Origin of the sequence: Streptomyces luteogriseus (assembly GCF_014205055.1) — a bacterium.
Lineage (GTDB): Bacteria > Actinomycetota > Actinomycetes > Streptomycetales > Streptomycetaceae > Streptomyces > Streptomyces luteogriseus.
In genome coordinates this window covers 7,792,067-7,848,095 of record NZ_JACHMS010000001.1, presented here as the reverse complement: position 1 = coordinate 7,848,095, position 56,029 = coordinate 7,792,067, and the positions used below count along the sequence as shown (strand labels likewise).

Genomic DNA, 56,029 nt, shown 5'->3' with positions numbered 1-56,029 from the left:
TCCATGTAGTGGCCGCCGGTCTCGGCCGCGAGGCGGGCGGACTCCTCGTACATCGTGCGCGGGTCGTCCACGAAGTGGCAGCGGCCGGAGTGGAACTCGATGAGGCGGATCTTCTCGGCGCTCGTCGTGCGCGGCATGACGGCGATGAAGGGCACGCCGATCAGCTTCGCGAAGTACGCCTCGGAGACGGCAGTCGAGCCACTGGAGGCCTCGATGACGGGCCGGTCCGGCCGGATCCAGCCATTGCAGAGGCCGTAGAGGAAGAGGGAGCGGGCGAGGCGGTGCTTGAGGCTGCCGGTGGGGTGGGTCGACTCGTCCTTCAGATAGAGGTCGATGCCCCACCGGTCCGGCAGGGGGAACTGCAGGAGGTGGGTGTCGGCCGAGCGGTTGGCGTCCGCCTGGACTCTGCGGACGGCTTCTTTGAGCCAGGCCCGGTAGGCGGCGTCGCTGTGGTCGACGTCGAGGGTCACGCCGGTCCGGGTCTGCTGGGGAGTGCTCACGGGGGCTCCTAACGCTGCGCGCCGACGACGCGTCGCGCGGGCCGACACCTCCGATCATAGACACCCGGCGCACGCTTCTCACCTGCATAAACGCATCTTTGAGCCCCCCAAAGCGCCCCCAGGGGCAGGACCCGGGGCAAGGGGGCGCGCGGTCCCGGGGGCGCGTTCGCGAGTGTGCTGCGGGCGCCCCCCGGCAGGGGACTCGCGGGCACTGGTGCTCGGCGCCGGGCGGGGGCAGACTGCACGGCGGGACCAAGGCCCCGGCCGGGGTGAACGCAGGGCACGACCGCTTCCCGGAGCAGGCTTCCGGTCACCGGCACCACATCCCCCCCGGGGGGGGGTGGGGACGGAGAGGTACACCGCACGGCCGGGCCGTGGTGCGGACCGGGCGGGACGCACCACCCGGAGGGGACCATGGGTCCGGACGGGGCACACTGGATCAGGACACGAGCCCGTACCGGGCACCGCGCGCAGCGGGCCGGTACACCGACGCGCACTAGGGGGCGGGTGGCATGGGAGAGCCGGAGTTCAGGGCCACGGGCGTGCGGATCGGGAAGCGGCTGCGGTCGCTCACCCGGGCCGGGCAGGTCCGGATCAGTGACGGCCGGCTCGAGCTGCTGACCAGCTACGGCAGCGAGATCGACAGCGCGCCGGTACAGGCCGTGCGCGCCTCCAAGCCCTGGTTCGGCCCCGACGACCGGGCCACGGCGGATCTCAACGGCCACCGGTATCTGCTCACCCTGGGCGAGAACGACCCCGCCCCGGGGGAGCCGGGTCCGCCGGCCGCGCGGCGCTTCATCGAGGCCGTGCGCCGGGCAGCGGGGCGTGGCGACTGAGATGTCCGCGAGTTGCGGTACCTCACCCCCTGCGTCACTCTGGTCTCACGTCACTCTGGGTTTACCGGCGATAACGCTGCGAACCAGCCCGCCGGACACGACAGCAGGCGGCAGTGTCACGCAGGCGCCCTGCTGGATCCGAATCCCGTGTTCTTCCGGACCTCACGTCGGGGAGTCGCAGCCGTGATCAGCTACCCAAGCAGGCACTGCACGGTGGAGCTCCAAGCCCTGCCGTCGCGGATCGGCCAGGTCCGCAGAATCGTATCTGCGCAGTTGCGCTACTGGCATCTCGACCCCCTGATCGACCGGGCCTCGCTCGGCGTGACGGAGCTGTTGTCCAACGTCCACCGGCATGCCCAGCCGGACAAGACGTGCACCGTGGAGATAGAGCTGCTGCTCGACCGGCTCACGGTCTCGGTGCGCGACGGGGATCCGCGGATGCCCGTGATCGACGAGGCCGAGCCGCTGGCGACCTGCGGGCGTGGGCTCGCGATGGTGGCCGCCATGAGCGAGAGCTGGGGCGTCCGGCCGGACGGCGAGTCCGGCAAGGTCGTGTGGTTCACCCTGCCGACGTCCGCCCCCGTGGTGACGTCGCCGTCGCTCCGCTCGCGGCGCACGGTCCAGGAGAAGCCGGCCCGCCGGTTCGCCGAGGTCGGGGTCTCCACCGACGGGCTGCGGCCCGACCATGCTCCCGCCCGGTCCGCCGTTGCCGGTTGACCGGGCGGTGACCACCGTCCCCTCGGGGGTCCCGGGGGCGTACGCCGCCGGGTGTGCTCCCGGGGCGTACGTCACTCCGCGGCGACGGTCCGCAGCACGTCCAGGCGTGCCGCGCGCCGGGCCGGGCGCAGCCTCGCGAGGGCGCCGGCGGCGAGCCCCACGACGGCCAGGTTCACGGGCGGCATCGCGAACGCGAAGGCACTGTCGCTCACGCCGTCCGACGCCCTGACGAGGACCCAGCCGCGGGAGGCGCCGAGGGCGAGCCCGCCGGCCGTGCCGAAGGCGGCGAGCAGGACCGACTCCCAACGGACCATGGCCCGCAGCTGGGCACGGGTCCGGCCGACGGCCCTGAGCAGGCCCGGTTCTCGGGTGCGTTCGTGGATCGCCAGGGTCAGCGTGTCGGCGATGCCGAGGAGCGCGGTGAGCACCGCGAGGGCGAGCAGCGCGCAGACGAGGGCATCATGTCGATGCCGCCCACCGAGGACTGCGCGTACGCGCCGCGGGTCTGCACCTCCGGGTTGCCGTACGCCGCGGCAGTCTTCTCCACCGCCACCGTGCCGGCGTCCGTGCGCACACCGTCCGCGAAGGTGACGGCGCCGTGGTCATGCCGCGCCTCCCTTACGGCCGAACTCCTCGTTGAGCACGGACAGTCGGCGCCAGTACTCGTCCTCGTCGATCTCGCCGGAGGCGAAGCGGCGGCCGAGTACGGCGAGGGGCGAGTCGCTCTCGACGGTGGGCCGCCCCCACGGGCCGCCGCGGCGTCCGCGCCGCACCGTGCGGCGCAGCAGCGCGATGCCGCCGCCGATCACCAGCGCCCAGATCACCGGGAAGAGCAGGATCCACGGGCCGGGCCCGCCGTCGCCGAAGTGCGCCAGGGTCTGCATGTCGTCCAACTCCTCGATCGCTTCGTGTGCGGTGTCGCTTTCGAGAGTCGTCCGGCGAGGGGTCCCCGGTCGTCGTACGGCCGGCGGCACTGTGCGTACCCCGCGGGGAGCAGGCGAGCGGGTCCCGTCTGCTCCCCGCACCCTCGCTTCTGTAACTACTAGTATGTACAGTAGTGGTATGAGCACCCCGGAGCGGCTGATCGAGTCCACCCGCGAGCTGTTGTGGGAGCGCGGCTACACGGGCACCAGCCCCAAGGCGATCCTGGAGCGCGCGGACGCCGGGCAGGGCAGCATGTACCACCACTTCAAGGGCAAGCCCGATCTCGCCCTGGCCGCGATCCGGCGGACAGCCGAGGAGATGCGCGCCACCGCCGCGGGAGTACTCGACGGCCCGGGCACGCCCTACGAGCGCATCGAGGCGTACCTGCGGCGCGAGCGGGCCGTGCTGCGAGGCTGCCCGGTCGGCCGGCTGACGATGGACCCGGACGTGATCGCGAGTCCCGAGCTGCGCGCACCGGTCGACGAGACGCTCGACTGGCTGCGCGGGCGGATCGCCGGGATCGTCGAAGAGGGCAAGGCGCAGGGCCAGTTCGCGCCCGGCCTGGACGCCGGGGAGATCGCGGCGGCGGTCGTCGCGACCGTCCAGGGCGGTTACGTCCTCGCCCGCGCCTCCGGCTCCCCCGCCGTCTTCGACGCGGGGGTCCGGGGGCTGCTCTCCCTGCTGGCACCCCGGCCCTCTTGAGGAGACCTCCATGCACGCCCTGCAGTACGAGATCGCCCTGCCCGCCGGGTACGACATGGGCATCATCCGCGACCGCGTCGCCCGCCGGGGTCACCTGCTCGACGAATGGGGCGGGCTCGGCCTCAAGGCCTACCTGATCCGCGAGCGCGGCCTGCGCGGCTCGCCGGTCAACCAGTACGCCCCCTTCTACCTCTGGAACACGGTCGACGGGATGAACTCCTTCCTGTGGGGCGGCGGTTTCCAGGGAGTCAGTGACGACTTCGGGCGGCCGTCGGCACGCCAGTGGACGGGCCTCGCGTACGAGGAAGGCCACGGCTCGCAGCCGCGGTTCGCGGTACGGCACCGCCAACCCGTCCCGGACGGCGTGCCGTTGGCCGAAAGCGTGGAGGACGCGGTGGGTGAGGCCCGGCGGCTGGCGGCGGAGGACGGGGCCCTGTGCGCCGCCGCGGCCGTCGACACGAGCCGCTGGGAGCTGGTGCACTTCTCCCTCTGGGAGCGATGGGAGCAGGACGCGCCCAAGGCCGACGGCGAGGTGTTCGAGGTGCTGCATCTGTCCACGCCGGGCCGGGACCGGCTGGCCCGGGGACGCCAGTGGTGAGCGCGGTCCGCACGGTGCTGGGGGACGTGCCTCCCGCCGACCTGGGGGTATGTGACGCCCACGACCATGTGTTCTTCGGCAGTCCCCGGCTGCCCGGCCAGGAGCTGCGCAGCGTGGCGGCGGCGCGGGCGGAGCTGGTCGCGTTCCGGGAGCAGGGCGGTGGGGCCGTCGTGCAGTGGACGCCGTACGGGCTCGGGCGGCGGGCCGCCGATCTGCCGCCGCTGTCCCGGGAGACGGGCGTGCACCTGGTGGCCGCGACCGGTCTGCACCAGGCCGTGCACTACGACGAGGACACGCTCGCCGGTTTGCGGGGCCGGCTCGCCGAGGTCTTCGTCTCCGAACTCACCGTGGGCATCGGGACGTCGGAGGTGCGGGCGGGGCTGGTCAAGGTCGCGGGCGGCTTCCACGCGCTGGACGCGCACGCCCGCTGGACCATGGCGGCGGCGGCCGAGGCGCATCACGCCACGGGCGCGACGATCACCGTGCACCTGGAGATGGGCACCGGCGCCCTGGACGTACTGGACCTGCTGTGCGGGGAGTTGGGGGTGCCGCCGCACCGGGTGGTGCTCGGGCATCTCAACCGCTCCCCCGACCTCGTGGTGCACCGGCAGGCGGCCGAGTCCGGCTGCTATCTGGCCTTCGACGGACCGTCCCTCACCCACCACGCCACGGACTGGCGGATGCCGGAGGCCGTACGGGCCCTCGCCGACGCCGGGTTCGGCGACCGGGTGCTGCTGGGCGCGGACACCACCACGGCCGCCGCCCGCTCGGTGGACGGCGGCCCCGGGATGCCCTACCTGCTGCGCCGGGTGCGGCCCCGGCTCGTGCACGCCGTGGGCGAGGAGCTGGTGGAGCGCATCCTCACGGAGAACCCGGGCCGGGCGTTCGCGACCGAGTGGCGCTGACCGGCCCGGTCAACGGGTCTCAGCCGCCGGCCTGGTCGCTGTCCTTCAACGAGCCCCAGCCGTGCCAGCGGTCGACCTCGATCCAGGCGCTGACGCGGGGGCGGACACGGTCCGGGTAGGGCTTGCCGGTGTAGTGCCGGGCGAGGAGGTCGATGTCGGCCAGGTCCTCGTCGGCGTACATCTCGGTGACGCGGCCGATGAGGGTGACGTGGGTGTACCAGTCGTCGCCGGCGAGGACGGTGAGGGTGACGCGCGGGTCGCGGCGCAGGTGCTTCAGCCGCACCCGGCCCTCGTCGAGGTTGATCAGGACACGGCCGTCCTGCCACGCGTACCAGGTGGCGGTGGAGACGGGCGCGCCGTCGGAGCGCAGGGTGGCCATGACGCACGGGTTGGGCCGGCTCAGCAGGTCGTCGGCCTCGGGCGGCAGCGGCGGCTTGGACATGGGGGAACCTCCTAGGAGTCGGTCTTCTCGTCGAAGCTGGCGAAGTAGGCCGCGACCATGTCCTCGTCGGCGTGGCCCTGGGCGGCGGCACGCTCCATGCGGGCGGCGGCCGCTTCGGCGACGTCCAGACGGACGCCGTGGTCCACGCCGGCCTGAACGATCAGCCGGGCGTCCTTGGCGGCGGTGCTCACCGCGAACTGGGGCGGCGTGAGCCTGTTCTCGAGGACGAGCTCGGACTTGGCGCGCAGATAGCCCATGTCGAGCGGGCCACCGGCGACGAGGTCGAAGAAGCCGCGCGGGTCGACGCCGAGCGCCTCGGACAGGGCCAAGGCCTCGCCGGCGGCGGCCGTGACGGCGAGGACCCAGCTGTTGGCGACGAGCTTCAGCCGGGTGGCACCGCCCCGCCCCCCGTCCTCGCCGCTCCACACGGTCCGGGCGCCGACGGCGTCGAAGACCGGCGTCACCTTCTCGCGGCCCTCGGTGGGACCGGCCGCGAGCACGGTCAGCTTCCCGGCCTCGGCGGGCTGGCGGGTGCCCAGGACGGGGGCGTCGTAGAAGACCAGGCCGTGCTCGCGGGCGAAGGCGGCCAGCTCGGCCACGCCCTCGATGCCCGCGGTGGTGGACTGCACCCAGACGGTGCCGGGGCGCAGAGCGGGGACGGCCTCGCGCATCGTGTCCAGCGCGGCGGGACCGTCGTAGAGGATGGTCAGGACGACATCGGCGTCCTGGACGGCCTGCGCGGGGGTGTCGGCGATCCGCACGCCGTCGGCGGCCAGCGGCTCGGCCTTGGCCCGGGTGCGGTTCCAGGCGTGGACCGTGTGTCCGGCCCGGGCGAGGTTGCGGGCCATCGCGGCGCCCATGATGCCGGTGCCCAGGACGCTCACGGTGAGATTGTCGGTCATTGCGTCAACTTCCTCGGTGGTGCGGTGCGGGCGGACTGCCTGCGACCCAGCCTGCCCGCTCAGCGGCGCGCCTTCCCGGAAGCGGCGCGGGCACGCCTGATGCCGGTGGGGGCGGTCGCGTCGGATCACGGCCGAGGCCCGCTCACCCCTGTGCGGTCAGCGCTCCCAGCGGATCGTCCAGGACCGGCTGCCAGGCCAGTTCCGCCGCGCCGACCAGGCTGTTGTGGTCGAGGGTGCAGGGCAGGATGGGGACGCCGCCGCTCTGCCCCCACAGGCTGCGGTCGGCCACGACCGCGCGGAGGCGGCCGGGGTCGGCGTCGAGGAGGGTGCGGTGCAGGCCGCCGAGGATGATGCGGTCCGGGTTGAGGATGTTGACCAGACCGGCGAGGCCGAGACCGAGGCGGTCGATGAGGGCCTCGGCGGCGGTGCGGACGCCCGGGTCGTCGTAGTGGTGGCGGATCAGGTCGATGGACTGCTGGAGCAGTGACACCTCGGGGCCGGGTTCGCGTCCGGCCTCCGTGAGGAAGGCCAGCGGGTCGGTCTCCACGTCCAGGCAGCCGCGGCTGCCGCAGTGGCAGGGGCGGCCCTCGGGGTGCACGGTGAGGTGTCCGACCTCCAGCGCGAGGCCCGAACTGCCCCGGTGCAGGCGGCCGTCGAGGACGAGCGCGCCGCCGACGCCGCGGTGGCCGGTGGCCACGCACAGCAGGTCACGGGAGCCGCGGCCGGCGCCGTGCCGGTGCTCGGCGAGCGCGGCGAGGTTGACGTCGTTCGCGGCGAACGCGGGTCCCTCGAGGCCGGCCGCGCGCACCTGCTCGGCGAAGATGTCCCGGACGGGCGCGCCCGCGGGCCAGGCCAGGTGGAGGGGGTTCAGCGCGAGTCCCCCGGGCTCGGCGACGGCGGAGGGGACGGCGAGGCCCGCGCCCACGCACCGCAGACCGGTCTCGCGCAGCAGCTCGGCGCCGGCCGCGACGACGGAGGCGAGCACCTTGGCCGGGTCGGCGTCGACGACCTCGCAGCCGGGCGCGGTGGCGACGATCCGGCCGCCCAGTCCGACCAGTGCCGCCCGGAAACCGTCGGAGTGGACCTGCGCCGCGAGCGCGACGGGCCCGTCGTCGGCGACGGCCAGCTTGTGTGAGGGCCTGCCCTGCGAGCCGGCCGCCGCGCCGGGCCGGGCGTCGACCCGGATCAGCCCGAGTGCCTCCAGCTCGGCGGCGACCGCGCCGGCCGTCGCCCGGGTCACCCCGAGCTCGGCGGTGAGCACGGCCCGGGTCGGCGCGCGTCCGGTGTGCACGAGTTCCAGTGCGGGTCCGAGTGCTCCGCGTCCCCGGTCCAGCCGCGCTCTCGAAGTGCTCCCGTTCCCCGCCTGCCGGGGGTCCGCCTTCCCGCTCATGAGGGCGAGTCTCCCATGATCCGCCGGGATGGTGGCCGAGCCCGCCGGGCAGGCGTCGGGGAGCAGCTGCGATGGGTGCGGCCGGGCATCAGAGACCGCCGGCCCGGAGGGTGATGTTGAGCCGGCCCGTCAGGCCCAGTGGGGGCGGTGCCGTGCCCGCGTGGACGCGTGGGACCCCGTGGTAGGCCAGGCGGGACGGGCCGCCGAAGACGAACAGGTCGCCGCTGCGCAGCTCGACGTCGGTGTAGGGCCGGGTGCGCGTCTCGGTGTTGCCGAAGCGGAAGACGCAGGTGTCGCCGAGACTCAGCGACACCACCGGCGCGTCGGACCTCTCGTCGCTGTCGCGGTGCATGCCCATGCGGGCGTCGGCGTCGTAGAAGTTGATGAGCGCGATGTCGTAGTCCGGCGCCGGTCCGCCGAGGGTGTCGCGGACCGCCCGGCGACCCAGTTCGCCGAGCCACCGCGGGAACGGCTTCACCGGGGAGCCGTCCCCGTCGGCGACCGTGCGGGCGTAGGCGTAGGGGTACCAGTGCCAGCCGAGGCAGACCTGCCGGGCGGTCATGGTGCCGCCGCCGGGTGTGCGGACCGTGCGCAGCCCCGCGGGCGGCCGGGCCCAGTCGCGGCAGGCGTCGAGCAGCGCGCGCTGATGCTCGGCGTCCAGCCAGTCGGGCAGGTGCACGGCGCCGGGCGCGACCTGCGTACGGGCCCTGGGGAACAACTCGGCGTCCATGCCTTCCATGGTGCCCGACACGCCCTGAGCTGGGGCTCGGCTAGCCTGGTCGCACGATGGACGACCGTATGAAGACGCCGTGGGGCGAGCCGGCGCTGACCCGTTTCCCCGAGGACCCGCGCGACAGGCTGCGCGCCTGGGACGCCTCGGACGAGTACCTGCTGAGGCATCTGGCCGAGGAACGGGTGCCGCTGGACGGCACGGTCGTGGTCGTCGGGGACCGCTGGGGCGCGCTGGTCACGGCGCTCGCCGCGCACCGGCCGGTGCAGATCACCGACTCCCACCTCACGCAGGAGGCGACCCGGGCCAACCTCGCGCGGGCCGGCGTGGAGCCGGGTGCGGTGCGGCTGCTCACCACGCAGGATCCGCCGCCGGAGCGGATCGACGTGCTGCTGGTGCGGGTGCCGAAGAGCCTTGCGCTGCTGGAGGACCAGCTGCTGCGACTGGCTCCGGCCGTGCACGCGGGGACGGTCGTCGTCGGCACGGGCATGGTGAAGGAGATCCACACCTCGACGCTGGCGCTGTTCGAGCGGATCCTCGGGCCGACCCGCACCTCGCTCGCCGAGAAGAAGGCCCGGCTGATCTTCTGCACGCCGGATCCCGCTCTGGAGCGTCCCGGCAATCCGTGGCCGTACGTCTACACGCTGCCGGACGGCATCGGCCCCGCTGCCGGAGGCACCGTCGTCAATCACGCGGGGGTCTTCTGCGCCGACCGGCTCGACATCGGGACGCGGTTCTTCCTCCGGCATCTGCCCGGGGGACGGGGTGGCCGGGTGGTGGACCTGGGGTGCGGCAACGGCGTGGTGGGTACCTCGGTGGCGCTGGCCGACCCGGACGCCGAGGTGCTGTTCGTGGACGAGTCCTTCCAGGCCGTGGCCTCGGCGGAGGCGACGTACAAGGCGAACGGCGTGCGGGGGCATGCCGAGTTCCGGGTCGGTGACGGGCTGGCGGGCGTGCCCTCCGGCAGTGTCGACCTGGTCCTCAACAACCCGCCGTTCCACTCCCACCAGGCGACGACGGACGCCACGGCCTGGCGGATGTTCACCGGGGCCCGGCGCGCGTTGCGGCCGGGCGGGGAGCTGTGGGTGATCGGCAACCGGCACCTGGGCTACCACGTCAAGCTGCGGAAGCTGTTCGGCAACAGCCGGCTCGTCGCGAGCGACCCGAAGTTCGTGGTGCTGAAGGCCGTCAAGCGGTAGCGGCGCCGAGGGTCCGGAGGGTCCTCGCCACCGCCCGTGTCATCGCCTGCCGCGCGAGGGTCAGGTAGCTGCGCGGGTCGACCGCCTCGGGCCGCTCGGCGAGGAACTCCCGGATCGCACCGGTCAGCGCGATGTTCAGGGCCGTACCGATGTTGACCTTGGTGATGCCGCCCGCGATCGCCGCCGTGAGTTCGTCGTCCGGGAGACCGGAGGAGCCGTGCAGGACGAGCGGGACGTCCAGTGCGGCCGACAGGCGCTTGAGCAGGGCGTGGTCGAGGGTCGCCGTGCGGGTGGTCATGGCGTGGGAGCTGCCGATGGCGACGGCCAGGGCGTCCACGCCCGAGTCGGCGACGAAGACGCGTGCTTCGTCGGGGTCGGTGCGGGCGCCGGGGGCGTGCGCGTCCAGCGGGGGTCTGCCGTTCTTGCCGCCGATCTGGCCCAACTCGGCCTCGATCCAGAGCCCTTGGGCGTGTGCCCAGCTGACCGCCGTCCGGGTCGCGGAGAGGTTCTCCGCGTAGGGCAGCCGGGCCGCGTCGTACATGACCGAACTGAAGCCGGCGTCCGCGGCCTGGTGCAGCAGGGCGTCGCTCTGCACATGGTCGAGGTGCAACGCGACCGGAACGGCGGCGTGTTCGGCGGCGACGACGGCGGCGCGGGCCAGCGGAAGGAGCTGCCCGCCGCGGAACTTGACCGCGTTCTCGCTGACTTGGAGGACGACGGGGGCACCCGCCGACTCGGCGCCCGCGATGACGGCCTCGACGTGCTCCAGGGTGATGACGTTGAAGGAGGCGACGGCCGAGCGGGCGGCTGCGGCGGAGGTGACGAGTTCGCCGGTGGTGGTGAGGGGCACGAGGTCTCCAGGTCAGGGTTCGAGGATCACCGAGCGCGTCAGATGGCGCGGGGTGTCGGGGTCCAGCCCGCGGGAAGCGGCGAGGGCGACCGCGAGCCGGTGGACGCGGACGAGTTCGGCGAGCGGGTCCAGTGCCCCGGTGATCCACAACGCACCGGTGCCGCGCACCTGTTCGGCGAGCCCGGCCGGTGCATCGCCCAGCATCCAGGTGGCCGTGCCCTGGGTGCTGATACTGACGGGGCCGTGCCGGTACTCCATCGCGGGGTAGGCCTCCGCCCAGGCCAGGGCGGCCTCGCGCATCTTCAGCCCGGCCTCGTTGGCCAGTCCGACGGTCCAGCCGCGCCCCAGGAAGGTGAACTGCCCGCACTCCACGATGCCTTCGGGCAGCGGCTCGGCCAGGGCGGTGCGCGCGTCGGTGACGGCGGTGTCGGGGTGGAGGCCGAGGTGGGCGCGGAGGAAGGTGAGGGCGGTGGTCGCGAACCGGGTCTGGACGACGGAGCGTTCGTCCGCGAAGTCCAGGACGGCGAGGGCGTCGGCGGCCGCCCTGACGGGCGTGTCCGGGTCGGCGGTGATCGCGGTGGTCGGGGTGCCGCCCTTCAAGCGGCCCAGCAGGTCCAGGACTTCGGTGGTGGTGCCGGAGCGGGTGAGGGCGACGACCCGGTCGTAGCGGCGGCCGTGGGGGAACTCCGAGGCGGCGAAGGCGTCGGTCTCGCCCTGGCCCGCGCCCTCGCGCAGGGCGGCGGCGGCCTGCGCCATGAAGTACGAGGTGCCGCAGCCGACGATCGCGACCCGCTCCCCCGGCGCCGGCAGCACCTTGACGAACCGGGGCGCCTCCGACGCGGCGCGCGCCCAGCACTCGGGCTGGCTGGTCAGCTCGTCCTCGACATGCGTCATACCGCACCCTCCGTTCTGATTGTTTCTGCAAGATATCGCCAGCTTTCGAGCAACATCAAGCATTCGGGCAGGATCGGGTGCGCTAAGGTCGCCGGAGATCGATACGTGGAGGTGCGGATGTCGCGCGACGCCCGCTGGAAAGCGCTGCTGGAACTGCTCGTGGAGCGCGGCCGGCTGGACGTCGAGGACGCGGCGGCGGAGCTCGGAGTGTCGGCGGCGACGATCCGCCGTGACTTCGACGGACTCGCCGAGCAGCAGATGCTCGTGCGCACCCGGGGCGGGGCGGTCGTGCACGGCGTGTCGTACGAGCTGCCGCTGCGCTACAAGACGGCCCGCCGCGCCTCCGAGAAGCAGCGCATCGCCAAGGCGGTGGCCGATCTGGTCGCGCCGGGCGAGGCGGTCGGGCTGACCGGGGGCACCACCACGACCGAGGTGGCCCGGGCCCTGGCCGTGCGCGGGGATCTGGCGTCCGGGTCGCCCGCGCTGACCGTGGTGACGAACGCGCTGAACATCGCGGGTGAGCTGGTCGTGCGGCCCCAGTTCAAGATCGTGCTGACCGGCGGAGTGGCCCGGCCCCAGTCGTACGAGCTGGTGGGGCCGCTCGCGGACGGGGTGCTCGGGCAGATCACGGTCGATGTGGCGGTGCTCGGCGTGGTCGCCTTCGACGTGACGCACGGCGCCGCGGCGCACGACGAGGCGGAGGCCGCCATCAACCGGCTGCTGTGCGAGCGGGCGGAACGGGTGGTGGTGGCCGCGGACTCCAGCAAGCTCGGGCAGCGGGCGTTCGCCCGGATCTGCGCGGCCGAGGCGGTGGACACGCTGGTCACGGACACGGCGGTCGGCGCGGAGATGGTGCGGCGCTTCGAGGACGCCGGGCTGCGGGTGATCACGGCCTGAGGGTGTCGGCTTGACGGCGACGGTTGCCGGGGGCGGCTTGACGGCGACGGTCTGACAGCGACGCGCTGGCGGGGACGGCATGACGGCGACGGTCTGACAGCGACGCGCTGGCGGGGACGGCATGACGGCGACGGTCTGACAGCGACGCGCTGGCGGCGGCCCGCGGCGCCGGTAGTCCGGTGGTCCGCGGCGCCGGTAGTCCGGTGGTCCGCGGCGCCGGTAGTCCGGTGGTCCGCGGCGCCGGTGGTCCGCGACAACGGCGGCGTGGCCGCGACGGTCCGACGGCGACCCGTGCCGCAGCGACGGTCCCGACACGGCAGCGCGCCAGCGGGGGTCCACCGACGGACGGGGGCAGCGACAGTCCGACGGTGGCTGTCCGACAGCGGACGTCCGTCGCCGGTTCTAGGCTGGGGCTGAGGCGCCTACCGGGCAGGGAGGCCGTCATGGGCGAAGCCGCACAGGACCGGGGCGTGCCGGGCGGCCGGCGCTATGTGCCAATCGCCGAGCACGGGCTGATCGGCGATCTGCGCAGTGTGGCCCTGGTCGGGACCGACGGCACCATCGACTGGTACTGCTGTCCGGCCTTCGACGCGCCAAGTGTGTTCGCCTCGATCCTGGACGCGGAGCGCGGCGGCTGTTTCGAACTGGCGGCGACGGTGCCGGCGCGGACCAAGCAGTTCTACTTCCCCGACACCAACGTGCTGATCACGCGGTTCTTCACCGAGGACGGGGTCGGCGAGGTGCAGGACTTCATGCCGGTCGGCGGCGGGCCGGCCGAGGCCGAGCGGCACCGGCTGATCCGGCGGGTGGTGTGCGTACGCGGCTCCATCCCGTTCCGTACGCGCGTGGCGCCCCGGTTCGACTACGGCTCCCTGCCGCACACCGTCCGGCTCACCGGCGACACCGCGGTGTTCGAGGCGACGGGGATCGCGCTGGCGCTGACCGCGACCGTGCCGCTGGAGGCCGACGGAGCCGACGTACACGGCGACTTCAAACTCTCCGAGGGCGAGACGGCGGTCTTCGCGCTGGACAAGGTCGGCGGCGATGTGACGCCCCGCCGGTGTGCGCACACCGAGGCCGAGGAGCAGTTCGCGGCGACGGTGGCGTACTGGAGGCGCTGGCTGTCGGCCTCCCGGTACAAGGGCCGCTGGCGGGAGATGGTGCACCGCTCGGCCCTGACGCTGAAGCTGCTCACCTATGCGCCGACCGGGGCGATCGTCGCCGCGCCGACGACGAGCCTGCCCGAGGAACTCGGCGGCGAGCGCAACTGGGACTACCGGTACGTGTGGGTGCGCGACGCGGCGTTCTGCGTCTACGCCCTGCTGCGACTGGGCTTCACCGGCGAGGCCGAGGCGTTCATGGACTTCGTGACCCGGCACATCAGCCCGGGCGACGGCAAGGTCTCCGGCCCGCTGCAGATCATGTACGGCATCGACGGCCGCACCGAGCTGCCCGAACGCACCCTCGACCATCTGGAGGGCCACCACGGATCGGCGCCGGTACGGGTCGGCAACGCGGCGGCCGACCAGCTCCAGCTCGACATCTACGGCGCGCTGATCGACTCCATCTACCTCTACGACAAGTGGGCCAAGCCCATCTCCAGCGGCCAGTGGGACGACGTGTGCGCACTGGTGGACTGGGTGTGCGCACACTGGGACCAGCCCGACGAGGGCATCTGGGAGACGCGGGGCGGGCGCAGGAACTTCCTGTACTCACGGCTGATGTGCTGGGTGGCGATCGAGCGGGCCATCCGGATGGCCAACCGGCGCGGCCTGCCCGCCGACCTGCCGCGCTGGCGGGAGTGCCGCGACACGATCTACCGGCGGATCATGAGCCGGGGCTGGTCCGAGGAGCGCGGGGCCTTCGTCCAGCACGAGGACGGGGACGTACTGGACGCCGCCGTGCTGATGATGCCGCTGACGAAGTTCATCGCCCCCACCGATCCGAAGTGGCTGTCGACGCTGGACGTGCTCACCGAGGAGCTGGTGTCCGACTCGCTGGTCTACCGCTACGACCCCCGCTCCAGCCCTGACGGGCTGCGCGGCGACGAGGGCACGTTCTCCATCTGCTCGTTCTGGTACGTCGAGGCCATGGTGCACGCGGGCCGCGTCGACGAGGCGCGCCTGGCCTTCGAGAAGATGCTGACCTACGCCAACCACCTCGGTCTCTACGCCGAGGAGATCAGCCACACCGGGGAGCAGCAGGGCAACTTCCCCCAGGCGTTCACGCACCTGGCGCTGATCAGCGCGGCCTTCAACCTGGACCGGGCGCTCGGCTGACGGTCAGTGCCCGTGGCCGTCCTCCACATGCCCTTCGGGGGTACCGGAGCCGGCCGCCGCTCCCCCGGCACGGACGGTGAACGCCGCCGTGTGGACCTCGCCCTCGTGCTTGAAGTCGAGGAACAGGCGGTAGGCACCGGCACTGGGTGCGGTGGCCGTGAACGAGATGTCCGGTCCGGGCCTGGTCGTGCCGTCACCGGGTTCGCCGTTCGGGTGGACGTGCAGGTAGGCGAGGTCGCCGGAGCGCAGGGCGACCAGGTGGCCGTACGCGCCGAGGTAGGGCTGGAGGTCGGTGACGGGCTTGCCGTCGCGGGAGACCTTCAGTTTCAGCTCGCTCGCCTTGCCCGGCTGCGGGGCGCCGGACAGCTTCACCTCGTAGCCGTCGATCCGGGCCGTGGTGCTCGCGGGCGGCAGGGGCCGGGCCCGGTACGGGCCGGATGCGGCGAGGTCCGCGCCGAGGGTGAGGTTCTCGGCGTCCTTCCCGGCCGGGGTGAAGTCGGCGAAGACGCGGTAGCCGCCCGCGCGGGGCAGGTCCACGGGGGTGCTCCAGGTGCCGTCGGCGGCGCGGGTGGGGTGCAGGTGGCGGTAGGTGACCAGGTCGCGTGAGGCGACGATGAGGTGCAGTTCCTTGTCGTGCTCGCGCTGGTAGGCGGTGACCGCTCGGCCTCCGGCGTCCCGGACGGTGAAGCGCAGGTCGGCCTGCTTGCCGGCGGTGACGCGCGGGGTGTCGAGGTCGAGTGTGTAGCCGCCCTCGGAGATCTGCAGCCCGCCGGCGGGGGGTGTGTCGTGTCCGCCGTGGCCGTCGCCCTCCGCCTGCTCGGGTGCGGGCCTGGTGTGCTCGTCCCGGTGCTTCGGAGGGCTGTCGGCGACGACGGGGTCGATGCCCTGTCCGACGCCGTAGGCCGCGCCGAAGGTCGCTGCCAGGGCGGCGGCGAAGGTGGTGATCCTCAGTCCGTTGTTCATGGCCGTGGCTCCTTCGGATAGCGGGCCTCCCGCTCGATTGCGGGGCTTCCATGCACTTCACCATACCCCTAGGGGGTATCGAGTCAAGTTGTTTCGGCGCTTGCATCGTATACCCCTGAGGGGTATACCTGAAGTCGGCGCGGGGATACCCCCGCCCCGTATTCACCCCATCTGCTGAACCGTCCCTCGAGGAGGCACCCGATGCCCGCCACCACCTACGCCGTTGCCGGAATGTCCTGCGGCCACTGCAAGGCCACGCTGACCAAGGTCATCGGCGAGCTGCCCGGCGTCAGCGGTGTCGAGGTCGACCTCGGCAGCGGCCATGTCACCGTCACCAGTGCCGCGGAGCCCGACGACGCCGCGATCGCGGAGGTCGTCGACGAGGCCGGCTACGAGCTGACCGGGAGGGCCTGAGCCATGAGCACCGGTACGCCGACCGGCGCCGACGCCGAGGTGGAGCTCGCCATCGGCGGCATGACCTGCGCCTCCTGCGCCGCGCGCATCGAGAAGAAGCTCAACCGCATGGACGGGGTCACCGCCACCGTCAACTACGCCACCGAGAAGGCCAGGGTCAGCCACTCCGGCGACGTGTCCGTCGGTGATCTCATCGCCACCGTCGAGGCCACCGGGTACACCGCACAGGAGCCCGCTCCCTCGGACCAGCAGACCGGCCCGGCCGAGGAGGCCGACGAACTGCGGCCGCTGCGCGAGCGGTTGATCACGGCCGTGGTGCTGTCGGTTCCCGTCGTCGCCATGGCGATGGTCCCGGCGCTGCAGTTCGAGTACTGGCAGTGGCTGTCGCTCACTCTGGCGGCGCCCGTCGTGACCTACGCGGCGTGGCCCTTCCACAAGGCGGCGTTCACCAACGCGCGGCACGGCGCGGCCACCATGGACACCCTGATCTCGGTGGGCACCTCGGCCGCCTTCCTGTGGTCGCTGTGGGCTCTGTTCTTCGGCACCGCGGGCACACCGGGCATGACCCACCCCTTCGAGCTGACCATCGAGCGCACGGACGGCGCCGGGAACATCTACCTGGAGGCCGCCGCGGGCGTGACCGCCTTCATCCTTGCCGGGCGGTACTTCGAGGCCCGCGCCAAGCGCAAGGCGGGCGCGGCGTTGCGGGCGCTGCTGGAACTGGGCGCGAAGGACGTCACCGTGCTGCGGGCCGACGGCCGTGAACAGACCCTCCCGGTCGCGGAGTTGAAGGCCGGGGACCGCTTCCTGGTCCGGCCCGGCGAGAAGATCGCGACGGACGGGACGGTCGAAGAGGGGTCCTCCGCCGTCGACGCCTCGATGCTCACCGGCGAATCCGTCCCGGTGGAGGTGGCCGGGGGCGACCCCGTCACCGGCGCCACGATCAACGTCGGCGGGCGGCTCGTCGTACGGGCCACCCGGGTGGGTGCGGACACACAACTCGCCCGGATGGCCCGGCTGGTGGAGGACGCTCAGAACGGCAAGGCCGCCGCGCAGCGGCTCGCGGACCGGATCTCCGCGGTGTTCGTGCCGGTGGTGATCGCCCTGGCGCTCGGCACGCTGGGCTTCTGGCTGGGCAACGGCGCCGGGCTGACGGCCGCCTTCACCGCGGCGGTCGCCGTCCTCGTCATCGCCTGCCCGTGCGCCCTGGGGCTTGCGACACCGACCGCGCTGATGGTGGGCACCGGACGGGGTGCCCAGCTCGGCATCCTCATCAAGGGCCCGGAGGTCCTGGAGTCCACGCGCCGGGTCGACACCGTCGTCCTCGACAAGACCGGCACCGTCACGACCGGCCGTATGACGCTGCTCGCCGTGCACACCGCCGAGGGCACCGACGAGGCCGACGTGCTGCGGCTGGCCGGGGCGCTGGAGCACTCCTCCGAGCACCCGATCGCCCGGGCCGTCGCCGACGGGGCGCTGGAGAAGCTGGGCGCGCTGCCGACGCCCGAGGACTTCGCCAATGTTCCCGGGCTCGGTGTACAGGGAGTCGTCGAGGGCCACGCGGTGCTCGTCGGCCGGGAGCGGCTGCTGGCCGACTGGGCCATGCGGCTTCCCGAGGGCCTGGCCGGGGCGAGGGCGGCGGCCGAGGAAGCCGGGCGCACGGCCATCGCGGTCGCGTGGGACGGCGAGGCGCGCGCGGTGCTGGAGGTGGCCGACGCGGTGAAGGACACCAGTGCGGAGGCGGTCGGACGGCTGCGGGCCCTCGGCCTCGCGCCGATCCTGCTGACCGGTGACAACGAGGCGGTGGCCCGGTCCGTCGCCCGCGAGGTGGGCATCGAGGAGGTCATCGCAGAGGTGCTCCCGCAGGACAAGGTCGACGTCGTCAAGCGGCTCCAGGCCGAGGGCCGGTCGGTGGCGATGGTCGGTGACGGTGTCAACGACGCGGCGGCCCTCGCCCAGGCCGATCTGGGCCTGGCCATGGGCACCGGCACGGACGCCGCGATCGAGGCCGGCGACCTGACCCTCGTGCGCGGCGATCTGCGGGCCGCCGCGGACGCCATCCGGCTCGCCCGCCGCACACTCGGCACCATCCGCTCGAACCTGTTCTGGGCCTTCGCCTACAACGTGGCGGCCCTGCCGCTGGCCGCTTCCGGCCTGCTCACCCCGATGATCGCCGGGGCGGCGATGGCCTTCTCGTCGGTCTTCGTGGTCGGCAACTCGCTGCGGCTGCGCACCTTCCGGGCCGCCGGCTGAGGCGTCGGCGGGTCAGCGGTGACGCCACACCAGCGTGTAGCGCCAGAACAGCCGGCGGCGCAGGCGAACGCCGGGGAGGACGGCCCGCGCCTCGCGCACGACCTCGGTGAAGGTCAGGTCCGCCGGGCAGGTGCGGGCCGTCATCGAGACCGGGCGCGGCGCCGTACGGCCCCGGTTCTTCAGCAACGCCATGACGATGTTCAGCGGTATCGACGCGATGCCGAGCAGGTGGTCGACGGGCGTCCGCTCCCGGGACACTCCGACGATCACCAGGGTGCCGCCGGGGGCCAGATGGTCACGGAAGGCCTCGAGGGCCCGGGGCAACGGCAGATGGTGGACGACGGCGACGCAGGTGATGACGTCGTACGACTGGTCACCGAGCCCGGTGAGCGCGTCGGCCTCCGCGTACGTCACCGGGGCCGCCGCGGGCGTCAGCTCCCGCGCCCGGACGGTGATCTCCGGGTCGGCGTCGATCCCGTGCACGCGCTCCGCCCGGCCGGCCAGCAGCCGGGCCAGGTCTCCGCTGCCGCAGCCCACGTCCAGGGCACTGCCCACCCGCTCGGGGAGCTGCCGCAGGATCCAGCGGTGGAAACGGGCGTTGTGGTCCCAGGGGCGGGCGGCGTGGAAACGCTCCAGTGCGCGCAGGGCGCGGCGTGGCAGGAAGGACATGCGGTCAGTGTCCCGGCTCACCGGGGTGGCCGTCCGCCGTCTGGGCACCCGTGAGGTACCGGCTCGCAGGGGCGCCGAGCGTGCGCCGGGCGTGAGCCGGTACCTTGCTGGGGAAGGCCACTGCGGGGAGAAGCACATGACCGATCCGAGGACCACGAACGCGGACGCCCCCCGTCCGCTCCAGAACGCCCGGGACTCCGCGGGCGGACCCGGCCGGCTCCTGGGCGCCGTGTTCGGTGATCTCAGGGCCGTGGACGGCGCCCTGTACGCGGCGGTGGCCGCCACCCCCACGCCGACCCTGGACCGCACGCTGCGTCACCTGTCGCACGCGGCCGACCACTCCAAGATCTCCTTCGCCATCGCCGCCGCCCTGGCCCTGGCCGGCAAGCGGCCGCGCAAGGCCGCTCTCGCCGGTGTCGGCGCGATCGCGGTGGCATCGGCCTCCGCCAACCTCCTCGGCAAGCGGCTGGTGCGCCGGGCTCGGCCCGACCGGGAGGCCGCCCGGGTGACGGTGGACCGGCACGTCAAGATGCCGACCTCGGCGTCGTTCCCGTCCGGGCACACGGCGTCCGCGGTCGCGTTCGCCACCGCCGTCGGTGTGGTCCTGCCCCCGGCGGCGGTCCCGCTCGGGGCGCTGGCCGGCGCCGTCGGCTACTCCCGCGTCCACACGGGCGTGCACTACCCGGGCGACGTGGCGGCGGGCGCGGTCCTCGGCATCGCGAGCGCGGCAGCGGCCCTGGCGGCAGCGGCGGCCACACCGTCGGCCAGAACCCAGGCACTCCTGACGGCGGCCCGTTCATGGCCACGGATCAGCATCGGCGGGTTCGTACGCGGCTGAACCGGGGCGCTCGCGGTTGAGCCGGGGGCGCTCGCGGTCGAGCCAGGGGTGCGCGCGCTGAGCCCGGGGCTGAGCCGAGGGTTTCGAGTTCGTGCGTGACTCAGTCCCGTGGCTCGTACGCGGCTGAACCGGCAGGCGTTCGCCGGTCGGCCGTGCGGGGGTCAGCCGTGGTCCCGGCCGGCGCGTCACCAGCCCCGCGCCCGGTGACGCGCGCGGGCGAGCCCGTCAGTGCGCTGACCAACCGTCAGCGCACGGAGAGGCCGCGAGCGGCGTGATCAATCCAGGTGCAACCCTTGAGCCCTGCCTCATAGTCTCGGCCCCATGACTGACCATGCCCTCGTCCCCGACGACTTCGTCGTCCCCGCGGACCTGATCACCCCGCAGTTCCGTCTGGAGCCTTTGGGGCCCCGGCACAACGCCGCCGACCACGCCGCCTGGACCAGCAGCATCGAGCACATCCGTGCGACCCCGGGCTTCCAGGACCGAGGATGGCCTCCTGCGGACGGGATGGCCCTGGAGGCGAACCTCGCCGACCTGCAGCGTCACGCGGACGACTTCGCTCAGCGCCGCGGGTTCACCTACACAGTCATCGAGACCGCTGGTGGTGAGGTGATCGGTTGCGTCTATATCTACCCCTCCCGCGACGAAGACCATGACACCGACGTCCGCTCCTGGGTCCGTGCCGACAGAGCCGAGCTGGACGCGCCCTTGCATGCGGCCGTCACGACGTGGCTGTCCACGAACTGGCCCCTCGGAACTATCAACTATCAGCCCCGCTGACAACCATGTGGTCCCGCAGCAGCCGGCCACACCGACCCCTGCGGGAGACCTGGCCTTCGAATGCCCCGACCGCGGGATGGAACGAGCACACCTTCCCGGCGAAACCTTCCCGGTCACAGCACTAGTGAAGAAGGACCCCAGCGGACCGGCGCACGTCGACGGCAGTCAGCGCCAGGGCCAATGGCCCGGGCGCGAGGAAGGCCAGCGGCAGCAGCATCCAGGCGCAGAGCGCGGCCGTCGCGACGGCGAGCAGGACCAGGCCGCTGCCGCCCACGTCGGCCACGGCGTCGCGCCCGGCTCCGCGCACCGCCGCACGCCAGTCGGTGAGCGACTCCGGGCGTCCGCAGGCCCGCAGGCCGACCAGCGCCGCGCACCCGCCGATCACCGCGGCCGCGACCGCGAACAGCGGTGCCCCCGGCAACCCGGCCCGGGCCAGCGCCAGATCGGCGGCGAGCAGCAGCAGGCCCGCGAGGGCCACGGCTCCCGCCGCCAGGTCACCCGCGCGCAACCTCCGTCGCAGCAGGGCGACGTACCGCCCCGCGGTGACGGGTTGGTCCCTCCCCGCCCCGCGCAGCACGGCACACGCCGTCGACAGCGCGGCCGGGACGGTGACGAGGGGCAGGCACGCCACCGCCGTGGCGAGTCCGATGCTCAGCACATCGGCGAACAGGGTCATGCGGGGGCCGAACACCTCGCCCGCCTCACGTGTCGGCATCCCGCTCACCCCTTGACTCCTGAGCTGGCCATGCCCTCCACCAGGAACCGCTGGAAGGCGAGGAAGAACAGCACGATCGGCAGCAGCGCGATCACCGACAGGGCGAACATCGGGCCGAACGCGGAGGTGCTGGAGGCGTCCACGAAGGAGCGCAGCGCCAGGGTGAGGGTGAACTTGTCCGGGTCGAAGAGGTAGATGAGCTGGGTGAAGAAGTCGTTCCAGGTCCAGATGAACGTGAAGATGGCGGTGGTGATCAGGGCCGGCCGGGTGAGCGGCAGCACCACCTGGAAGAAGCTGCGGAAGGGCCCGCAGCCGTCGATCCGGGCCGCCTCCTCCAGTTCGCGCGGCAGTCCGCGCATGAACTGCACGATGAGGAAGACGAAGAACGCCTCGGTGGCGAGGAACTTCGGCAGGATCAGCGGCCAGTAGGTGTTCACCAGGCCGAGCTGGTTGAAGATGATGTACTGCGGGATCAGCACCGCGTGGTGCGGCAGCATGATCGTGGCGATCATGAAGGCGAACAGCGGCCCGCGGAAGCGGAACCTGAGGCGGGCGAACGCGTACGCGGCGAGCGAGCAGCTGATGACGTTGCCGAGGACCGCGCCGCCCGCGATCAGCAGGGAGTTGCCGAGCAGCCGCCAGATGGAGACGTCGTTGACCCCGGCCAGAGCGGTCTCGTAGTTGGACCATTCCAGGTGGCCGGGCAGCAGGTCGAGGCTCGCGATGACCTCGTCGGCGGGTTTGAGCGAGGTGGCCAGCAGCCAAGCCAGGGGGTACAGCATCACCAGCAGGGCGAGCAGGCAGCCCACGTGCAGGGCGACGCGGCCCCACCGAACGGGCTTGTGGGCAACGGTCGTCGAGGTCACCGGTCCCCCTCGGAGGCGTAGAAGACCCAGGAGCGCGAAGTGCGGAACAGCACCGCCGTGACGATGCCGATCACCAGCAGCAACACCCAGGCCATGGCGGAGGCGTAGCCCATGTGGGAGGCGACGAAGCCGCGGTCGTAGAGGTACATGGTGTAGACGAGGGTCGAGTCGGCCGGTCCGCCCTTGCCCGCGCTGACCGCGAAGGCGGGGGTGAACACCTGGAAGGCCTGGATGGTCTGCAGGACCAGGTTGAAGAACAGCACCGGGGACAGCATCGGCACGGTGACGGACAGGAACTGCCGCCATTTCCCGGCCCCGTCGACCGCCGCCGCCTCGTAGAGCTCGGCCGGTATCTGCTGGAGGCCGGCGAGGAAGATGACCATCGGCGCGCCGAACTGCCACACCGTCAGCAGGGCGACGGCGAGCAGCGCCCAGCCGGGCCTGTTGACCCAGCCGCCGGTGCCGAGCAGGTTGTCGACCGTGCCGCCGTCGTTGAAGACCGCCCGCCAGACGAGCGCGATGGACATCGACGCGCCGAGCAGGGACGGGGCGTAGAACGCGGAGCGGTAGAAGCCCTTGCCGCGCTTCATGCCCTTCAGGGCCAGCGCGACGACGAGGGCGAGCGCCAGTTGGAGGGGCACGGCGATGACGACGTACGTCAGGGTCGTCACGACCGAGCGCCAGTAGCGCGGGTCCTCGGTGAACATCTGCACGTAGTTGCGCAGGCCCACCCACTTCGGCGGGTTGAACAGGTCGTAGTCGGTGAACGACAGGTACAGCGACACGGCCATCGGCAGCAGTGTCAGGACGATCGCGCCGAGCACCCAGGGTGAGAGGAACACCCAGGCGGCGCCCTCGCGTTCGCGCTTGGGGCGGCGCTTCGAGGCCGCGGCGGGAGCGTGCCTCGCCTCCGGGGGGATCGCGGTGGTGGTCATGACCTCAGCTCCGCCTTCGCCTCGGTGACGTAGTTCTCGGCCGCTTCGCGGGGCGACATGCGCGCGTAGGAGACCTGGTCGTAGTCGCGCTGGAAGGTGCTCTGCAGGGCGTTGTCGCCCGACGGCGGGGCCTGGGGCGGGTCCTTGAGCTTGCCCTCCAGGGACGCCTGGAAGCCGGCGATGGTCTTGTCAAAGTCCTTGAGCCGCGGGCCGGTCTCGGCACGGATCGTCTCGTTGACGGGGATGCCGCGGCTCGCGCCGAGGATCTTCGCGGCCTCGGGGTCGTTGATCATGAAGTCGACGAGCTGGGCCGCCTCCTTCGGGTGGCCGGTGCCGGCCGAGACGCCCAGGAACATGGACGGCTTGAAGTACTGGCCGGGTGTGCCGTCCTCGCCGGACGGCATGGGCGCGAGGGCGACGCCGGTCGGTATCAGGGCGACGAAGCCGCTCGCCGGGGCGTCCCAGTTGGCGTCGGTGACGGACGTGCCGCGCCCCAGCGGGGTGTTCTCCACGGAACCGTCGAGCTGGGTGGTCTGCTCGGCGGGCGACACGGCGCCCTCGCGGCGCAGCTTGTCGGTGAAGGTCCACCAGCGGGTGAGGTCGGCGGCCGTGAAGCCGAGTCCGCCGCCCTTCGTGTAGAGGGCCTTGCCCTGGCCGCGCAGCCAGACCTCGAAGGCGTCCTCGCTCTGGCCGGGGTCGGTCGCCCCGGGCTTGCCGGTCTTCTTCGCGAGGGCCCGCATGGTGTCGGCCCACTCGCTCCAGGTCCAGCTCTTGCCGGGCAGTGGGACGCCCGACTCCTTCCACGTCCGGACGTCGTAGGCGACGGTCTCGGTGCCGCGGCCCTGCGGGATCGCGTACTGGACGTCGTCGACGCGGCCGGTGGCGAGCAGGCCCCGGTCGATCTCGGAGGTGCGCAGGACGGACTTCTGTTCCGCCAGGTCCAGCAGGACGCCGCCGGTGGCGTACTGGTCGATCTGGCGGTAGTCCAGCTGCATCACGTCGGGGGCGTCGCCGCCCGCGGCCTGGGTGGCGAGCTTCTGCTTGTAGGCGTCGTAGCCGGAGAACGACGTCGACACGTCGACGTCCGGGTGCTGCTTCTCGAACAGCGCGACGGCCTGCTCGGTGCGTTCCGCGCGGTCGGGGTTGCCCCACCACGTGTAGCGCAGCACGATCTTGCCGCCTCCGGCGGACTCCCCGGATCCTCCGCAGCCCGCCAGCACGGCGCACAGTGCCAGTGCGGCGGCCGACGCGCAGAACCCCTTTGTCCTGTGTCCGGGCATGCCGAGGTCACTCCTCTCCTCGGAGATTGGCTGAGACCCCCCGGTCCCCCCTTGCCGCCGCTACTCCTGCTGGTGGGGCAGCGTGGTCCCCGGCAGCGCGTATTCGTCGCGCCGGCCGCACATGCCGAAGCCGCCGAGCCGGGTGGGCGCGGCCTCGTGGGCGGTGGCCTCGCCGAGGTAGCCGGGTTCTCCGGCGGCCAGGGCGTCGAGCTGGGCGCCGGTGCGCTCCGCGGTGGCCAGGGCGCCCTCCCGCCACAGCTTCCGCCAGGTGGGAACCTTGTCGCGGACGATCCGGGCGGCGGCCCGCTGGAACTCCAGGTACGGGCCGTTGTCGCCGGCCACGAGGGCCTCGCGCAGCCCGAGGTAGCCCTCGACGGCGAGGTCCCTGCGGCGCCGGGCGGCCGTCGCCGTCTCCGGTCCGGTTCCGGGCGGCAGGGCAGCGGCGGCGGCGTACCGGTCGGGGTCGGCGAGCACCTCGGGCGGGAAGGTGAACACGGCGTCCCCGGCCTCGGGCAGGCCGCTGTTCTGCATCAGCACGGTGATGCGCAGATCGCCGCCCTGCACCATGCGGTGCACGGTGCCCGGCGTGAACCAGGCGATCGAGCCGGCTGCGAGGGGGATGTCCCGGTAGCCGTCGGGGCTCAGCGTCTGGACCGCGCCCCGGCCGGCGGTGACGATGTACGCCTCCGTGCACACCAGGTGCAGGTGCGGGCTGCCGCCGCAGACGCCGTCGGCGGCCTCCCAGTCGTAGGCGCTGAGGTGGGACAGGCCGATCGCGCCGGGCAGCGGGTGCGGAAGGCCCGCCGGTTTCGGCTCGCTCACCACGGCAGGCCCTCCAGGTGGGTACCGACCCGGTCGCGGTCCCAGGCGCCGTCGGCGACGACGATGCGGTACCGGTACCCGAAGGACTCGCCCGGCGGCAGCTCGAACTCCTCGAAGAACGCCCAGGAGAACGCGACCGTCGGGAAGGGCTCGGAGCGCACGAACCAGTGCGACTCGTGGATCGGGGACGTCGCGTCGAGGTTCTCGGGCGCGTGCGCGAAGACCAGGGTGGAGTGGCCGTCGACGTCGTCGTGCTCGGTGGTGAAGGCGAGCCAGGGGCCCTGGGTGCCCATCAGCTTGGCCGCGTCGGTGTCCGGGGCGAAGACCGTGCCGCCGGTGAAGTCGCGCGGGCCGCGCCACTGGAGTCCGGTGTAGCCGGCCATCTCACGGCCCGCGGTGGTCGGGGAGCCGAAGGCCAGGGGCTCGGAACGGGTGTTGGTGAGGCGGATCGACCAGTCCAGGGCCCAGGAACCGGCCTCCTCGTCCACCGAGTGGACGGTCAGGCCGCGCACCTCGCGCGCCCACTCCTCGCCGCCGTTCTCGATCCAGGTGAGGTTCTCGGTGACGGCGAGGCGGTCGTCCTCGACGGTGAAGTCCGCGAAGCCGTCGTGCCGCATCGAGCCGACGCGCTCGGGCAGGGGGAGGTAACCCTCGCCGTGGACATAGCTGTTGCCGCCCCAGAAGTTCTGGCCGGACAGATGGCTCGCGGTCATCTGCAGGCCCTTGTGCCAGCGGTGGTCGTTGGGGCGGTAGCCGGTGACCGTGCGACCCGAGAGGGTGCGCACGGGGTGGGCATAGGGCTTGCGGGACTCGAAGGGGTCCGGGTCGGGGCGGTAGACGTAGCGGAGGATCTCCGTGCCGCCTGCGGTGACGGTGATGTCCTCGCCGTGCGTGTGGGTGACGCGGATGGTCATGCGCGCTCCTTGGGGGCCCAGTCGGGGTACTCGCCGTGCATGGCCTCGTAGAAGGGGTCGCCGGGGCCGATCTCGCCCGCGCGCACCGAGCGGCCGGTGAACGCCGCCTTGTACAGCGCGGCGGCGAACTCCAGGGTGGCGCGGGCGTCGTGGCCGCTGCCAGGGGGCCGGGTGCCGGTGTCGTAGGCGTCGAGGAGCGCGCCCAGCTGGGCGGTGTGCGAGCTGGGCACCTCGGTGGCGGGAGTGCGCCAGGCGGTGGCGCGCTCGGAGGCGACGTGCGGGGCCGGGGTGTAGGCCCAGCTGTCGTTGCTGTGGCCGTACAGGTGGGTGAGCTCGACCGTGGCGTCGGCGCAGTCGATGCGGATGCGGCTCACCTCGTCCGGGGAGAGCACGCTGTTGACGACGGTGGCGAGGGCGCCGCTCCTGAACCGCACCAGGGCGGTGGAGACGTCCTCGCTCTCGGTGTCGTGGACCAGGCGCGCTGCCATCGCCTGGATCTCCTCCCACTCGCCGAGCAGGTGCAGCATCAGGTCGTACTGGTGGATGCCGTGGCCCATGGTGGGGCCGCCGCCCTCGCTGGCCCACTTCCCGCGCCACGGCACGGCGTAGTACGCGGCGTCCCGGTGCCAGGTGGTCTGGCAGTGCGCGACCCGAGGGGCGCCCAGCTCGCCGCTCGTGATCAGCTCGCGGGCGTGCACGGCGCCGGATCCGTAGCGGTGCTGGAAGACGACCGCCGCGTAGGCGCCGGACGCCTCCTCGGCGGCGGCGATGTCGTCGTACTCGGCGAGCGACAGGGTCAGCGGCTTCTCGCACAGCACCCAGGCGCCCGCCTTCAGCGCGGCCACCGTCTGGTCCCGGTGCAGGGAGGGCGGCGTCCCGATGAGGACCAGGTCGGGGCGTACGGCGTCCAGCATCGCGTCCACCGAGGTGAACCCGGCGACCCGCTCACCGGCCAGCTCACGGAAGGCGTCGAGCCGCTCCTGGTCCACGTCGACGGCGGCCACCAGTTCCACCCGGTCGGAGTGGGCGCGCAGCGCGGGCAGATGACTGCCGCTCACGATGGCACCGGTGCCGACGACGGCCACGCGGCGGCGGGCGGGGGACAAGGACATGCGGCGCTCCTCGGACAGCCGGCGGACACACGCTTGGAAAGCGCTTGCACTCGGAAGGGACCCTAGGCGCGAGAGAATGTCTGGACAACCCCCCTGCAGCGACCTGCACAAGGTCTGCCCGAGCATTGTCCCAGCTTGGGACGGAGATTCGGGTTGTTGCCCCCGCCATGGAAACGGCGTTCTCCCGCCTCTCCGCTGGGGCCGGCTGCCTCACGAACCCGGCCGATCCTTCCGGCCGACGGCTGCTGAACGCCGGTCGCCGCGTACCTCGCGACGGGGCGCCTGCCGGTACGGGACATCGGCCGACGGCGCGCATGGAGCGGCACGGCGCTCGAGCCGCCGCCTCCGTGAAGTCACGCCACGCAGCACCTACAGTGTCTGCCTGTGATCGGACGGTGACTCCCCGGTTCCGCCCCACCGGCAGGTGGACCGCCATGCCCCTCACGGACCGCGTGGACGAAGGGCCCGCTCCCGACGCCGGGCGGGACGAGCCCGGCGCCCCGCCCACCTCATCGGAGTCACCATGGCGCCGCCCCCGCACTCTCCCCGCCCACGCCGTTCCGGGCCGTCGATCCTGCTGGTGCTGGTTCCCCTCGCGGTCCTGATCCTGGTGGCGGTGTCCGTCGGGTCGTGGCTGCAGTACACCGAGCGGCAGGCGAAGGACACGGTGCACACGGCCGGATCCCGAGCCGCCGACCGGGTGGACGTGGAGGCCGCCGTCCAGAGCGTCGACGCCGCGGCCGGGGAGCTCGTCCTGCGCGTCCGGGTCGGTCCGCGCGGGGCCCTCGGCGAGGAGGGAGGGGCCGCGCCGGTGGCCGATCTCAGCCTCCAGACGTCCGTCGCGACCCTCAGCGACCTGGAGTTCGAGGCGCACGAGCGGCTCGCGCCCAAGGACCTGCGGGTCGCGATGGCGGGTGGGTCGATCAGCGACTACCCGTTCGACACCTATGACACCGACGTCGAGTTCCGGGCCGTGCTGGGTGGCAAGCCGGTGCCGGTGCGGATGCTCTTCTCCAACGCCGACCCGCTCTTCTCCGTCTCGGTGACACCCCCGCCCTCCGACCAGGAGGCCGTCGTGGCGCTGAAGCTGTCCCGGTCGGGCAGCCTGCTCGCCTTCGCGGTCTTCATGATGGTCGCGATGTGGGCGCTGGCGTCGTCGGTGCTCCTCGGGGCCTGGTACCTGACGACCCGCCGACAGGGCCTGGTCTGGCCCGCCCTCGCCTGGATGGCCGCGACGCTGTTCGCTCTCGCGGCGTTCCGCAACACCGCCCCCGGCACTCCCCCGATCGGCTGCGTGATGGACTGGTTCGCCTTTTTCTGGGCCGAGGCCGTCATCGCCCTGTGCCTGATCGTCGTGGTCACCTTCGGCATCCGCACCGCCTTGCGCGCGGCCGACACACAACTCGCCTGAGGTCCGTCGTCCGATGCGCGCCCGGGACGGCGAACGGCCCTGGGGGCACCGCTCGAAGGCGGTGCCCCCAGGGCCGGCCCGGCCGAGTCAGGACTCGACGATCTTGCGTACGTTCTCCACGGAACCGCACCCGGCCTTCAGCTGACGCTCACGCTCCCGCACGAACGCCAGGCCGAGCTCCTCACGTCGCTCCATCGCCACGTTCTCCCGGGCGCCGTTGAGGATGGTGCGCTCCTCCTCGTCGGCGTGGTGGGTGACGGCCTCCACCAACTCCTCGAGCTTCGAGTCCCACTCGTCGGAGCCGACCTCCTCGACCTCGAGGAGCGCCAGGAGGGCCTCGTTGCCCTCGTCGTGCTCGTGCTCGCCGTGCTCGACCTCTTCGTCGTCGATGTTCTTGTACCGCTTGAGCGCCGGGTAGACCTCGGCCTCCTCGGCCTGCGCGTGCGCGATCAGCAGGCCGGCGAACTCCCGCAGCGCACCCGCCCGGTCGTCCTCGACGCTCCGCATGCGACGGAAGAGCTCTTCCATGCGCCGGTGGTCCTGAAGAATGAGTTCTACGACGTCTTTTGTGTCGGCCATGGAAATGGAACGCCTTTCCCAGGAGAGAATCGGGTCACCTTCATTTACCCCATTCCTGATTCTTTGCTCGCCGCAGTGCGTCCGCCGGTCTACCAGCGATACCAGCGGCCCCTACGGCCACCACTGTCCGCGCTGCGCAGCACGAAGCCGAGCAGCCACAGGACCAGCACGATCACCGCGATCCACCACAGGGCCTTCAGCGCGAAACCCGCACCGAACAGGACCAGGGCCAGCAGCAGGACGAGAAGCAGGGGAACCATAGTTATCAACCTCCGCTCCCTCTGGTGCCCCGCGTTCCGGCGAACACACAGCCGAATCTCCATGTTTTCTTCACCAGGCCAGGGGCACGTGAATCCCTTTTGCCGGGCGGCGGCGCCAATGCCTCAGTCCTCACCGACGACGATCACCTCGTCCCCGGTCGTCCAGCGGCGTCGCCCGGTCTTGGGCGGATTGATCCGCACGCCGTAGTCCGGACTCGTCGACGCGTCGTCGTGGCTCCGGTAGCCGATGGCGCATTCGCCGCGCTGACGTGCCGCGGCCACGACGGTGGCGAAGGTCGTCTCACACCCGGGCAGCACGTAGTCGCCGGCCGGCCGCAGGCGGATGCCGGTGCCGTCGGCGGAGAACAGTTCCTCGAACACCGCCGCAAGGTGCCGGTTCTGGGAGATCTGCGCCATGAGCAGGCCGATGAGCTTGCCACTGATGATCACGTCGGCTCCGGGGCCCAGCGGGGCCAGTGCCCGGTTGCGGTCGTCGACCAGTTCGGTGACGACGGGGAGTTCGCGCCCGGAGGCTTCCTCCAGCCGGCGCAGCAGCAGGAGCGTGACGAGCGTGCGGTTGTCGGGCTCGTCCGGCGGCTGCCCCGGAGCGGGGTCCTGGCCGAGCACGATCACGCTGTCATAGGAGTGCACGTCCAGACCTTGCAGGGTCTCCGGACGGGTGACGTCACCGCGGTGCAGGGTCAGGGGCAGATCCGTGCCGTGGTGCGCCCCGGCCTCGCTCACCTGCCGGACCGTCGCCTCGCCGCCGTCCGCGACCACGTCGACGGCCGATCCCGGCCGGGCGCGGCGGCGCAGCTGGTCGACCATGAGCGGCGCCCGGCGGTTCCAGCCCAGCAGCAGGACCCGTTCCGGCCGCGCGGGCGTCGCGGGGCCGGACGCCATCGCCGCCTTCTCGACCGAGTCCGCGCAGTCGGCCGGCCAGACCGTGTCGTCGTCCCGGGAGATGACGACGAGCAGATCGTCCTCGACGAGAGGCGTGTGCGGTGGCGGGTTCAGCACAGGGGTGCCGCCGCGTACGATCCCGACGACGCTCGACGTCGGGTAGGACAGCAGCGCGTCACCGAACGGCCTTCCGGTCAGGGCCGGTTCGGCGACCAGATAGAACTCGTCGCCGGCGAAGTCGAGGAGCTCCTGGTGGACGAGGGAGAGGCCGGGGCGGCGGGCGGCCTGGACGATCAGCCGGGCGGTGACGGTGTCGCTCTCCAGGACGATGCCGCCGGGTCCGGCGGCGAGAGACGCCGCCAGACGGTAGCGGTCGTCCCGGACGGCGGCGACGACGGGAGGGCGGCCCTCCCCGGGCAGGGCCGCCCGCAGCGCCAGCAGCGTCTTGACCACCTCGGCATCGGCGTCGGGCTCGTCGCGTGGCAGGACCAGCACGACTCCGGCGGTCGCCGGGCTGGTCAAGGTGAGCACCGACGGGTCGGTGGTGGGGCCGCTGCGGCAGATCAGCCGCGTACGGCCCATGGGACCCACCTTGGTGCTCAGGGCCTCCTCCATGGCGGTCTTGTCCCGGTCGGCCAGCACCGCCACGGCCGCGCGCCGCTGGTTGGCGTTGGCGGCCACCAGCTCGCCGACGACCGTGAAGACCTGCTCCGACCAGCCCAGGACCACCACGTGTCCCTGTTCGAGCACGGTGGAGCGGCCGCGCCGCAACGCGGTGAGTCGCTCCGTGAGCGCCGTCGTGATCAGGCCGACCAGCGTCGAGACGTACAGCAGGGCGACCAGGGCGAGCAGCACCGACATCGTCACGCGCAGCGGCGTGCCGGTCGCCCCGCCCAACCGCAGGGTCTCCCCCGTGAGGCGCCACACCTGTGCCAGCCGGTCCGGCAGGGACTCGGGCGCGTGCGGGTCGGTCCACACCACCAGCGCACTGGCCGGGACGACGACGGCCAGACACAGCAGCGCCATCCAGCCGACCAGGGCGGAGGCACCGCGGGCCAGCGTGCTGTCGAACCAGTAACGGACCCGGTCACCCCACGCGGTGCTCCGCTGCGCCACCCTTCCCCCTCCGTCGCCCCGGGCTCTCGTGCGGCCGGCCGGCGCCGCGTGGCGCGGCACGCCGGGCGGAACGGCCGGAGAGCACGGTTGTGGATACGCAGTCGCAGTGTGAAGGCCCGTTCGCGGCGGCGGACGAGGTTCGCCGCGCGTTCATTCCTTCGGGTCGGGCGGGCACTCCGAGGAGGCGGATCCACCGTGACGTGAGGGTTTTGCCCCTGATTCGCTCCTTAGGGGCAACGCCCTGGCGAACGGCGACGCCCCGTCACGGCCACCGTTACAAAGATCGCCATGACAGATGATCACGCAGTGGTGCGCTCCGACTCTGGTTTCTCCCGGCGGGAGTTCGCGGCCGTGGCAGGCACGGCCACGGTGGCCACGGCCCTGACCGGCGGTACCGCCACGGCCCTTCCGGCGTCGGCCGCGCCGTTCGCCCCGGCCGCTCCCGACGGCGGTCGCGGCGCCGGTTCCGACCGGTGCCTCGCCGTCGCCCGTGCCCTGCTCGTCCTGGACTCCGACGACCGCCCCCTCGTCCCCCGCTACCGGCGCGTCCTGAAGGACGGACTGCCGGCGCGACGGACCGGCCCCAAGGACGTCCTCGTGATCGGCGCCGGCCCGTCCGGACTGGTGGCCGCCTGGCTGCTCAAGGAGGCGGGGCACCGGGTGACGGTCCTGGAGGCCAACGGCAACCGGGCGGGCGGGCGCATCAAGACCTTCCGCAAGGGCGGCCACGAGGGCGCCGGGCAGCCCTTCGCCGATCCCGGCCAGTACGCCGAGGCGGGCGCGATGCGCATCCCCGGCAGCCACCCGTTGGTGATGGAGCTCATCGACCGGTTCGACCTGAAGAAGCGGCGCTTCCACTACGTCGACGTCGACGAGGAGGGACGTCCCGCCGCCCGGACCTGGATCCACGTCAACGGCATCCGCGAGCGGCGCGCCGACTACGCCCGCTCGCCCCGGCGCGTGAACCGGTCCTTCGGCGTCCCGAAGGCTCACTGGGACACGCCCGCCGCGGCGATCCTGCGTGCCGCGCTGGACCCCGTGCGCGACGAGTTCAGCCACGTCGGCCGGGACGGCAAGCGGGTCGACAAACCGCTGCCGGAGCGACTGCGGGGCTGGGCGCGGGTGGTGAAGCGGTTCGGCGACTGGTCGATGTTCCGCTTCCTCACCGAGCATGCCGGTCTCGACGAGCGGACCGTCGACCTGATCGGCACGCTGGAGAACCTCACCTCGCGCCTCCCCCTGTCCTTCATCCACAGCTTCATCGGCTCCTCCCTCATCAGCCCCGACACCCCCTTCTACGAGCTGGAGGGCGGCACGGCCGTGCTGCCGGACGCCCTGCTCGAACGCGTGCGCAAGGAGGTGCGGTTCGACCGCCGGGTGACCCGCGTCCAGTACCACCACCCCGACCGGCCGTCCCCGGACGGAGCACACGTGCGCGGCAAGGGCCCGCACGTGTGGGTGGACACCGTCTCCGAGGGCCGCGACGGCCCGGTCGTCCGCGAGCAGTTCACCGCCGACGTCGCCGTGGTCACGGTGCCGTTCTCCGGGCTGCGCCATGTGCAGATCGACCCGCCGCTGTCCTACCGCAAGCGCCGCGCGGTCAGCGAGCTGCACTACGACAGCGCGACCAAGGTGCTGCTCGAGTTCAGCCGCCGCTGGTGGGAGTTCGACGAGGACGACTGGAAGCGTGAACTGAACGCCGTGAAGCCGGGCCTGTACGACGCCTACCGCACCGGCAAGGCCCCCGCGGACGGCAGCCTGCTCGGCGCGCACCCCTCCGTGCCCGGCGGGCACATCACGCAGGCACAACGCACTCACTACGCCGCGAACCGCGCGATCGGCCGGGACCAGCCGGAGGCGGCCGGTGTCGTCGGCGGCGGCTCGGTGTCGGACAACGCCAACCGTTTCATGTTCAACCCGTCCCACCCGGTCCCGGGCAGCGCGGGGGGCGTGGTCCTGGCGTCCTACAGCTGGGCCGACGACGCGCTGCGCTGGGACTCCCTGGACGACGAGGCGAGGTATCCGTACGCGCTGTGCGGGCTCCAGCAGGTCTACGGCCGGCGCATCGAGGTGTTCTACACCGGCGCGGGTCGTACCCAGAGCTGGCTGCGCGACCCCTACGCCTACGGGGAGGCGTCCGTGCTGCTGCCCGGACAGCACACCGAGCTGCTGCCCGTCATCCCGGAGCGCGAGGGGCCGTTGCACTTCGCAGGGGACCACACGTCCGTCAAACCGGCGTGGATCGAGGGGGCCCTGGAGTCGGCCGTGCGGGCCGCCCTGGAGGTCCACACCGATCGGTGACCGTTGATCGAGGGGCCCCGGCGCGCATGCGCCGGGGCCCCCGCGCGTTCGGCTCACACCCGTCGGCGCCTCCGGCGACCGCAAAGACCACAACCACCGTTGGTTCCGCAAGGCAGACAGTTCGGCGGAGTCCGTGCACGATGTGGCCCACGTCACCCTCCCCCACAGGGCCTTTACCTACCCGCATCGACGTACCGACAGGTGGTGGCACTCGTGCGCCTGCGCACCCCCCTCGCCCTGCTCGGGGCCGCCGTGCTCGTGCTCGTCGGACCACCGCTGCTGACCACCGGCAGCGGCTCCGAGACCGGCACACAGATCCCGGGCCTGCGCTTCATGGTCCCCAACACGCCGGGCGGCGGCTACGACATCACGGCCCGTACGGCCGCGAAGAACGCCGAGGACGCCGGGCTCACCCACAACATCGAGGTGTTCAACCTGCCCGGCGCCGGCGGCACCGTGGGCCTGAGCCGGCTGGTGAGCGAGCACGGCAACGGCAAGCTCGCCATGTCCATGGGCCTCGGGGTGGTGGGCGCCGTCCGCTCCAACGACGCGCCGAAGACGCTCGGGGACACCACGCCGATCGCCCGGCTCACGGAGGAGCAGGACGTGGTGGTCGTGGCGAAGGACTCGCCGTACAAGACGATCGACGATCTGATCGGCGCCTGGAAGGAGAACCCGGGCAAGCTCCCCGTCGGCGGCGGCTCGTCGCCCGGCGGACCCGACCACCTCGCGCCGATGCTGATGGCCCGCGCCGCCGGGATCCCCCCGAAACAGGTCAACTACATCCCCTTCGACGGCGGCGGCGAACTGCTCGCCTCGATCCTCGGCAACAAGGTCGCCTTCGGTGTCTCCGGGGTCGGCGAGTACCTGGACCAGATCAAGGCGGGCGAGCTGCGCCTCCTCGCGGTGACCGGCCCGGAACGTGTCGAGGGCCTGGACGCGCCCACGCTGAAGGAGGCGGGCTACGACGTGAACTTCACCAACTGGCGCGGCATCGTCGCCCCGCCCGGCCTGAACGACGGGGAGCGCGACAAGCTCGTGAAGCTGATCGAGGAGCTCCACGACTCGCAGGAGTGGCGCACGTCGCTGCGGCAGAACGGCTGGGACGACGCCTTCCTCACCGGGGAGAAGTTCGGCGCGTTCCTCGACGCCGAGGACAAGCGCGTGGTTTCGGTGCTGAAGGAGCTGGGACTGTGACGACGCAGACCGACATTCCCCCTGCCGCGACCGGTGGCGAACGGCGCTCGTGGCTGCGCGAACACTCCGAACTCGGCGTCTGCGTCCTGCTGCTGGCACTGGGCGTCCTCGTGCTGACCGACGCGCTCACCATGGACGTCGACATCGCCCAGCGCGGCCCGGTCGGCCCGAAGACCGTGCCGGTCGTGGTCGGCGCCGGGCTGCTGGTGATCGCGGCGCTGCTCGCCGTGGACGTATTGCGCGGTGGCCGGGGCCAGGCCGAGGGCGGAGAGGACATCGACCTGTCCGAGCCCGCCGACTGGCGCACGGTACTGCTGCTCGCCGGGGTGTTCCTCGGTGCGGCCGTCCTGATCGAGCCGCTCGGCTTCCCCGTCGCGGGCGCACTGCTGTTCTGGGGTGCCGCGTACGCGCTCGGCAGCCGCAGGATCGACCGTGATCCGCTGATAGCGGCCGGGCTCTCCCTCGTCACCTACACCGTCTTCAACAATCTGCTCGGAGTGCCCCTGCCCGGCGGTCCGCTGATGGGAGTGCTGTGACATGAACGCCCTCAACTCCCTTCTGGACGGCTTCGGTACGGCCCTCACACCGATCAACCTGTTGTGGGCCGTCATCGGTGCGCTGCTCGGCACGGCGATCGGCGTGCTGCCCGGCATCGGCCCGGCCATGGCCGTCGCGCTGCTGCTTCCGGTGACGTACGGGCTCGACCCGACCGGCGCGTTTATCATGTTCGCCGGCATCTACTACGGCGCGATGTTCGGCGGCTCGACCACCTCCATCCTGCTCAACACGCCCGGTGAGAGCGCGGCGGTGGTGGCGGCCATGGAGGGCAACCCCATGGCCAAGTCCGGGCGCGGCGCCCAGGCCCTCGCGGCGGCCGCCGTCGGGCACTTCGCGGGCGGTCTGATCGGCACGTTGCTGCTGGTGGCGCTCGCGCCGACGGTCGCGAAACTGGCCGTGGACATCGGCGCGCCGGACTACTTCGCCATCATGGTGCTGGCGTTCATCGCGGTGACCTCGGTGCTGGGCTCGTCCCGCATCCGGGGCCTCGCCTCCCTGCTGATCGGCCTCACCCTGGGCCTGGTGGGCCTGGACCAGATGACCGGCCAGCAGCGCCTGACGTTCGGTTCGCTCCAACTCGCCGACGGCATCGACGTGGTGATCGTCGCGGTCGGGCTCTTCGCGATCGGCGAGGCCCTGTGGGTGGCGGCCCATCTGCGGCGCAGGCCGCCGGAGCCGATCCCGGTGGGGCGTCCGTGGCTGGGGCGCGGCGATGTGAACCGGACCTGGAAGTCGTGGCTGCGCGGCCCGTTCATCGGCTTCCCGTTCGGCGCGATCCCGGCCGGCGGCGCGGAGATCCCCACCTTCCTGTCGTACGTGACGGAGAAGCGCCTGTCCAAGCACAAGGACGAGTGGGGCAAGGGCGCCATCGAGGGAGTTGCGGGCCCGGAGTCGGCGGCGTCCGCCTCGGCGGCGGGCACGCTGGTGTCGATGCTGACCCTGGGCCTGCCGACCACGGCGGTCGCGGCCGTGATGCTGGCCGCCTTCCAGCAGTACGGCATCCAGCCCGGGCCGCTCCTCTTCGAGCGTGAACCGGACCTGGTGTGGGGCCTGATCGCCTCCCTGTTCGTCGGCATGGTGCTGCTGCTCGCGCTGAACCTTCCGCTGGCGCCGGTGTGGGCGAAGCTGCTGCGCATCCCGCGGCCGTACCTCTACGCCGGGATCATGTTCTTCGCGGCGGTCGGCGCGTACGCGGTCGGCGGTGAGGTGATCGACCTGGTGATCCTGCTGATCATCGGCCTGATCGGCTTCGGCATGCGCCGCTACGGGCTGCCCGTCCTGCCCGCCGTGATCGGTGTGATCCTCGGCCCGAACGCGGAGCAGCAGTTGCGGCGTGCCCTGCAGATCAGCGACGGCAGTGTGACGGGTCTGGTCAACACGCCGTTCGCGGTGACCGTGTACGCCGTGATCGTGCTGCTGCTGGTGTGGCCGCTGCTGATGAAGGCGGTGACGCGGAGCCGCGCGGCGGCCTGACCCGGTCATCGCGGCACCCGTTCCCGGGTGCCCTCCGGGAAGCGGATCTCCACCTCGCCGGACACGGCGACCCGTACGCGCGTTCCTGAACCTCGCGCGTGCGGGTCGCCGTTCACGTCCGGGTCGGCGCTCAGTACGACGAGGGTCACCAGGAGGTGGGTGCCGCCCGGGTGGGCGGGCAGGGTGAGGTACGGGGTCGCCGAGTGGTGGCCGCAGGCGTTGGTGCCGGCCGCGTGGGCCACGGCCGCCCCGGCGCCCCGCCATCCGTGCAGTCCGACGACCGTGCTGGTCAGCCCGTCCGCGCGCCGGGCCGTCGCCCGGACCGGGCCGGTCCGGCCCACCAGGGGCTGCGCGGCCCGCGTGCTGTCCGGCCGGGGCGGGGTGGTGTCCGACTGGGGAGGGGTGGTGTCCAGCGGGGGCGGGGTGGTGTCCGGCGGGGGCGGGGTGGGGGCCATCGTCTCCCCCGCCCCTGGGACGTCCCGGGCTCCGCGCACGAACAGCGTCATCACCACGGCGAGATACCCGGCGTACCCGGCCGCTTGGAGCCAGGTCCTCGTCGGCGTCAGCTTGAGGTCGCCCTGGAGCAGGGTGCTGTACCAGGAGCCGGCGTCGACGCTGCCGCTCAGGTCGAAGGCGTACACCGTCCCGCCGGGCAGGGCTGTGTCCTCCTGGAGGTCTCGCAGCCCGTAACCGAGCACGCCCGCGGCGATGACGATCAGCACGGCCCTGGTGACGGTGAAGAACCGGGTGAGGTTGATGCGCAGCCCCCGGCGGTAGAGCCCCCAAGCACAGAAGCGCCGCCAGGACGAGCCCGGCACCCGCCCCGGTCATGGGTCCGGCCGACTCCCTTGCCGCACGGGCGGTGGTCCACAGGAACGGGGCGGTTTCCCCCCACGGCCGGGGCCGGTTCCCCCGGCCTGGTCGACTGCCGCCCGGCCCCGCGTCAGCACTCGCCGTGCGCGCGGACGCGCACGGCCAGGGCACGAGCGGGCGCGCTTCAGGCTGCCGTCCCAACCGCCCGCAGCAGGCCCGGAGTCAGTCGGCGGAGTCGCCGAAGACCTCCGCGGTGTGCTCGCCGAGCGCCGGCGGCGGCAGCAGGTGGTGCGCCGGTGACGCGCTCAGCGTGATGGGGCACGCCACCTGCCGGGACTCCGTTCCGCCGTCCGTCCCGGGCACCGTGACGATGCCGGGCAGTCCGAGCCGCTCGGCGAAGTCGAACGCCTCGTCGAGCGAGTTCACGGGGCCGGCGGGGACCCCGGCCGCCGACAGCACGCCCGTCCAGTGGTCGGCACCCGCCGTGCCCAGTCGTTCGGCCAGCGCCCGACGCAACTCGGCGCGGTGGGCCACCCGTTCGGGGTTCGTGCGGAACCGGGGGTCGTCGGCGAGGCCCGGGTGGCCGAGTGCCCCGGCCAGTGCTGCGAACTGTCCGTCATTGCCCACCGCGAGGGCCAGCGGACGGTCGGCGGTGGGGAAGGTCTCGTACGGGGCGATGCTCGGGTGCGCGTTGCCCATCCGCCCGGGCACGACGCCCGCGACGGCGTACGCCGAGGCTTGGTTGACCATCGCCGACAGCAGCGAACTCAGCAGATTCACCTCCACGCGCTGCCCCTCTCCCGTGGCGTCCCGGTGCCGCAGGGCCGCCATGATCCCGAGCGTCGCGTGCAGTCCGGTGATCACGTCGACCAGGGCCACACCGGCCTTCGTCGGTTCGCCCTCGGGCTCCCCGGTGACGCTCATCAGTCCGCCGACCGCCTGGACGAGGAGGTCGTAGCCGGGGATCGCGGCGCCCGCGCCCGCCCCGAAGCCGCTGATCGAGCAGTAGACCAGGCCGGGGTGGCGGGCCTTCAGGTCGTCGTAGCCGAGGCCGAGCCGCTCCATGGTGCCGGGCCGGAAGTTCTCCACCAGGACGTCCGACTCGGCGACGAGGGCCAGCGCGTGTTCCCGGCCGGACTCGTCCGACAGGTCCAGGGCGACCGAGCGCTTGTTGCGGTTGACGCCGAGGAAGTAGGTGGAGGTGCCGTGTTCGTCGGCCGGCGGACGCCAGTGCCGGGTCTCGTCACCCGTTCCCGGGCGTTCGACCTTCACGACGTCGGCGCCGAGATCGGCGAGGAGCATGGTCGCGTACGGCCCGGCCAGGACCCGCGAGAAGTCCGCGATCCGCAGCCCGGTCAGGGCACCACGCTCCAGGTCCACATCTGCCTCCGGGTGATCGTCGTTGATCGTGCTCGGTCGCCGGACCTCACCCTCTCATCACCACACCTCTTGACGCGTCAATGACAACGATGGCTTGATGAGGTGGGAGCGCTCCCACCTCACTCAGGGAAGGGACCACCATGCACAGAACCCCCCACTCGTCCCCGCACTTACGGGTCATGTCCGTTCTCGGCCTCCTGGCCGCCCTGCTCCTCCCCCTCGGCATGACGCTCGCGCCCCGCGCGACGGCCGCCCCCGCCGCCGGCCCCGTCCGGGTCATGCCGCTCGGCGACTCGATCACCGGCTCGCCGGGCTGCTGGCGGGCGGTGCTGTGGAACCGGCTGGTCAGCAGCGGATACGAGGACATCGACTTCGTCGGCACCCTCCCCCCGCAGGGCTGCGGGCAGGCACACGACGGGGACAACGAGGGTCACGGCGGCGAGCTGGTCACCAACGTGGCGGACCAGAACCTGCTGCCCGGCAGGCTGGCCTCCACCCGTCCGGACATCGTTGTCATGCACTTCGGCACGAACGACGTCTGGAGCAGCATCTCCCCCGACCGAATCCTCGCCGCCTACACCAAGCTCGTGGCGCAGATGAGGGCCTCCAATCCGGACATGCGGATCCTCGTGGCGCAGCTGATCCCGATGAACCCGAGCAGTTGCGCGGCCTGCGCGCAGCGGGTCGTCGACTTCAACGCGCGGATCCCCGGCTGGGCCAGGTCCACCGGCACCGACCGCTCCCCCGTCACCGTGGTCGACCAGTGGACCGGTTTCAGCACGGCCACCGACACCTACGACGGCGTGCACCCCAATGCCTCGGGCGACGACAAGATCGCCGCCCGCTGGTTCCCGCCCCTGGCGGCGGCCCTCGACGCCGGCGTCCCGCAGGACCCGGGCGGTCCGGGTGACCCGGGCGGAGACCCTGCCGCCTGCACCGCCCGCTTCCGGGCCGTCTCGTCCTGGCAGGGCGGCTACCAGGGCGAGGTGACGGTGACGAACACGTCGGCCTCGTCGGTCCCGGGCTGGACGGCGACCGTCGTACCGGCGAACGGGGCACGCCTCACCCAGCTCTGGAACGGCGCCCTCACCACGGCCGCCGACGGCACGGCCACCGTCACGAACGCGGCGTGGAACGGCACGCTCGCCGCAGGCGCGAGTGCCACGTTCGGCTTCGTCGCCTCCTCCCCGGCAACGTCCGGCACGCCGGCGGCGACCGTCACCTGCGTGGGCAAGGCACCGGCCGGATGACGACCGGGTCGGGACGGCGACGTCCCGGCACCGGCCCGTCCGCACCGGGCCCCGACGTCAGGACCCCGTCCAGCACGACAGCGCGACCGGCAACGTGCCCCACCCGACCCCCACTTCTGGAGCCCGTCATGAGACTCCGCCCCACACCCACCGCCGCACGCCCGGCCACCGTGGCCGCCGCCCTGCTCGCCCTCTTCCTGTCCTTCCTCGTCGCCACCCCGCCTGCCGAGGCCGCGCCCACCGGCTTCCGGGTGCAGAACGGCCGGCTGCTGGAGGCCAACGGGAACGACTTCGTGATGCGCGGCGTCAACCACGCCCACACCTGGTATCCGGACCGCATCAGCTCCTTCGCCCACATCAAGGCCAAGGGCGCCAACACCGTCCGCGTGGTCCTCGCCAACGGTGACCGCTGGACCCGCAACGACACCGCCGACGTGGCGAACGTCGTCTCCCAGTGCAAGCAGAGTCGCCTCATCTGCGTCCTCGAAGTCCACGACACCACGGGGTACGGCGAGCAGAGCGGAGCGACCACCCTCTCCCGCGCGGCCGACTACTGGATCAGCGTGAAGAGCGCCCTGGCCGGCCAGGAGGACTACGTCATCGTCAACATCGGCAACGAGCCGTACGGCAACACCAACTACACGGCGTGGACGGCCGACACCAAGGCGGCCGTCCAAAAGCTCCGAGGCGCCGGGTTCGACCACACGCTCATGGTCGACGCCCCCAACTGGGGTCAGGACTGGGCGTTCACGATGCGGGACAACGCCGCGTCGGTCTTCGCCGCCGACCCCGACGCCAACACCGTCTTCTCGATCCACATGTACGGCGTCTTCGACACCGCAGCCGAGATCACCGACTACCTGAACCGGTTCGTCACCGCCAAGCTGCCCATCGTGGTCGGAGAGTTCGGCCACGACCACTCGGACGGCAACCCCGACGAGGACACCATCCTGGCCGTGTCCCAGCAGCTCCGCCTCGGCTACCTCGGCTGGTCGTGGAGCGGCAACGGCGGCGGGGTCGAGTACCTCGACATGGTCACGAACTTCGACCCCAACCAGCTCACCAGCTGGGGGCAGCGCCTCTTCAACGGCGCCAACGGCATCGCCGCCACCGCCGAGGAGGCCGCGGTCTACTCCGGCAGCGGGGGCGGTGACACGACTCCCCCGACCGCTCCCGGCACCCCGACCGCCTCCGGGGTGACCTCGTCGTCCGCCACCCTGACCTGGGCCGCCGCCTCCGACGCGACCGGCGTCACCGGGTACGACATCGTGCGAGTCACCGGCGGCACCGAGTCGGCGGTCACCAGCAGCACGCGGACCACCGCCACCCTCACCGGCCTGTCCCCCGCCACCTCCCACACCTTCGCCGTCTACGCCCGTGATGCCGCCGGCAACCGCTCGCCCCGCTCGGGCACGGTGACGGTCACGACCTCCTCCGGCGGCTCGTCGTCGGCCTGCGGCGTCGGCTACCGGGTGACGGGCAGCTGGTCCGGCGGCTTCCAGGGCGAGATCGTCCTGCGCAACACCGGCACCTCGGCGATCAACGGCTGGACCCTGCGCTGGAGCTTCCCGGACAGCCAGCGCATCACCAACCTGTGGGGCGGTACGGCGACGCAGAGCGGCTCGGAGGTGAGCGTCGCGGCGGCGTCGTACACCGCGACGATCCCGGCGTCGGGCTCGGTCACCCTCGGCTTCACGGCCTCCCGGTCGACCGCGAACCCCAGCCCGACGGCCTTCACCCTGAACGGCGCGGACTGCTCCGTCAGCTGACCGGCCCCCGAGCGGTGGTGCCGCCGCGCTCCGGCCAGGCGGCACCGCCCTTGTGCTCCGGCCGGTCGGGACCATCGTCGATGTGATCCGCGCTACAGCCACGCGGAAAGTGGTTTGGGCCGCCCCGCAGTGGTCAGGCGGCGGGGATGTCGCACCGGCACCCCACCGCCGTATCCCCGGCAAGACGCGTATACGCCCGTCCGGGTTCCCCGCACTCCGCGCGGGAGGCGTGATGAGCGAGGACACCCTGCGCATGCGCGCGGTCGCGACCGGCGAGGCGGAACGCAAGGCGCCGCCCGTGAAGGAACCGGCCGCGCGGCGGGACGCGTTCTTCGACAACGCCAAGTACCTGGCGATCGTGCTGGTGGCGATCGGGCACTCCTGGGAGCCCCTGCGGGACGGCAGCAGGGCGGCCGGCGCGCTCTACATGGTCGTGTACGCCTTCCACATGCCGGCGTTCATCGTGATCTCCGGCTACTTCTCGCGCTCCTTCGACGCGAGCCCCGGCAGGATCAGGCGGCTGGTCACCGGGCTCGCGGTGCCGTACGTCGTCTTCGAGACGGCGTACACCCTGTTCACGCGCTGGACCGACCAGGAGCCGGGCCGGCCGGTGAGCCTGCTGGACCCCCTCTACCTGACCTGGTTCCTGGCCGCCCTGTTCATCTGGCGGCTGACCACGCCGATCTGGCAGCGCGTGCGGTGGCCGCTGCCGACCGCTCTCGTCATCGCGATGCTGGCGACGCTCTCGCCGTCGATCGGCAACGACCTCGATCTGCAGCGCGCGCTGCAGTTCCTGCCGTACTTCGTCCTCGGTCTGCTGCTGCGGCCCGAGCACTTCCACCTGGTGCGGCGCCGCGCGGCACGGATCCTCGCCGTGCCGGTGTTCGCCGGTGCGCTCGCCGTGGCCTACTGGGCGGTGCCGCGGATGAGCGGCGCCTGGTTCTACCACCGGGACAGCGCCGCGGAGCTCGAAGCGCCCTCCTGGTACGGGCCCGTCATGACGCTGGTGACCTTCGGCTGCTCGATGGTCCTGGTCGCGTGCTTCCTCGCCTGGGTACCCGGTCGCCGCACCTGGTTCACCGTGCTGGGCGCGGGCACCCTCTACGGCTACCTGCTGCACGGCTTCGTCGCACAGGGGTCCAAGTTCTGGGGCTGGTACGAGCCGGCGTGGGTGCACCGGCCCCTGGGCGAGATCCTCGTTACGGTCGCCGCCGCGGTGCTCGTGACGGTCCTGTGCACCCCGCCCGTGCGGCGGGTGTTCCGCTGGGTGATGGAGCCCGACATGGCGTGGGCGTTCCGCCGGGACGCGCGCGATCAGGCACGGGAGCGCAACGCCGTACGCACGTGAGCGGACCGTCTCACTGCTGCTGACCGAGCCGGATCAGCAGTACCGCGGGCGTGCGCGGCAGGGACACCGTCAGCCCCTCCCCGTCCCAGACGGCCCCGTCCGCGTCCGGCGCCGCGGGGTGCAGGACGTCCACCCGGAGGGCCCTGCCCGCCAGGTGCCGGACGGGGATGCGGAGTTCCGCCGGTCCGCCCCGCCGCCAGACGGAGAGGTACGTGGTGACGTCGCCGGGTGTCCGCAGGCCCAGGGCCAGCCACTCGTCCGTCCAGCCGGGCAGTCCGAGCGGCCAGAACGGCAGGGCGCCGGCCAGGTCCCCGCGGATGGACTTGTAGATGTCGACGGCGTCCCTGACGAGCGCTCGCTGGTGGTCCGGCATGCGGTCCAGGTGGCCGGAGAGGTGGATGCGTCCGAGGAGTGCCCCACCGAGGGTCCAGGTGATCAGGCCGTCGTCGTACTCGGGCTGCGGATACGCCCAGACGGCGCCCTGCTCGGGCGGGACGACGGTCGGCGCGGCGGCGGCGATGGGCGGATAGCGCAGCGGGTCCTGCTGGTCGCTGGTGGACTGGAGCTGGGCGACCGCGAGGGTGGCGCCGTCCATGCGCATGCCGCCCGAGGCGCAGTTCTCTACGACGAGGCCGGGGTGGCGGTCCAGGACTCCGGAGAGCCAGTCCAGGTAGGCCTCGGCGTGACCGAGCAGGCCCGCTCCCGGTGCGAGGTCGCCCGGGGCCTGGGTGCCGGGATCGACGACGATGTTGTAGTCGAGCTTGAGGTAGCCCACGCCCCAGTCGCCGGCGATGCGGTCGACCGTCTTGTCGAGGTGGGCGCGCGCAGCCGGGTGCCGCAGGTCGAGCTGGTGGCGGCCCTGCTCGGTGAGGCGTACGCCGTCACGCTGGAAGAACGCCTCGGGCGGCAGCTCGGCCGCGACGGGGCTGCGCACCCCGACGACCTCCGGCTCGAGCCACAGCCCGGGGACCATCCCGCGCTCCCGGATCCGGTCCAGAACGGCCTCGAGACCGCCGTCGGGAAAGCGGCGCGGCGAGGGCTGCCACGCGCCGACGCTGTCCCACCAGCCCCGGGTGTCGTCGTCGTACCAGCCGGAGTCGATGCAGAAGTACTCGGCGCCGGCGTCGGCGGCGGCGTCGATCAGCGGCAGCAGCTTGGCCGTGGTGGGGTCGCCCATGAGGGTGTTCATGTAGTCGTTGAAGACCACGGGGAGGGCGGTGTGGTCCGGGTGGGGGCGGCGGACCGCCCGGCGGTAGGAGGTGAGGGCGCCGAAGGCGGTGTCGAGGTCCGGGCCGAGGGCCAGGGCGGCGGGGACGGTGGTGAACTCCTCGCCGGGTGCGAGGCGGATCCGCCACTGGTGCTCCGCGTCCGTGGGGCCGTTCAGTGCCAGGTAGGTGCCGTGGGCGCGTTCGCCGAGGTCCCAGCGCCAGCCGGCCGGGGACTCGACCTGCCACGCCCAGGCCCGGCCGCCGTCCCGCTCGGTCAGCGCGCCCATGGCGAGATGGCCGTCGGTGGGCCAGCTGCCGCGCCCGGTGAGGGCGAGGGCGGCCCGGCTGTCGTGCTCGTGGACGTCGGTGTTGATGTCGGCGACGGACGCGCGCAGCGGCTCGGCGTACCAACGGCACTCGGCGAGCCAGTCGTTGCGGGCCCGGTGCACGTCGAGGGCGTCCGGGGCGGGCAGGCCGCCGAGCAGCAGGCTGCTGACGGACTGGACGACCAGGGGCGCACGGCCGTCGTTGCGCAGCCGGACGCGGGAGCGCAGCACGGGCAGGCCGGCGGGTGAACTGAGCTCGGCGAACGCCGTCAGCCCGGTGTCCGGGTCGTGGAGTTCGACGGTCAGCCGTTCCCAGCCGTTGCGGCTGCTCGTGTGATGGGCTCGGTGGGCGAGCCGGCTGCCGAAGGCCGTGCCGGTGAAGCGGGGGCCGGACCAGCCGCTGCCGTGGCCGAAGGCGGTGAGCTCCACCAGCGGCAGCGCGGACTGGGCCGCGGCCCCGTGCTCGTCGCCGGGGTGTGCCAGCCGGACCAGTCGCGGCGCGCCGTCGGGGGCGAGGGAGAACCGGGCGTCGAGCGCCTCGTGCCCCCAAGTGAACTCGTGTTGCCCCTGGTTGGAGGCCATGTGCGCCGCATCCGCCGTGCCGGTCAAGGTGCTCCCCCTCCTGACCGCGCCCCGTTGTCCGGGGGCGCAGGCTCGCGTGAATCCCTCGTTACGGTCTCTTGACGACCCAAGTGTGACCGGTCACAATCCTGGCATGAATGTGACCGGTCACACAAGGCGCCCGGCGAGCATCAGGGACGTCGCCACGGCCGCCGGGGTCTCGTACCAGACGGTCTCGCGGGTGATCAACGGCCATCCCAGCGTCCGGCCGTCCACCCGGGAGCGCGTCCTGGCCGCCATCGAGGAACTGGGGTTCCGGCGCAACGCCACCGCCCTCGCCCTGGCCAGCGGCCGCACCCGCACGGTGACCGTACTGACCGCGAACACCACGCACTACGGCTACGCCTCGATCCTGCAAGGCATCGAGGAATCCGCCCGCGCCGCGTCCTACGCGGTGGGGATCGGCGTCCTGGAGTCCGCCGAGGACGCGGCCGTCGCCGCCGAGGTGCAGCGGGCGGCGGACACGGGCGGCGGGATCGTCGTGATCGCCTACGATCCGGCCGGTGTGCGGGCGCTGGGAGCCGTACCCGCCGGTCTGCCGGTCGTGGGCGTGGTCGAGACCCCGGCGAGCCCGCCCGGCGGCGAGAGCCCCTGGGTGTGGACCGACGACCGCGAGGCCGCCTACCAGGCGACCCGCCATCTGCTGTCCCTGGGCCACGAGACCGTGCACTACGTCGCCATCCCGTCCAGCACCCGCCGCACCAGCGCCCGCACGAGCGGCTGGCGGCGGGCGCTGAAGGAGGCCGGCGCACCGGAACCCCGCCCGGTGCAGAGCGGTTGGGGACCGGCGCGCGGTCACGCGGCGGCATGGGAACTGGCGCGTGACCCGTCCGTCACCGCGGTCCTGTGCGGCAACGACGACCTCGCGCTCGGCGTCCTCCGCGCCCTGCACGAGGCGGGCCGCCCGGTGCCGGGCGAGGTCAGCGTGGCCGGGTTCGACGACGCCCCGCACTCCGCCTTCCTCACCCCGTCCCTGACGACCGTGCGCCTGGACTTCACCGGCCTCGGCCGGGCGGCCTTCGCCCTGCTGCACGGCGCGCTGGAGGAGTCCGCGCCGGTCGCCCCGCGCCCCGTGTCCGTGCCGGAACTGGTGGTGCGGGAGAGCTCGGGGCCACCGCCCGGCGATCGCTGAACAGCACCAGAGAGCACCGCAGTTGTGAGTCCCGCTTCCTGAACCGAACCGCCTGCTCGGAAAGGCACGAGATGAACAGAAGAGTTCTCCCCGCCCTGGCGCTGATATGCGCCGCCGGCCTGGCCGCCACCGCGTGCAGTGATCCGACGGCCCAGGACTCCGGTTCGGACGACGCCAAGCGGACGGTGGTCGATCCGACCGCACGGCTGGACGGCGTGAAACTGACCATGTGGACCGCGCAGAACACGGTCGACGCGCCCAAGCAGGTCATCGACGCCTTCGAGAAGGCCACCGGCGCCACGGTGGAGACCCAGGCGATCCCGGACCTCTACGAGCAGAACGTGCCGACCAAGCTGGCCTCCGGCGACCGCCCCGACCTGATGTTCTGGCAGCCGTCCATCTCCACGCTGCCGTTCGTCCAGCCGCGGCAGAACCTGCTCGCCCTCGACGGCGAGCCCTGGGTCTCCGAGCTCGGTGACACCGAGAAGTCCCTCGGCGTCATCGACGGCAAGCGCTACGCGGCGATCGTCACCAGCCCCGCCATGCTCGGCGTCTATTACAACAAGGACGTCTTCAAGCGGGCCGGGCTGAGCGAGAAGGACTTCCCGAGGTCGTACGACGAACTGCTGGCGCTCGGCCGCAAGGTCGCCGACCAGACCGACGCGGCCGCCTTCTACGAGGCCGGCGGCGACAAGTGGCCTCTGCAGTGGCAGATGCAGCTCCAGCTCACCGACCTGGACCGGCAGTGGTGGGCGGATCTGAACGCGAACAAGAGGAAGTGGACCGACCCGGTCGTGGTCGGCGCGATCAAGAAGTACAAGGAGAAGCTGCTCGACGCCGGGCTCGCCCAGAAGAACTACCGGACGGGGACGTTCACCGGGCAGGCCGACGCGCTGTGGAAGGGCGAGGCCGGCATGGTCCTCAACGTCACCTCTTTCCAGAGCCAGTTGCAGGCCAAGTACTCCACCGCCGAGATCGACCAGAAGATCGGCTGGTTCCCGGTGGCCAACTCCTCGGCGACCGGCCTGTACTCCCCCGACCAGACCAACGGGGTCGTCGCCTTCAGGACCGGTGACGACAAGCGGCAGAACGCGGCCCGGCAGTTCCTCGCCTTCTGGCTCGGTCCGGACTACCCGGACTACATCAAGGCGATGAAGATCCCGTCCGTGCAGCCGTCCGTGCCCACCCCCGGCGGACTTCCCGAGACGTCCAAGGCACAGGTCGCGGCCCTGCCGAAGGCCGTCGGCGTGTTCCAGGCCAAGGCAATCGTCGCCCCGGACACCCACCTCTACCTGGCTGACATGATCTTCGGCAAGAAGAGCCCACAGCAGGTCGCCCAGGCCATCCAGGACCAGTTCGCGCAGGTGGCCAAGGCCCAGGGCACGCCCGGGTTCTGACGATGGCGGACACGGTCGTACGTACACGCAGGCAGCCTGCCGCACCGGGCGCGCCCAAGGGCGTGGGGCGGCTTCCGCGCGCTGCCGTGCACCACCCCTGGTGGTTCGCGCTCCCCGCGATCGCGGTCTTCGCGGGCTTCTTCCTGGTGCCCAACCTGCTCAACTTCTACTACCCGTTCACCGACTGGTCCTCGTACCACGCGGACATCGCCTTCACGGGCCTGGACAACTTCAGGACGATCACCGAGGACGGCTCACTGCCGCGCGCGATCCGTACGACGCTGGTGTACGCGCTGCTGGCGGCGGTGTTCCAGAACGGTTTCGGGCTGGTGCTGGCGCTGCTGCTGGAGGACGACAGCCGCTTCAACCGGTTCTTCCGTGTGGTCTTCTTCCTGCCGGTGCTGATCTCGGCACTCGCGACCGGCTATGTCTTCCGGGCGCTCCTCGACCAGAAGGGTGCCGTCAACTCCGTGCTGGGCACGGACGTTCCGTGGCTGGGCTCGACGACCTGGACGCTGGTGATCGTCACCCTCATCCACGGCTGGAAGTGGATGGGCCTGTCCATGCTGATCTATCTGGCGGGGCTGAAGGGCATCCCCGGGGACATGCTCGAGGCCGCCCGGATCGACGGTGCCGGGCCGTGGCGGACGTTCTGGTCGGTGCGCTGGCCGATGCTCGCACCGGCCGTGACCTTCAACGTCACCACGGCGCTGATCGGTTCGATGAACACCTTCGACATCGTGCAGGCCACGACCGGCGGCGGGCCGGCCGCCTCCACGGAGGTCTTCAACATCTACATGTTCCGGATCTTCGGGCAGGGCCTGTACGCCCAGGCCTCCGCGATGAGCCTCGTGCTCTTCCTGGTCGTGGTCGCCGTGGCGATCCCGCTGGTCGTGGGGCTCCGGCGAAGGGAGCAGCTGCTGTGACCCCGGTCTGGCGTTACGGGCGTCCCGCCCTGGTCCTGCTGCTGGCCGGGTCAGCCGTCGGCGTGCCGCTGTGGCTGGTCGCCGTCACCTCGGCCAAGCCGCAGGCGGAGGCCATCAGGCCGAACCTGGATCCGCCCGGGCACTGGCAGCCCGCCGCCAACTACGCGGACGCCGTCAGCGAGGGCGAGATGCTGGGCGGCTTCCTCAACTCGTTGCTGGTCGTGGTGCCTTCGGTGGTCCTGGTGCTGATCCTGGGCGCGGGCGCCGCCTGGGTGTTCGCGCGCCGGAAGTCGAGGCTGGTGTCGGCGGCGTACGCGCTGTGCATCAGCGGGCTGCTGCTGCCGCCGGCCGTCATCACCATCGTGATGGAGCTGCGCCAGCTGGGGCTTGCGGGCACCCGGCCCGGCATGATCGCCGTCTACACCGGCATGTACCTGTCGACGTCGATCTTCTTCATGACCGGCTTCATCCGCGCCATCCCGCTGGAGTTGGAGGAGGCGGCCCGGATGGACGGGGCGGCCCCGTCCCGGATCTTCTGGCGGATCGTCCTGCCCCTGCTCCGGCCGGTCATCGCCACCGCCACGATCATGGTGATGCTCTACGCCTGGAGCGACGTCTTCTACGCGTTCTTCGTCCTCGGCGGCGGAGACCGGGCGCCCCTGCCGCTCAACCTCTACCAGGTCGCCAGCGCCCAGCTCTACCTCGAGAACTGGCATCTCGTCTTCGCGTACGTCGTGGTGATGAGCCTGCCCATGGTCGCCGTGTTCCTCGTCGGCCAGCGAAAGATCGTGTCCGGAATCACCAGTGGAGCCGTCAAATGACCGGAGGTCCAGCAGCGTGATCACCCCCACCCGCACGAGATCCCGCACCAGAACCGCCTTGTTCACAGCACTACTTGGAGCAGCCGCCATGGCAGCCACCCTCCCCGCGGCAGGTCCCGCGGCAGCCGCAGCCGACCCGCAACGCCTCACCGTCGACCTGGGCGCGTCCGAGGGCCGGGTGATGCTCGGCGCCAACGGCTCCCTCTACGGGCTCAGTGACGACGGGGTGCCCAGTGACGCCGTGATGGAGCCCCTGAAGATCACCAGCATCTCGCAGAAGCCGGAGGGCGGCGCCCAGCACCCCAACGGGGACGCGCTCACCGTCTCCAAGTCGTTCTTCCGCGCCGGTGGCGGCGAGATCAACGTGATGATGCAGGACATCTACGCGAAGTGGCCGTACGAGGACCTCGGCATCGACGACTACCTGCCCAAGGTCGACAAGATCGTCAAGGAGATATCGGCCGCCCCGAACAGCGACCGCTTCGTCTACATCCCGTTCAACGAGCCCGACCAGATCTGGTACAAGCTCGACGTCCAGGATCAGGCGCAGTACGAGAAGAACCGCGACCGATTCTTCCGGGACTGGAAGACGGTGTACCAGCGCATCCGCGCGATCGATCCGGACGCGCGGATCGCCGGTCCCAACGAGGCCGCGTACCACTCGCGTCTGCTGAAGGACTTCCTCGCGTTCACCCAGCGGGAGAACGTGCTGCCCCAGGTGATGACCTGGCACGAACTCGGCTCGGGCTCCCTGCGCGACTTCCAGGCGCACTACGACGACTACCGCGGGCTGGAGCGCGAGGCGGGCGTCGCCCCGCTGAAGATCAATATCGACGAGTACGCCAACCGCCGCGACCTGTCCGTGCCCGGCCAGCTGGTGCAGTGGGTGTCGATGTTCGAGCGCAACAAGGTGTACGCCAACATGGCGTACTGGGACGCCGCCGGGAATCTCAGCGGCCATGTGGTGCGCTCGAACATCCCCAACGGCGGCTGGTGGCTGTTCCGCTGGTACGCGGGCCTGACCGGGAACACCGTGAAGGTGACGCCGCCGCGGCCGAACACCGTCGACACCCTGCAGGGACTCGCCTCCCTGGACGCCTCCCGCCGCCAGGCGCAGGTACTGCTCGGGGGCGCGGACGGCGATTCGGACGTGGTCGTGCAGCGCGTCCCCCGGTCCGTGTTCGGCCGTACGGTCACGGCGACCGTCGCCGAGGCCGCCTGGTCGGGGTACGAGGGGAAGCACGCGGCGCCGCGGGTCCTGGCGCGCACCAAGGTGAAGGTCTCGGACGACGGTTCGGTGACCGTACCGCTGCGCGGCCTGCACAAGATGTCGGCGTACCGGATCGTCCTCACCCCGGGCGGCTCGGGCACCCCGTCCGCCGCCACCGTCCCCTGGTCGGCGTCGTACGAGGCCGAGGACGCGGCCATCACCGACGGCAAGGTCTACACCCAGGGCACCGTGAGCAACGCCAACGGCTACGCGGCCTCCGGCACCAAGGACGTCGGCTCCCTCAACCAACCCGGCAGCAAGGTCGCCTTCACGGTGAACGTGCCGGAGGACGGCACCTACGACCTGGGGATCCTGTACGGCAACCAGTCCGGCGGGCCCGCGACGCAGAAGCTGATCGTCGACGGCGCCGACCCGGTGACGGTCACCTACCCCTCCACGGAGAACTGGACCTACCGCGCCAAGAAGGACGTCGGCGTCCGGCTGACGGCGGGCACGCACCGGTTGGTGCTGTCCAAGGGCGACGCCGAGGTGACGCTCGACCGGATCGACCTGACGGTCCGCACCGGCGCGGCCGGCGCCTCGTACGAGGCCACCCTGGCGGACATCAGCGGCACACCGTCGTACGACTACTCGTCCTCGGCGGGCGTGGGCACGGGCGCCTTGGTCCTGCGCTCGGGTGACAAGGCCGTCTTCGACGTCTACGCCCCGCGCGACGGCTACTACACGGTGATCCCGCGGGCTTCGGCCGCGGTGAAGCTCGCGCTGCACGGTGAGAGCGTCACGGCGGCGCCCGGCCGCCCGCTGCGGCTGTACCTGGTCGCGGGCAACAACCGGGTCGCGATGACGTCGGGCCACTCCGCCGTCCGCTCCCTCGACGTCTCGGGTGACGGCTCGGGTGACGGCTCGGCCTCGGGCACCCTCTCCTACGAGGGCGCCTCGGCCACGCTCACGGGCGGCGCGAAGCTCGTCGACTCCCCGCACGCCTCCGCGGGTTCGTACATCGGGTGGCTGGGCAACAGCCCCTCCAGCACCGCCGAGTTCACGGTCGACGCCCCCAGGTCCGGCCGCTTCATGCTGGTCGTCCACTACGCCCACAACGACCGCCGGGACAACGGCCACGCCTACAACACGGACATCATGTCCCGTACGGCGGACATCGGGGTCGGGAGCGCCGCGCCGCGGAAGGTCACCTTCAAGAACACCTGGAGCTGGGACGACTACTGGACCGTCGGGATCCCGGTCGATCTGGCGAAGGGCGCGAACAAGGTGACGTTCGGCAACGCCGCCGCCTGGGCGCCGAACATCGACCGGATCGAACTGGGCCGCGTCGTGGGCTGAGCCCTCGCAGGTCGGCTGCTTCTGGTGCCGCGGTCCGCCGTGGAGGCGGGCTGCGGCACGGTCGCGTCGACTTCCTGCTGCCTACCGGGTGCGGCGCCGTCATGGCTTGTCGCGCAGTTCCCCGCGCCCCCGAGGGCGCGCCCGCCGCTCGGGCACGCCGGTCAGCGAGGAGGGCTGCGGCCACGCCCCGGCGGCTTCCGGGATGGAACTTCCCGCTGTCTGCCGAGTGCGGCGCCATCGTGGCTTGTCGCGCAGTTCCCCGCGCCCCCGAGGGCGCGCCAGCCGCTCGGGCACGCCGGTCAGCGAGGAGGGCTGCGGCCACGCCCCGGCGGCTTCCGGGATGGAACTTCCCGCTGTCTGCCGAGTGCGGCGCCATCGTGGCTTGTCGCGCAGTTCCCCGCGCCCCCGAGGGCGCGCCAGCCGCTCGGACACGTCGGTCAGAGCGGTGTCGCCGCGTGCAGGATGAGGAACATCGTCACGGCCGCGTTCGCGGACGACATCGCCGAGACGGCTGTACCCGCCGCCGCGCACCACGCGGCCAGCCCGACCGCCGTGAACACCGGCGGCCAGTCGTGCACGGCGGGGGCCGGGCCCAGCAGGGCCGCCACCCGGCGGGGCACCGGGCCGGGAGCGGCGAGTCCCGCGAGCGTGGGCAGCGGGGTGCCCCGCGAGACGAGCGCGGCCGTGCCGATCGCCCTCGCCACGGTGCGGCGGCTGCCGATCGCCCGGGCCGCCTCCTCGTCCGCCCACCGCTCCGCCGTGTAGGCCACGGCGGAGCGCAGCGGCCGCAGGAACGGGTTGGCGCGGGCGGCCAGCTGCACGGCGAGCAGGAAGCGGTCGTGGCGTGCGGCCAGGTGCGCCCGCTCGTGGGCGAACAGCGCCCGCCGTTCGCCCGGCCGGAGCCGGTCCAGCAGGGCCGTGGTCACCACGACCCGGCCGCGCCCGGCGCCGGCCCGCGACACCCCACCCCCGGCCCGGCGTCCGCCGGGCGGCAGCGCGTACGCGTAGGGCACGGCGTCGGGCAGCACCGCCACCTCCGTCCCCCGCAGCCCCGCCAGGGCCAGATGCGCCTGGCGGCGCACCCGCCCGTGCCGCCTCAGCGTCCGGGCGCAGGCCACCACCACCGCGCACAGCGCGGGAATCGCGGCCTTGCCCACGACCTCGTCGTAGGGCACCGCCGCCCGCACCTCGGGGTCGGACCAGCCGTCGGGCAAGGGGTTGCCGGGCAGTTGGGCGGTGCCGACCACCATCACCAGCGCCAGGCACACGGTGCTGCACAGCGCCAGCACCACGGCCAGCACCGTCAGCAGCCGGGTCGCGGTCCGCGGATGCAGATGCTGTTCGGCGAGGCGTGCGACCGGCCAGGCCGTGAGCGGAAGGATCAGAGGCAGAAAGACGAAGACCCCCATGAGGCGTCAGTCTTCCCCTTCGCCCCGGGCCTGATCCAGCAGATCGCGCAGCAGCCGCTCCTCGTCGGGGCCGAGGCCGGTGACGAAGCTGGCCAGTACGGCCCCGCGGTCGCTCTCGGCGTCCAGCACCTTGCGCATCTTCCGGGCGGCCAGGCCCGCCTGGTCCGAGTCCGGTGTCCAGGCGAAGGACCGGCCGACCCGCTCCCGGGTGACCGCGCCCTTGCCCAGGAGCCGGGTCAGGATCGTGATCACCGTCGTGTACGCGAGGTCGCCGCCGAGGCGTTCCTGCACCCAGCCGGCCGTGGCGGGGCCGTCCGCCTCCCGCAGCGCCGACAGCACCAGCGCCTCCAGCTCACCCTGTCCCCGCCGGGGACGCTGCCCGGGATCCGTCACCGCCCTGCCTCGCTTTCGCCGCCCTGCGTTGCCCTTGCGGACATCGTATAGATCCGCCGGCCCCATCCCGCCTACTTCTACATTGCTGTAGATTCGGAGTGGCATCCGCACCGCACGCGTCAAGCGCTCAAGAAGGAGTATCCCGTGGGAGTTTCCCTGTCCAAGGGCGGCAACGTCTCGCTCAGCAAGGAGGCGCCCGGCCTCACCGCCGTCCTGGTCGGCCTGGGCTGGGACGTGCGCACGACCACCGGCACCGACTACGACCTCGACGCTTCCGCCCTGCTCCTCGACGCCTCCGGCAAGGTTCCGTCGGACCAGCACTTCGTCTTCTACAACCAGCTCAAGAGCCCGGACGGTTCGGTCGAGCACACCGGCGACAACCTCACCGGTGAGGGCGAGGGCGACGACGAGTCCGTCAAGGTGAACCTCGCCGCCGTGCCCGCCGAGATCGAGAAGATCGTGTTCCCGGTGTCCATCCACGACGCCGAGAACCGCGGCCAGAGCTTCGGGCAGGTCCGCAACGCCTTCATCCGGGTCGTCAACCAGGCGGGCGGCCAGGAGATCGCCCGCTACGACTTGTCCGAGGACGCCTCCACCGAGACGGCGATGGTCTTCGGCGAGCTCTACCGGCACGGCACCGAGTGGAAGTTCCGCGCCGTCGGCCAGGGCTACGCCTCGGGCCTGGCCGGCATCGCCTCCGATTTCGGCGTCAACGTCTGACCCGGACCGACCGCGCCGCCGGGCCCGACCGCGTGTGGCCGGGCCCGGCGGCCGCCCCAGCAACCGACCGGGAGACCATGTGGCCGACCCGTCCCGCCTCCGCCCGGACGACCGCGCGGACTTCGAAGCCGTACTGCACCACGCGCTGGGCACCGCGGACATCCGTGGCGCCCTGGGCGCCGACCCGACCGGCCGGGCGGCGGCGCACCTGCGCGCCCACGCACTCGCCCACGCCGACGACATCGCGGCGGCGGCCGAGCGGCCGTACCGCTCCTACCTGGCCGTGCGCAGGGCCGCCCGGCAGGAGACGCGGAGCCTGCTCGGCGCGGGCAGTCTGCTGCCGGCCCTCGCGGTGCTCACGCCGCTCGTGGCGGGCACGTCCGCCGTGGCGCTGCTCCTGACCGGCGCTCTGCTCCACGTCGCCGGCGCCGTCGGCCCGCTGCCCGGGTCGCTCGTCGCGGCCGGCTGGACCCTGGCGCTCGCGGCGGCCGTGACCGGCCTCGTCACCCTGGCCGACGTGCTGCACACGGCCCTGCGCCGGCGCGGTGTGCCCCCGGCCGCCGACCAGGTGGAGCACGCCCGGCTGGTCTGGCGGCAGGAACTGCTCGACCGCGGCATCCTGCCGCACCTGCGCCGTCATCTGGGACCGCATCCCGGGACGGCGATCACACCGTGCTCCCCGCCCGATACGCTCACGCCGTGCCCGGCCCGGGCGAGAGAGGACAGGACACCATGTTCGGACTGAGCGAGCTCGCGATCATTCTCATCGTCGTCATAGCCGTCATCGGGATGAAGAAGCTCCCCGAGCTGACCCGCTCGGCCG

The 56,029-nt window shown here is 72.3% G+C and carries 53 protein-coding genes and 1 pseudogene (2 of these 54 cut by a window edge); 28 read left to right on the top strand and 26 right to left on the bottom strand.

From position 1 onward, the window contains the following. On the bottom strand, window positions 1–500 hold the 5' end (the start) of the coding sequence (locus BJ965_RS34880) for a PLP-dependent cysteine synthase family protein (RefSeq protein ID WP_184914620.1). 625 nt of this gene lie to the left of the window's left edge; the window shows 500 of its 1,125 coding nt (coding positions 1–500); the start codon lies at window positions 498–500; its stop codon lies beyond the left edge, outside the window. A 512-nt stretch (window positions 501–1,012) separates the two neighbouring features. Between BJ965_RS34880 and BJ965_RS34875 the strand changes: the two genes are divergently transcribed. After that, the gene (locus BJ965_RS34875; protein ID WP_184914618.1) at window positions 1,013–1,336 is read left to right on the top strand and encodes a hypothetical protein; all 324 of its coding nucleotides are present in this window, start codon (window positions 1,013–1,015) and stop codon (window positions 1,334–1,336) included. Window positions 1,337–1,519: 183 nt separating this feature from the next. Beyond that, on the top strand, window positions 1,520–2,053 hold the full coding sequence (locus tag BJ965_RS34870) for an ATP-binding protein (RefSeq protein WP_184914614.1): 534 nt from the start codon (window positions 1,520–1,522) through the stop codon (window positions 2,051–2,053). Window positions 2,054–2,124: 71 nt separating this feature from the next. On the opposite strand, the pseudogene BJ965_RS34865 reads toward BJ965_RS34870, so the two are convergent. Together BJ965_RS34865 and BJ965_RS34860 are read right to left on the bottom strand one after the other, a co-directional pair. Continuing rightward, window positions 2,125–2,648: pseudogene (locus BJ965_RS34865) on the bottom strand (FtsX-like permease family protein); the annotation flags it as partial. 7 nt (window positions 2,649–2,655) lie between these two features. Next, a complete protein-coding gene (locus tag BJ965_RS34860; protein WP_184914612.1) occupies window positions 2,656–2,937 on the bottom strand; it encodes an SHOCT domain-containing protein in 282 nt (93 codons plus the stop codon). A 163-nt stretch (window positions 2,938–3,100) separates the two neighbouring features. On the opposite strand from BJ965_RS34860, the gene BJ965_RS34855 reads away from it, so the two are divergent. From BJ965_RS34855 to BJ965_RS34845, 3 genes are read left to right on the top strand one after another with little or no spacing between them, the layout of a single operon-like run. After that, window positions 3,101–3,679 carry a TetR/AcrR family transcriptional regulator gene (locus BJ965_RS34855; protein ID WP_184914608.1) on the top strand — a complete coding sequence of 193 codons (579 nt, stop codon included), beginning with the start codon at window positions 3,101–3,103 and terminating at the stop codon, window positions 3,677–3,679. Window positions 3,680–3,689: 10 nt separating this feature from the next. Then, window positions 3,690–4,277 carry a DUF4865 family protein gene (locus tag BJ965_RS34850; protein ID WP_184914604.1) on the top strand — a complete coding sequence of 196 codons (588 nt, stop codon included), beginning with the start codon at window positions 3,690–3,692 and terminating at the stop codon, window positions 4,275–4,277. Continuing rightward, the gene (locus BJ965_RS34845) at window positions 4,274–5,182 is read left to right on the top strand and encodes a phosphotriesterase family protein (RefSeq protein ID WP_184914602.1); all 909 of its coding nucleotides are present in this window, start codon (window positions 4,274–4,276) and stop codon (window positions 5,180–5,182) included. The genes BJ965_RS34850 and BJ965_RS34845 overlap by 4 nt, the downstream gene beginning before the upstream one ends. A gap of 19 nt (window positions 5,183–5,201) precedes the next feature. On the opposite strand, the gene BJ965_RS34840 is transcribed toward BJ965_RS34845, so the two are convergent. The 4 genes from BJ965_RS34840 to BJ965_RS34825 all read right to left on the bottom strand — a co-directional run bounded on the left by BJ965_RS34840 (window position 5,202) and on the right by BJ965_RS34825 (window position 8,646). After that, the gene (locus BJ965_RS34840; RefSeq protein WP_184914599.1) at window positions 5,202–5,624 is read right to left on the bottom strand and encodes a PPOX class F420-dependent oxidoreductase; all 423 of its coding nucleotides are present in this window, start codon (window positions 5,622–5,624) and stop codon (window positions 5,202–5,204) included. 11 nt (window positions 5,625–5,635) lie between these two features. Next, a complete protein-coding gene (locus BJ965_RS34835) occupies window positions 5,636–6,526 on the bottom strand; it encodes an NAD(P)-dependent oxidoreductase (RefSeq protein WP_184914595.1) in 891 nt (296 codons plus the stop codon). Window positions 6,527–6,668: 142 nt separating this feature from the next. After that, window positions 6,669–7,916: an ROK family protein gene (locus BJ965_RS34830; protein ID WP_184914593.1), complete on the bottom strand. Its 1,248-nt coding sequence runs from the start codon at window positions 7,914–7,916 to the stop codon at window positions 6,669–6,671. An 88-nt stretch (window positions 7,917–8,004) separates the two neighbouring features. Next, on the bottom strand, window positions 8,005–8,646 hold the full coding sequence (locus BJ965_RS34825) for an alpha-ketoglutarate-dependent dioxygenase AlkB family protein (RefSeq protein WP_184914590.1): 642 nt from the start codon (window positions 8,644–8,646) through the stop codon (window positions 8,005–8,007). A 68-nt stretch (window positions 8,647–8,714) separates the two neighbouring features. Between BJ965_RS34825 and BJ965_RS34820 the strand changes: the two genes are divergently transcribed. After that, window positions 8,715–9,845, top strand: a complete 1,131-nt coding sequence (locus tag BJ965_RS34820; protein WP_184917854.1) for a methyltransferase — start codon at window positions 8,715–8,717, stop codon at window positions 9,843–9,845. On the opposite strand, the gene BJ965_RS34815 is transcribed toward BJ965_RS34820, so the two are convergent. Beyond that, the gene (locus tag BJ965_RS34815) at window positions 9,835–10,695 is read right to left on the bottom strand and encodes a class II fructose-bisphosphate aldolase (RefSeq protein ID WP_184914588.1); all 861 of its coding nucleotides are present in this window, start codon (window positions 10,693–10,695) and stop codon (window positions 9,835–9,837) included. The genes BJ965_RS34820 and BJ965_RS34815 overlap by 11 nt on opposite strands. A 12-nt stretch (window positions 10,696–10,707) precedes the next feature. After that, on the bottom strand, window positions 10,708–11,589 hold the full coding sequence (locus tag BJ965_RS34810; protein WP_184914584.1) for an SIS domain-containing protein: 882 nt from the start codon (window positions 11,587–11,589) through the stop codon (window positions 10,708–10,710). 117 nt (window positions 11,590–11,706) lie between these two features. Here BJ965_RS34810 and BJ965_RS34805 point away from each other — a divergent pair, with 117 nt between their 5' ends. Together BJ965_RS34805 and BJ965_RS34800 are read left to right on the top strand one after the other, a co-directional pair. Beyond that, a complete protein-coding gene (locus tag BJ965_RS34805; RefSeq protein ID WP_184914580.1) occupies window positions 11,707–12,486 on the top strand; it encodes a DeoR/GlpR family DNA-binding transcription regulator in 780 nt (259 codons plus the stop codon). Between the two features lie 443 nt (window positions 12,487–12,929). Then, window positions 12,930–14,765: a glycoside hydrolase family 15 protein gene (locus tag BJ965_RS34800; RefSeq protein WP_184914577.1), complete on the top strand. Its 1,836-nt coding sequence runs from the start codon at window positions 12,930–12,932 to the stop codon at window positions 14,763–14,765. Window positions 14,766–14,768: 3 nt separating this feature from the next. Here BJ965_RS34800 and BJ965_RS34795 read toward each other — a convergent pair whose 3' ends face one another. Next, a complete protein-coding gene (locus BJ965_RS34795) occupies window positions 14,769–15,728 on the bottom strand; it encodes a hypothetical protein (RefSeq protein ID WP_184914574.1) in 960 nt (319 codons plus the stop codon). Between the two features lie 201 nt (window positions 15,729–15,929). Here BJ965_RS34795 and BJ965_RS34790 point away from each other — a divergent pair, with 201 nt between their 5' ends. Continuing rightward, window positions 15,930–16,142, top strand: coding sequence for a heavy-metal-associated domain-containing protein (locus BJ965_RS34790; protein ID WP_184914571.1), 213 nt, complete (start codon window positions 15,930–15,932; stop codon window positions 16,140–16,142). 3 nt (window positions 16,143–16,145) lie between these two features. Next, window positions 16,146–18,395 (top strand): heavy metal translocating P-type ATPase, encoded by a 2,250-nt coding sequence (locus BJ965_RS34785; RefSeq protein WP_184914568.1) that lies wholly within the window; start codon window positions 16,146–16,148, stop codon window positions 18,393–18,395. 12 nt (window positions 18,396–18,407) lie between these two features. Here BJ965_RS34785 and BJ965_RS34780 read toward each other — a convergent pair whose 3' ends face one another. Next, entirely contained in the window at window positions 18,408–19,064 is a 657-nt protein-coding gene (locus BJ965_RS34780; protein ID WP_184914564.1) for a class I SAM-dependent methyltransferase, read from the bottom strand. Between the two features lie 136 nt (window positions 19,065–19,200). Here BJ965_RS34780 and BJ965_RS34775 point away from each other — a divergent pair, with 136 nt between their 5' ends. Together BJ965_RS34775 and BJ965_RS34770 are read left to right on the top strand one after the other, a co-directional pair. Continuing rightward, window positions 19,201–19,902 (top strand): phosphatase PAP2 family protein, encoded by a 702-nt coding sequence (locus BJ965_RS34775; protein WP_184914561.1) that lies wholly within the window; start codon window positions 19,201–19,203, stop codon window positions 19,900–19,902. Between the two features lie 321 nt (window positions 19,903–20,223). After that, window positions 20,224–20,682 (top strand): GNAT family N-acetyltransferase, encoded by a 459-nt coding sequence (locus BJ965_RS34770; RefSeq protein WP_184914545.1) that lies wholly within the window; start codon window positions 20,224–20,226, stop codon window positions 20,680–20,682. Window positions 20,683–20,803: 121 nt separating this feature from the next. On the opposite strand, the gene BJ965_RS34765 is transcribed toward BJ965_RS34770, so the two are convergent. Genes BJ965_RS34765 through BJ965_RS34735 form a run of 7 tightly spaced genes read right to left on the bottom strand, consistent with a single transcriptional unit; the run spans window position 20,804 to window position 27,326 of the window. Further along, window positions 20,804–21,397 (bottom strand): hypothetical protein, encoded by a 594-nt coding sequence (locus BJ965_RS34765; protein ID WP_184914542.1) that lies wholly within the window; start codon window positions 21,395–21,397, stop codon window positions 20,804–20,806. A gap of 5 nt (window positions 21,398–21,402) precedes the next feature. Next, the gene (locus BJ965_RS34760) at window positions 21,403–22,263 is read right to left on the bottom strand and encodes a carbohydrate ABC transporter permease (protein ID WP_184914537.1); all 861 of its coding nucleotides are present in this window, start codon (window positions 22,261–22,263) and stop codon (window positions 21,403–21,405) included. Further along, window positions 22,260–23,198: a carbohydrate ABC transporter permease gene (locus tag BJ965_RS34755; RefSeq protein ID WP_184914534.1), complete on the bottom strand. Its 939-nt coding sequence runs from the start codon at window positions 23,196–23,198 to the stop codon at window positions 22,260–22,262. Before BJ965_RS34755 ends, BJ965_RS34760 begins: the two co-directional genes overlap by 4 nt. Beyond that, window positions 23,195–24,478 (bottom strand): ABC transporter substrate-binding protein, encoded by a 1,284-nt coding sequence (locus BJ965_RS34750; RefSeq protein WP_184914531.1) that lies wholly within the window; start codon window positions 24,476–24,478, stop codon window positions 23,195–23,197. The genes BJ965_RS34755 and BJ965_RS34750 overlap by 4 nt, the downstream gene beginning before the upstream one ends. Before the next feature lie 60 nt (window positions 24,479–24,538). Next, entirely contained in the window at window positions 24,539–25,303 is a 765-nt protein-coding gene (locus BJ965_RS34745; RefSeq protein ID WP_184914528.1) for a cupin domain-containing protein, read from the bottom strand. Beyond that, window positions 25,297–26,214, bottom strand: coding sequence for a DUF6807 domain-containing protein (locus BJ965_RS34740; protein WP_184914525.1), 918 nt, complete (start codon window positions 26,212–26,214; stop codon window positions 25,297–25,299). Before BJ965_RS34740 ends, BJ965_RS34745 begins: the two co-directional genes overlap by 7 nt. Next, window positions 26,211–27,326 carry a Gfo/Idh/MocA family protein gene (locus BJ965_RS34735; RefSeq protein WP_184914522.1) on the bottom strand — a complete coding sequence of 372 codons (1,116 nt, stop codon included), beginning with the start codon at window positions 27,324–27,326 and terminating at the stop codon, window positions 26,211–26,213. Before BJ965_RS34735 ends, BJ965_RS34740 begins: the two co-directional genes overlap by 4 nt. Before the next feature lie 523 nt (window positions 27,327–27,849). On the opposite strand from BJ965_RS34735, the gene BJ965_RS34730 reads away from it, so the two are divergent. Then, window positions 27,850–28,737 carry a DUF4436 family protein gene (locus BJ965_RS34730; protein ID WP_184914517.1) on the top strand — a complete coding sequence of 296 codons (888 nt, stop codon included), beginning with the start codon at window positions 27,850–27,852 and terminating at the stop codon, window positions 28,735–28,737. An 87-nt stretch (window positions 28,738–28,824) separates the two neighbouring features. On the opposite strand, the gene BJ965_RS34725 is transcribed toward BJ965_RS34730, so the two are convergent. The 3 genes from BJ965_RS34725 to BJ965_RS34715 form a co-directional block, all read right to left on the bottom strand. Beyond that, entirely contained in the window at window positions 28,825–29,316 is a 492-nt protein-coding gene (locus tag BJ965_RS34725) for a hemerythrin domain-containing protein (RefSeq protein WP_030834717.1), read from the bottom strand. Between the two features lie 89 nt (window positions 29,317–29,405). After that, on the bottom strand, window positions 29,406–29,576 hold the full coding sequence (locus tag BJ965_RS34720) for a DUF5670 family protein (RefSeq protein ID WP_031139394.1): 171 nt from the start codon (window positions 29,574–29,576) through the stop codon (window positions 29,406–29,408). 123 nt (window positions 29,577–29,699) lie between these two features. Continuing rightward, entirely contained in the window at window positions 29,700–31,595 is a 1,896-nt protein-coding gene (locus BJ965_RS34715; protein ID WP_184914514.1) for a CASTOR/POLLUX-related putative ion channel, read from the bottom strand. Window positions 31,596–31,883: 288 nt separating this feature from the next. On the opposite strand from BJ965_RS34715, the gene BJ965_RS34710 reads away from it, so the two are divergent. From BJ965_RS34710 to BJ965_RS34695, 4 genes are all read left to right on the top strand, one after another. Beyond that, entirely contained in the window at window positions 31,884–33,896 is a 2,013-nt protein-coding gene (locus tag BJ965_RS34710; RefSeq protein ID WP_184914510.1) for a flavin monoamine oxidase family protein, read from the top strand. Between the two features lie 213 nt (window positions 33,897–34,109). After that, window positions 34,110–35,093, top strand: a complete 984-nt coding sequence (locus BJ965_RS34705; RefSeq protein WP_184917852.1) for a Bug family tripartite tricarboxylate transporter substrate binding protein — start codon at window positions 34,110–34,112, stop codon at window positions 35,091–35,093. Next, window positions 35,090–35,629 (top strand): tripartite tricarboxylate transporter TctB family protein, encoded by a 540-nt coding sequence (locus BJ965_RS34700; protein WP_184914507.1) that lies wholly within the window; start codon window positions 35,090–35,092, stop codon window positions 35,627–35,629. Before BJ965_RS34705 ends, BJ965_RS34700 begins: the two co-directional genes overlap by 4 nt. Before the next feature lies 1 nt (window position 35,630). Then, entirely contained in the window at window positions 35,631–37,124 is a 1,494-nt protein-coding gene (locus BJ965_RS34695) for a tripartite tricarboxylate transporter permease (protein ID WP_184914503.1), read from the top strand. A gap of 5 nt (window positions 37,125–37,129) precedes the next feature. Here BJ965_RS34695 and BJ965_RS40540 read toward each other — a convergent pair whose 3' ends face one another. Together BJ965_RS40540 and BJ965_RS34685 are read right to left on the bottom strand one after the other, a co-directional pair. Next, window positions 37,130–37,942 carry an FTR1 family protein gene (locus BJ965_RS40540; RefSeq protein WP_376777961.1) on the bottom strand — a complete coding sequence of 271 codons (813 nt, stop codon included), beginning with the start codon at window positions 37,940–37,942 and terminating at the stop codon, window positions 37,130–37,132. A 217-nt stretch (window positions 37,943–38,159) separates the two neighbouring features. Further along, the gene (locus tag BJ965_RS34685) at window positions 38,160–39,311 is read right to left on the bottom strand and encodes a CaiB/BaiF CoA transferase family protein (protein ID WP_184917849.1); all 1,152 of its coding nucleotides are present in this window, start codon (window positions 39,309–39,311) and stop codon (window positions 38,160–38,162) included. A 146-nt stretch (window positions 39,312–39,457) separates the two neighbouring features. Between BJ965_RS34685 and BJ965_RS34680 the strand changes: the two genes are divergently transcribed. From BJ965_RS34680 to BJ965_RS34670, 3 genes are all read left to right on the top strand, one after another. Then, entirely contained in the window at window positions 39,458–40,567 is a 1,110-nt protein-coding gene (locus BJ965_RS34680; RefSeq protein ID WP_184914501.1) for a GDSL-type esterase/lipase family protein, read from the top strand. A 128-nt stretch (window positions 40,568–40,695) separates the two neighbouring features. Continuing rightward, window positions 40,696–42,336, top strand: a complete 1,641-nt coding sequence (locus BJ965_RS34675; RefSeq protein WP_184914496.1) for a cellulase family glycosylhydrolase — start codon at window positions 40,696–40,698, stop codon at window positions 42,334–42,336. 232 nt (window positions 42,337–42,568) lie between these two features. Continuing rightward, a complete protein-coding gene (locus BJ965_RS34670) occupies window positions 42,569–43,684 on the top strand; it encodes an acyltransferase family protein (RefSeq protein WP_184914493.1) in 1,116 nt (371 codons plus the stop codon). Window positions 43,685–43,694: 10 nt separating this feature from the next. Here BJ965_RS34670 and BJ965_RS34665 read toward each other — a convergent pair whose 3' ends face one another. Continuing rightward, window positions 43,695–45,827 (bottom strand): glycoside hydrolase family 36 protein, encoded by a 2,133-nt coding sequence (locus tag BJ965_RS34665; RefSeq protein ID WP_376777960.1) that lies wholly within the window; start codon window positions 45,825–45,827, stop codon window positions 43,695–43,697. Window positions 45,828–45,933: 106 nt separating this feature from the next. Here BJ965_RS34665 and BJ965_RS34660 point away from each other — a divergent pair, with 106 nt between their 5' ends. From BJ965_RS34660 to BJ965_RS34640, 5 genes are all read left to right on the top strand, one after another. Then, window positions 45,934–46,971, top strand: coding sequence for a LacI family DNA-binding transcriptional regulator (locus BJ965_RS34660; protein WP_184914490.1), 1,038 nt, complete (start codon window positions 45,934–45,936; stop codon window positions 46,969–46,971). 71 nt (window positions 46,972–47,042) lie between these two features. After that, window positions 47,043–48,368 (top strand): ABC transporter substrate-binding protein, encoded by a 1,326-nt coding sequence (locus tag BJ965_RS34655; RefSeq protein WP_184914485.1) that lies wholly within the window; start codon window positions 47,043–47,045, stop codon window positions 48,366–48,368. A 2-nt stretch (window positions 48,369–48,370) separates the two neighbouring features. Continuing rightward, entirely contained in the window at window positions 48,371–49,294 is a 924-nt protein-coding gene (locus BJ965_RS34650; RefSeq protein ID WP_184914482.1) for a carbohydrate ABC transporter permease, read from the top strand. Beyond that, complete coding sequence (locus BJ965_RS34645) at window positions 49,291–50,115, top strand: carbohydrate ABC transporter permease (RefSeq protein WP_184914479.1); 825 nt, start codon at window positions 49,291–49,293, stop codon at window positions 50,113–50,115. The genes BJ965_RS34650 and BJ965_RS34645 overlap by 4 nt, the downstream gene beginning before the upstream one ends. 88 nt (window positions 50,116–50,203) lie before the next feature. After that, window positions 50,204–52,684: a CBM35 domain-containing protein gene (locus BJ965_RS34640; RefSeq protein WP_184914476.1), complete on the top strand. Its 2,481-nt coding sequence runs from the start codon at window positions 50,204–50,206 to the stop codon at window positions 52,682–52,684. A gap of 437 nt (window positions 52,685–53,121) precedes the next feature. Here the strand turns inward: BJ965_RS34640 and BJ965_RS34635 are convergent, their stop codons facing one another. Together BJ965_RS34635 and BJ965_RS34630 are read right to left on the bottom strand one after the other, a co-directional pair. Further along, the gene (locus BJ965_RS34635; protein WP_184914473.1) at window positions 53,122–54,093 is read right to left on the bottom strand and encodes a M56 family metallopeptidase; all 972 of its coding nucleotides are present in this window, start codon (window positions 54,091–54,093) and stop codon (window positions 53,122–53,124) included. A 6-nt stretch (window positions 54,094–54,099) separates the two neighbouring features. Further along, complete coding sequence (locus BJ965_RS34630) at window positions 54,100–54,486, bottom strand: BlaI/MecI/CopY family transcriptional regulator (RefSeq protein WP_184914465.1); 387 nt, start codon at window positions 54,484–54,486, stop codon at window positions 54,100–54,102. A 144-nt stretch (window positions 54,487–54,630) separates the two neighbouring features. Between BJ965_RS34630 and BJ965_RS34625 the strand changes: the two genes are divergently transcribed. From BJ965_RS34625 to BJ965_RS34615, 3 genes are all read left to right on the top strand, one after another. Next, a complete protein-coding gene (locus tag BJ965_RS34625) occupies window positions 54,631–55,206 on the top strand; it encodes a TerD family protein (RefSeq protein WP_142165507.1) in 576 nt (191 codons plus the stop codon). Between the two features lie 79 nt (window positions 55,207–55,285). Then, on the top strand, window positions 55,286–55,951 hold the full coding sequence (locus BJ965_RS34620) for a hypothetical protein (protein WP_184914462.1): 666 nt from the start codon (window positions 55,286–55,288) through the stop codon (window positions 55,949–55,951). Then, on the top strand, window positions 55,939–56,029 hold the 5' portion of the coding sequence (locus BJ965_RS34615) for a twin-arginine translocase TatA/TatE family subunit (RefSeq protein WP_184914459.1). It continues 161 nt past the right edge of the window; only the first 91 of its 252 coding nucleotides appear in the window; it begins with the start codon at window positions 55,939–55,941; its stop codon lies off the right edge, out of view. Before BJ965_RS34620 ends, BJ965_RS34615 begins: the two co-directional genes overlap by 13 nt.

Coding starts and splice junctions, on each gene's coding strand:
- BJ965_RS34675 (WP_184914496.1), top strand. CDS start 40,696: ATGAGACTCCGCCCCACACCCACCGCCGCACGCCCGGCCACCGTGGCC.
- BJ965_RS34725 (WP_030834717.1), bottom strand. CDS start 29,316: ATGGCCGACACAAAAGACGTCGTAGAACTCATTCTTCAGGACCACCGG.
- BJ965_RS34740 (WP_184914525.1), bottom strand. CDS start 26,214: ATGACCATCCGCGTCACCCACACGCACGGCGAGGACATCACCGTCACC.
- BJ965_RS34850 (WP_184914604.1), top strand. CDS start 3,690: ATGCACGCCCTGCAGTACGAGATCGCCCTGCCCGCCGGGTACGACATG.
- BJ965_RS34770 (WP_184914545.1), top strand. CDS start 20,224: ATGACTGACCATGCCCTCGTCCCCGACGACTTCGTCGTCCCCGCGGAC.
- BJ965_RS34855 (WP_184914608.1), top strand. CDS start 3,101: ATGTACAGTAGTGGTATGAGCACCCCGGAGCGGCTGATCGAGTCCACC.
- BJ965_RS34785 (WP_184914568.1), top strand. CDS start 16,146: ATGAGCACCGGTACGCCGACCGGCGCCGACGCCGAGGTGGAGCTCGCC.
- BJ965_RS34825 (WP_184914590.1), bottom strand. CDS start 8,646: ATGGACGCCGAGTTGTTCCCCAGGGCCCGTACGCAGGTCGCGCCCGGC.
- BJ965_RS34695 (WP_184914503.1), top strand. CDS start 35,631: ATGAACGCCCTCAACTCCCTTCTGGACGGCTTCGGTACGGCCCTCACA.
- BJ965_RS34765 (WP_184914542.1), bottom strand. CDS start 21,397: ATGCCGACACGTGAGGCGGGCGAGGTGTTCGGCCCCCGCATGACCCTG.
- BJ965_RS34635 (WP_184914473.1), bottom strand. CDS start 54,093: ATGGGGGTCTTCGTCTTTCTGCCTCTGATCCTTCCGCTCACGGCCTGG.
- BJ965_RS34670 (WP_184914493.1), top strand. CDS start 42,569: ATGAGCGAGGACACCCTGCGCATGCGCGCGGTCGCGACCGGCGAGGCG.
- BJ965_RS34755 (WP_184914534.1), bottom strand. CDS start 23,198: ATGACCACCACCGCGATCCCCCCGGAGGCGAGGCACGCTCCCGCCGCG.
- BJ965_RS34750 (WP_184914531.1), bottom strand. CDS start 24,478: ATGCCCGGACACAGGACAAAGGGGTTCTGCGCGTCGGCCGCCGCACTG.
- BJ965_RS34655 (WP_184914485.1), top strand. CDS start 47,043: ATGAACAGAAGAGTTCTCCCCGCCCTGGCGCTGATATGCGCCGCCGGC.
- BJ965_RS34660 (WP_184914490.1), top strand. CDS start 45,934: ATGAATGTGACCGGTCACACAAGGCGCCCGGCGAGCATCAGGGACGTC.
- BJ965_RS34820 (WP_184917854.1), top strand. CDS start 8,715: ATGAAGACGCCGTGGGGCGAGCCGGCGCTGACCCGTTTCCCCGAGGAC.
- BJ965_RS34650 (WP_184914482.1), top strand. CDS start 48,371: ATGGCGGACACGGTCGTACGTACACGCAGGCAGCCTGCCGCACCGGGC.
- BJ965_RS34810 (WP_184914584.1), bottom strand. CDS start 11,589: ATGACGCATGTCGAGGACGAGCTGACCAGCCAGCCCGAGTGCTGGGCG.
- BJ965_RS34780 (WP_184914564.1), bottom strand. CDS start 19,064: ATGTCCTTCCTGCCACGCCGCGCCCTGCGCGCACTGGAGCGTTTCCAC.
- BJ965_RS34640 (WP_184914476.1), top strand. CDS start 50,204: ATGGCAGCCACCCTCCCCGCGGCAGGTCCCGCGGCAGCCGCAGCCGAC.
- BJ965_RS34775 (WP_184914561.1), top strand. CDS start 19,201: ATGACCGATCCGAGGACCACGAACGCGGACGCCCCCCGTCCGCTCCAG.
- BJ965_RS34680 (WP_184914501.1), top strand. CDS start 39,458: ATGCACAGAACCCCCCACTCGTCCCCGCACTTACGGGTCATGTCCGTT.
- BJ965_RS34800 (WP_184914577.1), top strand. CDS start 12,930: ATGGGCGAAGCCGCACAGGACCGGGGCGTGCCGGGCGGCCGGCGCTAT.
- BJ965_RS34830 (WP_184914593.1), bottom strand. CDS start 7,916: ATGAGCGGGAAGGCGGACCCCCGGCAGGCGGGGAACGGGAGCACTTCG.
- BJ965_RS34790 (WP_184914571.1), top strand. CDS start 15,930: ATGCCCGCCACCACCTACGCCGTTGCCGGAATGTCCTGCGGCCACTGC.
- BJ965_RS34835 (WP_184914595.1), bottom strand. CDS start 6,526: ATGACCGACAATCTCACCGTGAGCGTCCTGGGCACCGGCATCATGGGC.
- BJ965_RS34730 (WP_184914517.1), top strand. CDS start 27,850: ATGGCGCCGCCCCCGCACTCTCCCCGCCCACGCCGTTCCGGGCCGTCG.
- BJ965_RS34720 (WP_031139394.1), bottom strand. CDS start 29,576: ATGGTTCCCCTGCTTCTCGTCCTGCTGCTGGCCCTGGTCCTGTTCGGT.
- BJ965_RS34795 (WP_184914574.1), bottom strand. CDS start 15,728: ATGAACAACGGACTGAGGATCACCACCTTCGCCGCCGCCCTGGCAGCG.
- BJ965_RS34875 (WP_184914618.1), top strand. CDS start 1,013: ATGGGAGAGCCGGAGTTCAGGGCCACGGGCGTGCGGATCGGGAAGCGG.
- BJ965_RS34710 (WP_184914510.1), top strand. CDS start 31,884: ATGACAGATGATCACGCAGTGGTGCGCTCCGACTCTGGTTTCTCCCGG.
- BJ965_RS34840 (WP_184914599.1), bottom strand. CDS start 5,624: ATGTCCAAGCCGCCGCTGCCGCCCGAGGCCGACGACCTGCTGAGCCGG.
- BJ965_RS34805 (WP_184914580.1), top strand. CDS start 11,707: ATGTCGCGCGACGCCCGCTGGAAAGCGCTGCTGGAACTGCTCGTGGAG.
- BJ965_RS34860 (WP_184914612.1), bottom strand. CDS start 2,937: ATGCAGACCCTGGCGCACTTCGGCGACGGCGGGCCCGGCCCGTGGATC.
- BJ965_RS34735 (WP_184914522.1), bottom strand. CDS start 27,326: ATGTCCTTGTCCCCCGCCCGCCGCCGCGTGGCCGTCGTCGGCACCGGT.